Source organism: Bradyrhizobium sp. WSM4873, from assembly GCF_055811355.1.
This window is the reverse complement of the sequence record NZ_JBVVPS010000003.1, coordinates 163,999-220,157: the sequence shown is the minus strand read 5'-3', so window position 1 is coordinate 220,157 and position 56,159 is coordinate 163,999. Positions and strand designations below refer to the sequence as shown.

Here is a 56,159-nt window from a genome sequence, read left to right as displayed (position 1 = left end):
TGGGCGACGCGGCACCGAAATTCAGCGAGGTCTCCGGACGGCTCGACACCATGGGCCGGCCGCCGACATTCCAGTCGGTCGTCGCCGCGATCGATGCCAATCCGCAGCTGGTGCGCTGGACCGCGATCTATGCCCAGCGCAACGCCGAGCTGTTGCTGGCGCGGCTGCGGCCCTATCCCGACGTGCGGATCGCCGCCGGCTGGCGCCATTTCAACGAGACCAATGATGACGCAGCACGCCTCACCGTCTCGGTGCCGATCCCCGTGTTTGACCAGAACCAGGGCAATATCCTTTCGGCGCAGGAAAGCCTCGCCAAGACCAAGGCCGAGCGCGAGGCCAACCGCAACACGCTGATCGTGGTCGCAGGTCGCGCCTACGACTCGCTCCAGGGCTCGCTGCGCGAGCTCGCGGTGCTGCGCGAGAGCGCCATTCCCAAAGCCACCGAAGCCTCGGACGCCATCGCTCAAGGCTACGGCCAGGGCCGCTTCAGCCTGCTCGAAGTGCTCGATGCCCAGGCCAGCCTCACCCAGGCGCGGCTGCGCGAGCAGGAGGCGCTGCAGAATTTCCACGCGGGGGTGGCGACCATCGAAGGCCTCGTCGGCAATCCCTTCACGCTGGCGCGGGAGAGCGCACGATGAAGACGTCCTCCACCATCCTCGTCGCAATCGTTGCCAGCGCACTTGGCGCTTACGGCTATTCCCTGCTCGGTCCGTCCAGGGTCGAGCAGGCCGAACACGCCGCAGACAAGAAGCCGGAGAAGCCGAACGACCATGTCGAGCAGGACGAGCACGGCGCCGACCGGATCCGCATCTCCGACGTCAAGCTCGCAGCCGCGGGCGTGACGCTGGCGGAAGCCGGGAGCGTCACGCTGACCGACACGCTTGCCTTCAACGGCATCCTGCGCGCCAACCAGGAAGCCGTGGTGCAGGTGACGCCGCGCTTTCCCGGCGTCGCCAAATCGATCCAGAAGCGCATCGGCGATAGGGTCGGCAAGGACGATCTGCTCGCCGCGATCGAGAGCAACCAGAGCCTCACCGTCTACGAGCTTAAGGCGCCGCTTGCCGGCACCATCATCGAGCGGCAGATCTCGCTCGGCGAATACGCCTCCGAGCAGAAGCCCGCTTTCGTCGTCGCCGACCTCACCACCATCTGGGTCGATCTGTCCATCTATCGCCAGGATCTGCGGCGCGTCCGCCTCAACGACGAGGTGCTGATCGATCCCGACGACGGCCGCGGCGAGATCAAGGGCACCATCTCCTACATGGCCCCGATCGGCTCGAGCGAGACCCAGACCGCGCTGGCGCGCGTGGTGCTGGCAAATCCGGACGGACGCTTGCGTCCCGGCCTGTTCGTCACGGCACGGCTGATCCTCGCCGCGCGCGACGTCGCGGTCGCCGTGCGCAAAAGCGCGATCCAGACGCTGGAGAACAGGACCATCGTGTTCGTCCGCGAGGATGGCGACAAGATCGAGGCGCGCCCGGTGGAGCTTGGAGATTCCGATCCGCGCCATGTCGAGATCAGGGCCGGCCTTTCGGCCGGCGAGCATTACGTCGCGGAAAACAGCTTCGTCGTGAAGGCGGAGATGGGCAAGGGCGAGGCCGAGCATGATTGAGCGCCTCATCGCCGTCTCGCTGCAGCAGCGCTGGCTGGTCCTGCTGCTCGCGCTTGGCGCCGTCGCTTTCGGAGCCTGGAATTTCCAGCGCCTTCCGATCGACGCCGTCCCTGACATCACCAACGTCCAGGTCCAGATCAACACCCGCGCCCCCGGTTATTCGCCGCTGGAAACCGAACAGCGCATCACCTTCCCGGTGGAGACCGCCATGGGCGGCCTGCCGAAACTCGACTACACCCGCTCGCTGTCGCGCTACGGCCTGAGCCAGGTGACGGTCGTCTTCAAGGACGGCACCGACATCTATTTTGCCCGCCAGCTCGTCGGCGAACGGATCAGCCAAGTGAAGGACCAGCTTCCGGCCGGCGTCGAGGTCGCGATGGGACCGGTCTCGACCGGGCTCGGCGAAATCTTCATGTACACCGTCGAGGCCAAGGCGGGCGCGAAGACCCAAGGCGGCCACGACTATTCGCTGACCGATTTGCGCACCGTGCAGGACTGGATCATCAAGCCGCAGCTTCGCAACGTGCCGGGGGTGATCGAGGTCAACACCATCGGCGGCTTCGAGCGGCAATTCCATGTGCTTCCCGATCCCGGCAAGCTGATGGCCTACCGGCTCGGCTTTCGCGACGTCATGACGGCGCTCGCCGCCAACAATACCAACGTCGGCGCCGGCTATATCGAGCGCAACGGCGAGCAGTATCTGGTTCGCTCGCCGGGCCAGGTCGGCAATGTCGGCGAAATCAGGGACATCGTCATCGGCTCGCGCGGCGGCAATCCCGTCAGGATCAGGGATATCGCGACCGTCACCGAAGGTCGCGACCTGCGCACCGGAGCCGCGACGCGCGATGGCGACGAAACCGTGCTCGGCACCGCCATGCTGTTGATCGGCGAGAACAGCCGCACCGTGGCGCGCCGTGTCGCGGCCCGGCTTGAGGAGATCGCTAAATCGCTGCCCGACGGCGTCGTGACGCGGACCGTCTACGACCGCACCGATCTGGTCGAAGCCACCATCCGCACCGTCGAGAACAATCTGGTGGAGGGCGCGGCCCTGGTCGTGGCCGTGCTGTTCCTGATCCTCGGCAACATCCGCGCCGCGCTCGTGGTGGCCTGCGTCATTCCGCTGTCGATGGCCATGACGGTCACCGGCATGGTCGAGACCAAGGTCAGCGCGAACCTGATGAGCCTGGGTGCGATCGATTTCGGCATCATCGTCGACGGCGCCGTGATCATCGTCGAGAATTGCCTGCGCATGCTGGCCGAGGCCCAGCGCGAGAAAGGCGGGCTGCTCACGATCTCCGAACGGCTGCGCGCGATCCGGCGGGGGTCGCGCGAGGTCATCAAGCCGAGCCTGTTCGGAACGCTGATCATCGCGGTGGTCTACCTGCCGGTGCTGACGCTGACCGGCGTCGAAGGCAAAATGTTCACGCCGATGGCGCTGACGGTGCTGATGGCGCTGGGTGCAGCGGTGCTGTTCTCCATCACCTTCGTGCCGGCGGCGGTCGCGATCTTCGTCACCGGCAAGGTATCGGAACACGAAAACCTGTTCATGCGGCTGGCGAAGCGCGCCTACCTCCCCCTGCTCCGGCTTGCGATCGACCATAGCCTCAGCGTCGCAATCATGGCCGCCATCATCGTGGTTGCAAGCTGCGTTGCGGCCGCGCGCATGGGCGGTGAGTTCATTCCGAGCCTGGACGAAGGCGACGTCGCGCTGGCTTCGATCCGGATTCCCGGCACCAGCCTGACACAGTCGCTGGACCTGCAAAAGGCGCTGGAAAAACGCATCAAGCAGATTCCGGAGGTGAAGGAGTTCTTCACCCGCATCGGCACAGCGGAGATCGCAACCGACCCGATGTCGCCGGCACAGACCGACGGCTACATTATGCTGAAGCCGCGCGCCGAATGGCCCGACCCGGGCAGGTCCAAGTCGGACGTGATCGAGGCCATCGACCGTGCCGCCGACGACATCCCCGGCAGCGCTTATGAAATCTCCCAGCCGATCCAGTTCCGTGTCAACGAGCTGATCTCCGGCGTCCGCAGCGATGTCGGCGTCAAGATCTTCGGCGACGACCTCGACATCCTGCAAGGCGCGGCGAAACAGGTGGAGGCCGCGATCCGCGGCATACGCGGCGCCAGCGACGTCAAGATTGAGCAGGTCTCGGGCCTGCCGATCCTCACCGTCCGTCTCGACCGCCAGGCGCTCGCCCGGTACGGGCTCAGCATCAGCGAGGTGCAGGGCATCGTCGAGATCGCGGTGGGTGGCAAGTCGGCCGGCAAGCTGTTCGAGGGCGACCGCCGCTTCGACATTGTCGTGCGCCTGCCGGAACATCTGCGCGGCAATCTCGAGGCCATCCGGGCGATCCCGATCCCGCTGCCGCCGGGTGAGGAAGCAACAATCGGTGCGCCGATCCGGACGGCACTGCCCGGCTCCCTCCTCGCCCAGATGCGCTATGTGCCGCTGTCGTCGGTTGCCACCGTCGATGCGACGCCCGGCCCCAACCAGATCAGCCGCGAGAACGGCAAGCGGCGCATCGTCGTCACCGCCAACGTCCGCGCACGCGATCTCGGCTCCTTCGTCACCGAGGCCGAGGCAGCGGCCGCGGAGAAGGTCAAGCTGCCACCGGGCTACTGGATCGCCTGGGGCGGACAGTTCGAGCAACTGGTCTCGGCGACCAAGCGGCTGACGCTGGTGGTGCCGGTGGCGCTGCTGCTGGTGTTCCTGCTGCTGTTCATGGGCATGGGATCGGCGGCGGATGCGGCGCTCGTGTTCTCCGGCGTGCCGCTGGCGCTGACCGGCGGCGTTATGGCGCTGCTGCTTCGCGGCATCCCGCTGTCGATCAGCGCCGGCGTCGGTTTCATCGCCCTGTCGGGCGTCGCCGTGCTCAACGGCCTCGTGATCATCGCCTTCATCGAGCGGCTGCGCAGCGAGGGGCACCCCGTCGCCGACGCGGTGCGCGAGGGTGCGCTGACACGCCTACGTCCGGTGCTGATGACGGCGCTGGTGGCGTCCCTCGGCTTCGTGCCGATGGCCCTTGCCACCGGGGCCGGGGCCGAGGTGCAGCGGCCGCTTGCGACCGTGGTGATCGGCGGCATCATCTCCGCGACCGTGCTGACGCTGCTGGTGCTGCCGGCGCTCTACGTGCTGTTCCGCCGTGACGTGGCAAACGAAACGCCTACAATGGCGCCTGATTTGGCAGCGTCCGGGGAGCGGTAGAGGTGGGCAGCCACGACCATCACGGCCATCATCACCATGATCATAGCCACGGCCATGATCACGATCATGGTGGCCACGCGCATGTCCATGCCCCCGCCAGCTTCGGCAGGGCGTTTGCGATCGGCATCTCGCTCAACACCGCGCTGGTCGTGGCCGAGGCCGTCTACGGCTATATCGGCAACTCCACTGCCCTGCTTGCGGACGCCGGCCATAATCTTAGCGACGTGCTCGGCCTGGTCGTGGCCTGGTGCGCATCGATCGCGGCGCGGCGCGCGCCGAGCGGCCGCTTCACTTATGGCTTGCGCGCCTCCACCATCCTGGCGGCGCTGGCGAACGCGGTATTCCTGCTGGTCGCGACCGGCGCGATCGGCTGGGAAGCGTTCTTGCGCCTGCGTGAGCCGGAGCCGGTCGCCGGCATCACCGTGATGGTGGTCGCCGGCATCGGCATCCTCATCAATGGTTTCACCGCCATGCTGTTCGCGCGCGGACGCAAGGACGACATCAACATCGAAGGGGCCTATCTGCACATGGCGGCCGACGCCGCGGTCTCGCTTGGCGTCGTGGTCTCGGCGGCGCTGATCATCTGGACCGGCTGGCTCTGGCTCGATCCCGTCACCAGCCTCATCATCTGCGTCACAATCCTCTGGAGCACCACCAGCCTGCTCCGCGGCTCCATCGACATGTCGATGGCAGCGGCTCCCAAAGGCACCGACATTGCCGCGATCAGGGTGTTCCTGCTGGCACGTCCCGGTGTGTCCGCGATCCACGATCTCCACGTCTGGCCGATCTCGACCACCGAGACGGCGCTGACCTGCCACCTCGTCATGCCCACCGGCGCCGGCGATGCATTCCTGATGGAGACGGCGCAAATGCTGAAGCGCTCCCACCGCATCGGCCACACCACCCTTCAGGTCGAGACCCATCCCGACAATGGCTGCGCTTTGGCGCCGGATGATGTGGTGTGAGGTAGTTGCGTGCGGGCTCCAATCTCCGGTGTCGTCCCGGACAAGCGCAGCGAAGCGGAGCGCTGATCCGAGACCCATAACCACAGGGAGTAGTTTAACGAAGGCTCGTGATTATCAGCCTCGTGCCGCACTTCTCCCTAGGGTTATGGGTCCCGGCCCCCGTGCGCAATTGCGCACTAGGCCCGGACGACACTGACTGTTTGGCGCGGGGACGCGTGAACAGCGACGCCTACGCCGCCTTCGCCGTCACAATCCAGATCGCGCCCTGCAGCGCGACCGACTGCCCCTTCAGGAACGGCGCGAGCATTTCGCGGATCGAGGCTTTTGCCGCGGCATACGTCTCCGGCGGATGGCCCTGCAGCGCGCGGCTGGCGGGGCCGATCTGGAGCGAGCCCTCGACCGCGGCATCGAGCCCGCCGCCGATCGCGACATCCATCGCGAGATTGTGCGGCTCCATCGCGACGTCGACGAAGCCGGCGCCTTTCAGGATGCGCGTCACGCGCTCTTCCGAGGCAAAGGCGAACGGGCCCGGCTCGTCCGGCCCGACCGGCGGCATCTTGGGCACGTGTTTGTAGACGGCCATCAACGGCGCCATCATCCACGGATTTTCCTTCGGTTCGCGCCAGCAGGCAAACGCCAGCCGCCCCGTCGGCTTCAGCGCGCGGCGGAGGTTGGTGAAAGATGCGATCGGATCGGCGAAGAACATCACGCCGAACCGCGAGGCCAGCAGGTCAAAGCTCGCCGGCTCGAACGCATGCACCGTCGCATCCGCCAGCGCGAAATCCAGCGGCAGGCCTTTTGGCGCAAACGCGCGCGCCTGCGACAGCATCGGCTCGGAGACGTCGAGCCCGAGCGCGAAGCCATCAGGCGCGACAGCCTTCGCGAATGCGAACGTCGTCGCGCCGGAGCCGCAGCCGACATCGAGAACGCGCTCGCCCGGCTTCGGCCTGGCGCGGTCAATCAGCACATCGGCAATGGGTCCAAGCAGGCTCTCCTGCGCCGCATGGCGATCGGCCCAGCGCTGCCCGCTGGGGCCGTTCCAGTAAGCGATCTGATCGGCGTTTTGTTCGTGTCCGCTTGGTTGTTGCATCAGGGCCTCTGTGTCTCGGTATTGCCCGCCTGCGCCTATCGGCTTCTGCGCGGCAGCCTTCGTTCGCTTCGCGCCAATAACGTGTGAGGCTGGCTCGCCGAGCCGAAGCTCGCGAAGCGAGCAAAGGCTGGTGGGCGGTGAGAGATTCGAACTCCCGACCCTCTCGGTGTAAACGAGATGCTCTAACCAGCTGAGCTAACCGCCCCTCGCCGCTTCTTTATCCCCACCTGCCCCGAACGGGCAAGCGCGGAACTGCACTTCCTCGGCCTCAATCCCCCGGCCGTCCCGGCAGCAGTGGCACCGCGTCGATCCACACCGCCGCCGACTGGCACCAGATCTGCCTGACGGGCCGCAATTTATCGCGCTGGCGGATGCTGCCCCAGCGGATGCCCCAATCGTCCTCCTGGTCGCCCTCGCCGCTCGTGAACAGCGGGGAACCGCACTCGGCGCAGAAGTGCTGGAAGCGCATCCGACCGTTGTCGCCGCGCTTGCCGTAGATCCTGGGCGTGCCGGCGGTCAGCTTGACGTCGGCCTTGGTGCAGATCGCCGTCACCCGGAACGGCGACCCCGTTAGGGTCTGGCAGTCCCGGCAATGGCAGACCGACACCGTCTCCGGGTCGATCTCGGCTTCAAAGGTGATCTCGCCGCAATGGCATTGCCCGTCGATGTGCATCGTCGTCATCCGCTGCCCAAAACAAAATGCCCCACAATAAAAACGGCGCCCGAAGGCGCCGTTTTATCATCTTTTCGAGCTGCGATCTCAGTGAGCGGTCAGGCCGCCGGCGGCTTCGTCGCCGTCCGGCTTCACCGTCACCTTGGTGTCCTCTTCCCAGACGATCGGCACCGGCTTCTTGACCAGCGCCTTGGCGACGACATCGTCGAGGCGCGAGACCGGGATGATCTCCATGCCGCCCTTGATCGCATCGGAAATCTCCGTGAGATCCTTGGCGTTGTCCTCGGGGATCAGCACCGTCTTGATGCCGCCGCGGGCAGCAGCCAGCAGCTTCTCCTTCAGGCCGCCGATCGGCAGCACGCGGCCGCGCAGCGTGATCTCGCCGGTCATCGCGACATCGTGGCGGACCGGGATGCCGGTCATGACCGAGATGATCGCGGTGGCCATCGCCACGCCCGCCGACGGACCGTCCTTCGGCGTCGCGCCTTCCGGCACGTGCACGTGGATGTCGCGGCGGTCGAACAGCGGTGGCTCGATGCCGTAGACGATCGCGCGCGAGCGGACGTAGGACGCCGCCGCCGAGATCGATTCCTTCATGACGTCACGCAGATTGCCCGTGACGGTCATCTTGCCCTTGCCGGGCATCATGACGCCTTCGATCGTCAGCAACTCACCGCCGACATCGGTCCAGGCAAGGCCGGTGACGATACCGACCTGCGGCTCGCTCTCAATCTCGCCGAAGCGGTACTTCGGCACGCCGAGCAACTCTTCCAGAGTCTTCTCGGTGACCTTGACCGACTTCTTCTTGGAGATCATCAGCTCCTTCACCGCCTTGCGGGCGAGTGTGGAGAGCTCACGCTCCAAATTGCGCACGCCCGCTTCGCGGGTGTAGCGGCGGATCAAAAGCAGCAGCGCGTCGTCGTCGATCGAGAACTCCTTGGAGTCCAGACCGTGCTTGGACACCGCGTTCGGGATCAGGTGCTTGCGCGCGATCTCGACCTTCTCGTTCTCGGTGTAGCCAGCGATCCGGATGATCTCCATGCGGTCCATCAGCGGGCCGGGAATATTCAGCGTATTCGCGGTCGTGATGAACATCACGTTGGACAGATCGTAGTCGACCTCGAGATAGTGGTCGTTGAAGGTCGCGTTCTGCTCGGGGTCGAGGACCTCGAGCAGCGCCGAGGACGGATCGCCGCGGAAATCGGCGCCCATCTTGTCGATCTCGTCCAGCAGGAACAGCGGATTCGACGACTTCGCCTTCCGCATCGACTGGATGATCTTGCCGGGCATCGAGCCGATATAGGTGCGGCGGTGACCGCGGATCTCGGCCTCGTCGCGCACGCCGCCGAGCGAGACGCGCACGAACTCACGCCCGGTCGCCTTCGCGATCGACTTGCCGAGCGAGGTCTTGCCGACACCGGGAGGGCCGACAAGGCACAGGATCGGGCCGGTCAGCTTGTTGGCGCGCGACTGCACGGCGAGATACTCGACGATGCGGTCCTTGACCTTCTCCAGCCCGTAGTGATCCGCGTCCAGAACCGCCTGCGCGGCTTCCAGATCCTTCTTCACCTTGGACTTCTTGTTCCACGGGATCGACAGCAGCCAATCCAGATAGTTGCGCACGACGGTCGCTTCTGCGGACATCGGCGACATCTGGCGCAGCTTCTTCAATTCATGCTGCGCCTTCTCGCGCGCTTCCTTGGAGAGCTTGGTCTTGGAGATCTTCTCTTCGAGATCGGCGAGCTCGTCGCGACCGTCGTCGTCGCCGAGCTCCTTCTGGATCGCCTTCATCTGCTCGTTGAGATAGTACTCGCGCTGGGTCTTCTCCATCTGGCGCTTGACGCGCGAGCGGATGCGCTTCTCGACCTGGAGCACCGAGATCTCGCTCTCCATCAGGCCCAGCACCTTCTCCAGGCGCTGCGTGACCGACAGCGTCTCCAGGATGCCCTGGCGATCCGCGATCTTGACGGCGAGATGCGAGGCGACGGTGTCGGCGAGCTTGGCGAAATCGGTGATCGCCTGCACGACGCCGACGACCTCGGCCGAGATCTTCTTGTTGAGCTTCACATAGCTCTCGAAGTCGGACACGACCGAGCGCGCCATGGCCTCGGCCTCGACCGACTTCGCATCGGTGTCGGCGAGCGCAACCGCGGTCGCTTCGTAATAGTCGGCGCGATCGGTGTACTTCTGCACGCGCGCACGCTCGAGCCCTTCGACCAGCACCTTCACGGTGCCGTCGGGAAGCTTCAAGAGCTGAAGCACGCTGGCAAGCGTACCGGTCTCGTAAATGGAATCGGGTGCCGGATCATCGTCGGACGCGTTCTTCTGGGTCGCGAGCATGATCAGCGCGTCGTTCTTCATCACCTCTTCGAGCGCGCGGATCGACTTCTCGCGGCCGACGAAGAGCGGAACGATCATGTGCGGGAAGACGACGATGTCGCGCAGCGGCAGCACAGGATAGGCGTGCGTTTCGCCATGAACGATGGCTGGCCTGGGTTTTGGATTGGTCATGGCCTTTTCCTTTTGCTTTGCCCCCTTGCACGCAGCCCGCCATGCTCATGCGCAACCGCCACAAGGTGCCGAGGTGATCCGCTAAACCGGTCGGTCCTTTTGAGGTTGGACCGGCCTGCCGGATCGGAACTGAGGCGAATCTTGAAGAGAATTTTTGCTCGCCGCCGACATTAGGTGGCTATCGACTGGGGGGGTGTCAAGTCATTGAAAGACGCGCGCCATCAGGCGCTTACGCACGCGAATAAAGCGACGCAACACCGGCTGCGGAGATACCTTCCGCAGCCTTGCTTGAGGAGACGATTGGAGCGTTCCAGCGCCGAAATCAGGCGCTGGCGTTCTCGACGGCGCGATCGGACCGATCGGCGTAGATGTAGAGCGGACGCGCCGTTCCTTCCACGACTTCGCGGGAAATCACGACTTCTTCCACACCTTCGAGGCCCGGCAGGTCGAACATGGTCTCGAGCAGGATCGCCTCCAGGATCGAGCGCAGTCCGCGCGCACCGGTCTTGCGCTCGATCGCCCTGCGGGCAACCGCGCCAAGCGCCTCGTCGGCGAAGGTCAGCTCGATGTTCTCCATCTCGAACAGCCGCTGGTACTGCTTCACCAGCGCGTTCTTCGGCTCGACCAAGATCTTCTTGAGCGAAGCCTCGTCCAGATCCTCCAGCGTCGCCACGACGGGCAGACGGCCGACGAACTCAGGGATCAGGCCGTACTTCAGGAGATCCTCCGGCTCGACGTGACGGAAGATTTCGCCGGTACGGCGGTCTTCCGGCGCGAGCACCTGAGCGGCGAAACCGATCGAGGTCGACCGACCGCGTGCCGAGATGATCTTTTCGAGGCCCGAGAACGCACCACCGCAGATGAACAGGATGTTGGTGGTGTCCACCTGCAGGAATTCCTGCTGCGGATGCTTGCGGCCGCCCTGCGGCGGGACCGAAGCCACCGTGCCTTCCATGATCTTGAGCAATGCCTGCTGCACGCCCTCACCCGACACGTCGCGCGTGATCGAGGGATTGTCGGACTTGCGGCTGATCTTGTCGATTTCGTCGATATAGACGATGCCGCGCTGGGCACGCTCGACATTGTAGTCGGCGGCCTGGAGCAGCTTCAGGATGATGTTCTCGACGTCCTCGCCGACATAGCCGGCTTCGGTCAGCGTCGTCGCATCCGCCATCGTGAACGGAACGTCCAGGATGCGGGCGAGCGTCTGCGCGAGCAGCGTCTTGCCCGAGCCGGTCGGACCGATCAGCAGGATGTTCGACTTCGCAAGCTCAACGTCGTTGTGCTTGGTCTGGTGGTTGAGGCGCTTGTAGTGATTGTGCACCGCGACCGAGAGGACCTTCTTCGCATGGTTCTGGCCGATCACGTAATCGTCCAGCACCTTGCAGATTTCCTTCGGCGTCGGAATCCCGTCGCGCGACTTCACCAGCGAGGATTTGTTCTCCTCGCGAATGATGTCCATGCAGAGCTCGACGCACTCGTCGCAAATGAAGACCGTGGGACCCGCGATCAGTTTGCGAACTTCGTGCTGGCTCTTGCCGCAGAACGAGCAATACAGCGTGTTCTTGGAGTCGCTCGTGCCGACCTTACTCATTCATGTCTCCGTCCGCGGTTCGATCCCGTCCGCTCGATCGCCCTATTCCGGCACGACAGCCGGTACAGTCCTTCAAATAGAGCAAATTCCGTACCAAAAAAGACCCTACGTTGCATGCCGTGCGAATCACGGTCACTCGATTCCCCGCGATCATAGCCGATCAGTCGTAGCGAACCATGCTGTCACCCGACTATCAAGAATTCGCTAATCGGGGGTCGCCGGCTACCCGTGACAATACCGTGATTTCCGGTCTTGGCACGGGCGAAGTGATCGAAATCACCCCGGCGTTGCTGGATTGCCACGAAAAACAAGCACGAAAGCGGAACTTTCTGCCTGTCGCAGGGCGCAAAACTACGTTTTGCGACGCGCGCACGTGTCCTTAACGTGAACGCTCCCTGATGGCGCCGGCGAGCCCGAAGGTTCGCCGCCGCAGTAGTGCTACGGAGTCTTCGGCGCCGCGGTTTCCTCGGCGCGCTTGTCGATGACCTTGTCGACCAGGCCGAACTCCTTGGCGTCGCTCGCGGTCAGGAACTTGTCGCGTTCCAGCGCGTCCTCGATCGCCTTGTAGGTCTGGCCGGTGTGCTTCACGTAGATCTCGTTGAGGCGCTTCTTCAGGTTCAGGATTTCCTGGGCGTGCAGCATGATGTCGGTGGCCTGGCCCTGGAAGCCGCCGGAGGGCTGATGCACCATGATGCGCGCGTTCGGCAGCGAGAAGCGCATGTCCTTCTCGCCGGCGCAGAGCAGCAGCGAGCCCATCGAGGCAGCCTGGCCCGTGCACAGTGTCGAGACCGGCGGACGAATGAACTGCATGGTGTCGTAGATCGCAAGGCCCGACGTCACCACGCCGCCCGGCGAGTTGATGTACATCGAGATTTCCTTCTTCGGATTTTCCGCCTCAAGGAACAACAGCTGCGCGACGATGAGCGTCGACATGCCGTCCTCGACCGGCCCGGTCAGGAAGATGATGCGCTCTTTCAGAAGGCGCGAGAAAATGTCGTAGGCGCGCTCGCCACGGTTGGTCTGCTCGACCACCATGGGCACGAGGTTCATGTAGGTTTCAACCGGATCGCGCATGAGTCACCTAGGTTTTGAAGAGGCGGACATCGCCAGGCCCGGCTGCCAGTCGGAGCTGGATCTGCCGGAAGGCCGATGGACGTCCCGTGATGCAGGAACTTGATAGTAGAAGAGCTTGGTAGAAGCAGAAGGCGTAGCGACAGATATAGCCCAATTCGCGCCTGACAAGTGCGGAGCGAATTAAGGCTTAATCCGTGAGGCAGTTGAAGCTGATTCGTACAAAGAGGCCCAGCCGGCCAACTGGCTAGCTCGACCTCTTCGCTGATCATCCTTAATGCAAGGCTATCCCAAAGGCTCTCCTAAAGGCTCTTCGGGAGCCCTCAGGCGGCGGTCTTTTCCGCCTCGTCGTCCTTGTAGAGATCGTCGCGCGAGACCTTCTTCTCGGTCACCTTGGCAAGCTCGAGGATGAAGTCGACGACCTTGTCCTCATAGATCGGTGCACGAAGCTGGGCCAACGCTTGGGCGTTGCTGCGGTAATAGTCCCAGACCTCCTTCTCGCGGCCCGGCATCGAGCGCGCCCGCTCGATCACGGCGCGGCCGACCTCGTCGTCGGTCACGGAGATCTTGTTCTTCTCGCCGATCTCGGAGAGCACGAGGCCGAGCCGCACGCGGCGGTCGGCGATCTTGCGGTACTCTTCCTTGGCGGCGTCTTCAGTGGTGTCTTCGTCGGCGAAGGTCTTGCCGGCGGAGTCCATCTCGGCCTTCACCGAGTTCCACATCAGATTGAACTCCTCGTCGACCAGCGAGGGCGGGGCTTCGAAGCGATGGGCCTCGTCGAGGCGGTCGAGCAGCGCGCGCTTGACGCGCTGGCGCGTCGCGGTCGCGAACTCGGCGACCAGCCGCTCGCGCGCCGCTTCCTTCAGCTTGTCCAGCGATTCGAGGCCGAGCGTCTTGGCGAACTCGTCGTCGATCGCGAGATCCTGCGGCGCCTCGATCAGCGTCGCGGTGGTCTCGAACTCGGCTGGCTGGCCGGCGAGCTTTTCGTTCATGTAGTTCTTGGGGAACGCCACCTTCAGCGTGCGGGTCTCGCCCGCGCCGATGCCGATGAGCTGCTCTTCGAAGCCGGGGATGAAGGTGTTGGATCCGATCACCACCTGGATGCCCTCGCCGGCGCCGCCCTCGAAGGCTTCGCCGTTGATGGTGCCCTTGAAGGCGACGGTGACGCGATCACCCGACTCGGCCTTGGCGCCCTCGTCCTTCGCGGCATAGCCGCGGTTCGAATCGGCGATGCGCTTGATCGCCTCGTCGACGTCGGCGTCGGTGACTTCGGCGACGGGCTTCTCGACCTCGAAGGTCTTGAAGTCGGCGAGCGCGATCGACGGCACCACCTCGATCGCAACAGTGTAGGTCAGATCGGTTTTGCCGTTGAGCAGCTCCTCGACCTCGGCCTGCTCGGTCGGCATGGTGATCTTCGGTTCGGTCGCAAGGCGGAAGCCGCGCTCGGAGAACAGCTGCGTGTTGGTGTCGCGGATGGTCTGGTCGATGGTCTCGGCCATCACCGAGCGGCCATAGACCTTCTTGAGGTGCGTGACCGGCACCTTGCCGGGACGGAAGCCGTTGATGCGAACCTTGTCCTTGAGATCGACGAGCTTGGCACCGGCCTTGGCGTCGAGATCAGACGCGGGAACGCTGATCTTGAACTCGCGCTTCAAACCTTCCGAGAGGGTTTCTGTGACCTGCATGGTGTCCAATCTTCTTTTCGTTCGGTCCCGGCGCGCATGCGTCGGGACGCTGTCATTAATCGATCCGGCGCGAGGCGAACGCCTCAACGCCGGTGGTTCATCGGACCGGCTTCCGGCGGACAAACATCCGCGCGGGAGCAGATCGCGTTATCCGTGCAAACGCTGAAAGCGCTTGGTGCGGGCGGAGGGACTCGAACCCCCACAACTTTCGTCACTGGAACCTAAATCCAGCGCGTCTACCAGTTCCGCCACGCCCGCGTAAATTTGCATCAAGACCGGCCGCGATGCCGCGGGCGGCGGGCTTATAGCATGTGCCCGCCTGTTCGCAGCAAAAAAATGGCCCGATAGAGGCAGGCTTCAACTAGGCACGACGGCTGGACTTATCCAGCTCGGCGTGGTCCGGATCGGCCATGAAAACGCGGATCTTCGACCCGACGAGGCGCGAGGTTTTGGCCGGACTTGGCGCCGGACTTGGCGCCTCTGCGGCCGGGCTGATGGCGGGCGGCGCAGTCCCGGCCATGACCGCCCAGCTCGCCCTTCAGGCAAGGCCGGCGACGCTGGCTCTGAGGCCGGGGCAGCCGGCTACACCCATCTGGGAGCTGGCCGCCGTAAGCCACCTCGGGGATGTCCGTCTCAAACGTGGCGACCGCTGCGAGGTGGTCTTCCGCAACGGCCTGCCTGTACCGCTTGCACCAGTCTGGTACGGCCTCAACGGCCCGGCCGCCGCCGACCCGCTTCGGGGACGCGCCCCGACGGCCCCGGAAGCGACGGAAACATCAATCGTTTCAGTGCCAAACGCGGGAACCCTGCTGGCCGACTTCCGGCTGTTCGAGGACGGCCTGAAGCAGCCCGCCCGCCCGCTTCCGATCATCGCCACCGAGACCAACGCGGTCGCCGCCGATCGCGACGTGGTGCTCTTGATCGAGGAATGGCGGCTGCGGCCGGATGGGACCGCGCTTACCCCGGGCCGGGACCCGAAGGACACATCCCCGCTCTTTACCATCAACGGAACGACTTCATTCGAACTCTCAGCTTCGGCGAATGAGCGGCTGCGGCTGCGCTTTATCAACGGCTCGCAACGTTCTGTTCTGGCGATCAAATTGGAAGGTCACGAGGTCCAGGTGCTGGCCCTGGACGGACAGCCGGCCGAGCCGTTTCCGGCTCGCAACGGCGCGCTGGTGCTGGCTCCCGGCGCACGCGCCGACGCCTTCGTGGATGCGGCCACATCGGCCCCATTCCTGCTGCATGACGGCCAGGAGGCGCGCCAGGTCGGCCGCCTGACCGTCTCCGGCAAGCTTGAGCGGCGCGCGCCGCTGTCGCCGCCGCAGCCGCTCCCTCCGAATGACCTGCCCGACCGGCTCGATCTGAGGGGCGCCCTGCGATTTGATGTCGCGCTCGGGGCGGCCGACGCCGGGTGGGTACGGCCCGCAAATTTCTCGACGTCCTCCGCCCCCGTCTTTCGCACCAAGGCCGGCCGCACCGTCGTGTTGGCCCTCAAGAACCCCGCCCCCGTCGCCACCGTCTTCCATCTCCACGGCCACCATTTCCGCCTGCTCGACAAGCTCGACGACGGCTGGAAGCCCTATTGGCTCGACACGCTCGCGATCGAACCCGGCCAGACCCAGCGCATCGCGTTCGCTGCGGCCTCCCCCGGGCGGTGGCTGATCGAATCCGTCGTAACCGATTGGGCCGCGCCGCGGTTGGTGCGCTGGTACGGGGTGGAGTGAGCTATCGGCCTGGACGCATCCAAAGATAGCGAGCGTCCGGTTCTTTCTCCTCGTTTCGGGTCCCGTCGGTCTGCTCGATCAGCGTGAAGCCGCGCGCTTCATAGAAGCGCCGCGCCAACGCGTTGCGCTGGAAGGTCCAGAGCTCCAGCCGTTCGCAGGCGCCTTTGGCGACCTCGAGGAGTTCGGTGCCAGTCCCACCCCCTTGAACAGCAGGAAGCACGTAAAGCTGCTCGACCCAGCCGTCACGGAACGCGATGATCCCGCTCAATACATCGCCGTGGAAGCGTCCCCACACGCGGCACGTCGCGAAGACACGCTCGCGGTAGAACCAGCGATCCTCGTCCGGCGTATGCAGCCCAGCGAGCCAGGGCATCGCATTGTCGAATGCGGCCCGGTGAACCTGCGCCGCCGCGCCCATATCGGTGAGCGCGAGCTGCCTGAGCATCAGTATTCGATCCCCAGCGCACTATAGATTCGCCGGTGCACGGCCGGCAGCGTCTCGGTGAGATCTTCTGCGATCAGCCCCGGCCCCGCCTCGCTCCCGGCTTCGCCATGCATCCACACGGCGATGCTGGCGGCCTCGAACGCCGGGACGCCTTGCGCCAGCAGCCCTGCGATGATGCCGGCGAGCACGTCGCCGGCACCCGCGGTGGCGAGCCAGGGCGGTGCGTTGGCGGCGAGGGTGGCGCGGCCGTCGGGCGCGGCAATCGTGGTGTCCGCGCCCTTCAGCAGCACGACCGCGCCGGAGCGCTCGGCGGCGGCGCGCACGCGCTCGATCTTCGAGCGCCCCGGATGCTTATTGCTGAGGTCGGAGAACAGCCGCGGGAACTCGCCCTCGTGCGGCGTCAGCACCACCGCCTTGTCCTGCGACGTCCTGATCGATTCGAACAGGCGCTCGGGATTGGCGGCAAAGCTCGTCAGCGCATCCGCGTCGAGCACCAGGCGCCGCTGCGCATTGAGCGCCGTGTGAACGAGATCGCAGGTGCGCTCGCCGACCCCCGCGCCGGGGCCGATGATGCAGGTGTTGTAACGCTTGTCGCCGAGCAGCTCGCCGAACTCGATGGCGGTATCGACGGGGCGAACCATCACCGCGGTGAGCGCAGCCGCATTGATGGCCAGCGCATCACGCGGCGTGGCCAGAGTCACCAGGCCCGCGCCGGCGCGCAGCGCCCCGCGCGCGGCGAGCCGCGCGGCACCGGTCGCCGCCGCATCGCCCGAGACCGCCAGCACATGGCCGCGCGCGTATTTGTGTCCGTCGATGCGCGGCACCGGAAAGGCCACGCCCCAGAAGTCCGGATCGTTTTCGAATATCTGCGGCGCGATCTCGTCCAGCACCTGCGGGTCGATGCCGATGTCGGCGACGCGGACGTGGCCGCAATGCATCCGCCCCGGCAGCAGCAGATGCGCCGGCTTCTTGCGGAAGAAGGTGACGGTCTCGGTGGCGTTCACCGCCACGCCCAGCACGGCCGCGCTGGTGCCGTTGATGCCGCTCGGCAGGTCGACCGCGAGCACCGGCGCACCGTTGGCGTTGATTGCCTCGATCATCTCACGCGCCTCGCCCTCGACCGGACGGCTCAGGCCCGCGCCGAAGAGCGCATCGACGATCAGCGCCGGTCGCCCGATCGCCTGCGGGTTGAACGGGAGCACCGGGTGTTTCCAGCCCCGCGCGGCCGAGGCCGCATCGCCCTGGAGCTGGTCGCGCTCGCACATCAGGATCACCGAGACCTCGCGGCCTTGCGCGGCGAGCTCGGCGGCTGCGACAAAACCGTCCCCGCCATTGTTGCCGGGGCCGGCCACGATCAGGATCGGCCCCTGCTCCACCAGCGCGTTGGCGGCCTCGGCGACCGCCTGGCCGGCACTGAGCATCAGCTTGAAGCCGGGGGTGCCTGCCGCAATGCTGAGCTGGTCGGCACGCTGCATTTCGGCGTTGGTCAGAACTTCCATGCCACTTCCCTGTCCAAAAGCCTTCTCAACAGGCACGTTCCGCGCCGGCCCATGCACCGGAACAACGATCTGCACAGATATTGAACCGTTTGCCTATTTCGTAGTCTGCGGTATTTTGTGCGGGTCGGCGTCACCTATCAGAGCTGCACGTTAAAAGGCTGATAACGCTCCAATAATCAGGGCATTTGCAACTTGGCATAGACCCTGCTTTCGCGGAAGTCGCTTCGGTTCGTCGTGCTCACTGGCATTTATCAGGGTGTGGCCGGCCGTTGTTGCCGGACTGGTCAGGGATCCCGGCATAGCGAAGACAAGATCGTGCGTCATGAAAAGCGCATCCTGACGAAGACGTTGCTATTTGTTCGAAAGGCCGGGAGGCGCGCAGTGAAGAAAATCGAAGCCATCATCAAGCCATTCAAGCTCGACGAGGTGAAGGAAGCGCTTCAGGAAGTCGGCCTTCAGGGCATCACCGTCACCGAAGCCAAGGGCTTCGGCCGGCAGAAGGGTCACGCCGAGCTGTACCGCGGCGCAGAATACATCGTCGACTTCCTGCCCAAGGTGAAGATCGAGATCGTGATCGGCGACGATCTGGTCGAGCGCGCCATCGACGCAATCCGCCGCGCCGCGCAAACCGGGCGCATCGGCGACGGCAAGATCTTCGTCTCCAACATCGAAGAGGCGATCCGCATCCGAACCGGCGAATCCGGGCTGGACGCTATCTGAGCCGGGTGCTATCCCGCATTTTGCGACATTCTGACAAGAAATAGGCTGCTTCGGCGGCCTCATTTTGTTTGTGCCTCGCGCGCCTCAAGAAGCGTGAACACGGTCGCTCGAAGTTTGGAAACCGACCCGCAGAGCCAAAAGGGGTATGCATGAAGACCGCCAAAGACGTCCTGAAATCGATCAAGGACAACGACGTCAAATACGTCGACCTGCGCTTCACCGATCCGCGCGGCAAGTGGCAGCACGTCACCTTCGACATCAGCATGATCGATGAGGACATTTTCGCCGAAGGCACGATGTTCGACGGCTCCTCGATCGCCGGCTGGAAGGCGATCAACGAGTCCGACATGTGCCTGATGCCCGATCCGGTGACCGCGACGATCGATCCGTTCTTCGCCGAGACCACCATGGTCATCACCTGCGACGTGCTCGAGCCGACCACCGGCGAGCCCTACAACCGCGATCCCCGCGGCATCGCCAAGAAGGCCGAGGCGATGGTGAAGTCGATGGGCGTTGGCGACACCGTGTTCGTCGGCCCCGAAGCCGAGTTCTTCGTGTTCGACGACGTGCGCTTCTCCGCCAATCCCTACAGCACCGGCTTCCGCCTCGACTCCTCGGAGCTGCCGACCAACTCCGACACCGAATACGAAGGCGGCAATCTCGGCCATCGTGTCCGTACCAAGGGCGGCTACTTCCCGGTGCCGCCGCAGGATTCCGTGCAGGACATGCGCTCGGAGATGCTCGGCGCCATGGCCAAGATGGGCGTCAAGGTCGAGAAGCATCATCACGAAGTCGCCTCCGCCCAGCACGAGCTCGGCATGAAGTTCGACACGCTGACCTTGATGGCCGACCACATGCAGATCTACAAATACTGCATCCACCAGGTCGCGCACATCTACGGCAAGACCGCCACCTTCATGCCGAAGCCGGTCTTCGGCGACAATGGCTCGGGCATGCACGTGCACCAGTCGATCTGGAAGGACGGCAAGCCGGTGTTCGCCGGCAACAAATACGCCGACCTGTCGGAGACCTGCCTCCACTACATCGGCGGCATCATCAAGCACGCCAAGGCGATCAACGCCTTCACCAACCCGTCGACCAACTCCTACAAGCGTCTGGTTCCGGGCTATGAGGCCCCCGTGCTGCTCGCCTATTCCGCGCGCAACCGCTCGGCCTCCTGCCGCATCCCCTACACCGCTTCGCCGAAGGCCAAGCGCGTCGAGGTGCGTTTCCCCGATCCGCTCGCCAATCCCTATCTCGGCTTCGCCGCGATGCTGATGGCCGGCCTCGACGGCATCAAAAACAAGATCGATCCGGGTCCGGCGATGGACAAGGACCTCTACGATCTGCCGAAGGAAGAACTGAAGCAGATCCCGACCGTGTGCGGCAGCTTGCGCGAGGCGCTCGAAAACCTCGACAAGGACCGCGGCTTCCTGAAAAACGGCGGCGTGTTCGACGACGACTTCATCGACGCTTACATCGAGCTGAAGATGACCGAAGTCGCCCGCTTCGAAATGACCCCGCATCCGGTCGAGTTCGAAATGTACTATTCGGGCTAAGCGGCCGGAACGACTACCATGCACGAAAGGCGCCCCTCGGGGCGCCTTTTTTGTGGTCATCAAGTTTCGTTCTGCGTCTGACTCCACTTCGTTCTCAAAGAACGAATCGGAATCGAGAAAACCGGCGCGCACCATTTCTTGATAGCTGGTTTATTCCGCCCGAGAGATCGAGGTCGCCTTCACGCCGTCACCCGACAGCGACTGGATTTGCTTCGCTGCGCTCACGATGACGATGGTTATAGGCCTCGGCGCGCCCTGCAGCTACGCCGCCGCGCGCTGCTTCGCCACCATGGCCTCGCCAAACGCCTCGAACAGTTTTCGGTTGATCGGATTGTGCTGCGGATCGTACTCGGCGTGCCATTGCACGCCGAGCGCAAAGGCCTTGGCTTCCGCGATGCGGATCGCCTCGATGGTGCCGTCCTCGGCAATGCCCTCGATCAGCACGCGCTTGCCGGGATCGAGGATGCCCTGGCCGTGCAGCGAATTCACCCTGATCTTGTTACAGCCGAGCAATTCTGCGAACGCGCCGCCCGGCGTCAGATCGACGTCGTGACGATCGGCGAACACCACTGTCGGATCGGGGTGGATCTCACCGTTCTCAAGCCTCGGCATGCGATGGTTCATGCGGCCCGGGATTTCGCGGATCTCGGGATGCAGCGAGCCGCCGAAGGCGACGTTCATCTCCTGGAGGCCCCGGCAGATGCCGAACAGCGGGATACCGCGGGCAACGCAGGCGACCGAGAGCGCCAGCGCCACCTCGTCGCGGTGGATGTCGTAGGGCTCGTGCGCCTCACACGGATCGACGTTGAAACGGGTCGGGTGGACGTTGGCCCGGGCGCCGGTGAGCACGACGCCGTCGACGGTATCGAGCAGCGCGCCGATATCCGTGATGTCGGGCGACCCCGCGAACATCACCGGCAGGCCGCCGGACACCTCGGCCACCGCGCGCAGATTACGCTCGCCGACCATCTGGACCTGAAATCGATTTTCAACGCGATGGGCGTTCCCGATCACGCCGACGACCGGCTTTCTCATCTCCCGTTCAGACCTCTCGCCGAAGACGATTCTCCAAACATGCCCTTGGGGTGGAACAAATTCAACAGAAGGGTACGCGGGACGGCAATGCTATTTTCGCGCAAATGCCTCCCGGGCCTCGATCGCGCCGCCGAGGGGCAGGCCGGCGGCCTTCAGCGCGGTCGCCGCCGCGTCTCCCGGCGTGGCCAGCCAGGGCAGTTTCGTCTCGATTCCGCGCGTCACGGACTCCCCGAGCACGCCACCGAAATCAATCGGCCAGAGCCCGTTGGGCACCATTTCGGCGGTAAGGCCATGGAGTGCATAGCCGTCGCCCAGGACCGCCTCCGCACGGTCGCCGGCGACCAGGCGCGCCGTCGCGGGGTCGAGGGGATCGCCAAAGCTCACGAGCACGGGCATTAGGTCCCCCTGCACCGCGACGACGCCGGTCTGCCGGTTGAGCTCGTTGAACGAGACGCGGTTGCCGCGCGCGGCGCCATAAGCGCGGAGCGCGACATAGTTGATGTCATCGAGATCGAGCTTCGCGCCCTGCTGATGCGCGAGCAATGCCACCACATTCTTTCCCCGGCCGAGTTCGACGAACACAGCCTCGCCGCGCATCGTGGTGCGTCCGCCCCGGCTATAGCCGCGATCGGGCACGACGGACAGAATGCCCGCCCCGGTCTTGATCCCGTCAGGCGTCGTCACCGCGACCGTGAGGCGATATTTGTGACCGGGCCGGTTGATCCGGATCTGGTCGCCGACCACGAGCACGGCGACAAGGCCGAGCAGACCGGCCCACTTGCTGATGAAACTCAAGCGCCCTCACCTGTTCTTTCCTCATCGCTCTGCACCGTTCACGCGCCAGCGTCAAACCAGCGCGTTGACGCGGTCTTGATCCGGATCGCGTTTATCGAAAGAGTGCGGTGCGCACCGCGCTGAAAAGGAGCCGATGTGACCATTCCCGCAGATGAGCGACCCCGGACCCGCGCTGATCTGGCCTGGGCGATCTCGGTCGGGGGCATTGGCATCGTGCTGTTCACGGCAATGCTGGTCTTCACCTGGTATTTTGCCGCCACCCTGCTCCTGATCTTCACCGGAATGCTGCTCGGCGTCGGCCTCAACGCGCTGACCAACGCGCTCGGCCGCCGCGTGCACCTGCCCCACGCGGTCCGGCTCGCGATCGTCTGTGCCGCGCTGGCCGTGATGCTTGCGGGCGTTGCCTATCTCGGCGGCGCCACCATTGCCGAGCAGGCCTCGCTGCTGAGCAAGACGATCAAGTCGCAGATCACCAACGTCCGGTCCTTCCTCGAAAACCATGGGATCGACACCAGCGTCTTCGATCTCGGCAACGCCGCACCCGCTGCCTCCACCGATGCGACGCCGGCGCCGGCCCCGAACTCGGGCTCGCACGGCGGATTGCCGGGCGCTGGCGCGCTGGCCTCGAGCGGCGGGGCGATCGTGAGCCAGACCTTCAAGCTGCTGCTCGGCACCATCAGCGCGGTCGGCAACATCTTCATCGTGCTGTTCCTGGGGCTCGCCTTCGCCGCCCAGCCCGGCGTCTATCATGACGGCCTGTTGTTTCTCGCGCCGGCCAGGCATCGTACTCGCGTAGCCCTGATCATCGACCGAATCGGCGAGACGCTGGAGCGCTGGCTGATCGCGCAGATCGTCGTGATGCTTGCGGTGGGAGTCGTGACCTGGATCGGACTCGTCACCATCGGCATTCCCGGCTCGTTCATCCTCGGGATCCAGGCAGGCCTGCTCGCCTTCATTCCGACCGTCGGCGCTATCATAGCCGGCGTCGTGGTCGTGCTGGCGAGCCTCGCCTCAGGATGGATTCCGGCGCTGTCGGCCTTTCTCCTTTTCATGGGCGTGCACGCCATGGAGAGCTATGTGCTGACGCCGATCCTTCAGCGGCAGGCACTGGACATTCCGCCGGCCACGCTGTTCGCGTTCCAGATCCTGCTCGGCGTCGTGTTCGGAATCTGGGGCCTGGCGCTGGCGCTACCACTGGTCGCCATCGCCAAAGTCATGATCGACCACTTCAAGACGTATGAAGCACCGCCTCTGGCTGAGGCGGCCTGAGCCGCCTCAGGTGGTGAGCACCGTTTCGGTGTGCTCGACCTCGGGGGGTGCCGCAAAATACTGGCCGACAAGGCCGCGCCATTCGGTGAAATTCTCGGAGCCGCGGAAGTCGACGGTGTGGTTCTCCAGCGTCTCCCACTTCACCATCAGGCGATAGCGCTGCGGCTTCTCGATCGACTTGTGCAGCTCGAAACCATGAAACCCCTTGGAGCGGCCGAAAGCGGCCTTGGCCTTGGCGACGGCGGCCTCAAAATCCTTCTCGCTGCCCGGCTTGACGTCGATTTGCGCGATCTCGGTGATCATCTGTTTCCACCCATTTTTGTTCGATGGGCGTGTCTACCGCAGCCCGCGACAAAGAAAAAGGCGCCGAAACGGCGCCCTGCCCGGTCCAGACATGCAGATCACTCAGGTGAGCAGCAGAACGGTGCCGGCCACCGTCAGCGCACAACCGGCGAACAGGGCGAGCGGCCAGTAGCTGCGGCCTTGCGTGTAACGCCCCTGGGCGCGGCGCTCGGTGATCAGCGCGCTCTCGTATTCGTCCGCGGTCGAGAACAGGCAGGCGAAGCCGCCGCGTGCCGAAGTCGCAGCGGCTTCGAGCGACATCAAGGCGGCCTGCGGATTCTGTCGACGGATCGATTCCATGTCCGCAATGGTAGGGATCGAATGGTAAACAGGGGCTTACCGCGAGGCCTCCTTAGCCTAAGCGGTCGCCGGTTGTGTCTTGGATTGCGTGTTGGGCATGCCGATCCGCGCCGCGCTCTGGCGGCGCCAGTTCTCCAGCGACAGTGGCAGCTCCTCCGCCGACTCGACGCGGTTTCGGCCGCCGCGCTTGGCCTGGTAGAGCGCGGTGTCGGCCGAAGCCAGCAGCACTTCGAGCTCGGTGCCGGCCGGACCGCCGGCGACGCCGATGCTGACGGTGGTGTCGACCGGGCCCTCGTCGACGACGACGCCGGAGGTCTCGAAGGCCTCGCGCACGCGCTCGGCGACCAGCACGCCCTCCTCCAGCGAACACGGCAGGAGCGCTGCGAACTCCTCGCCGCCGATGCGACCCGACATGTCGCTGATGCGCAGATTGCTGACGACGACGGTCGAGAACAATTTCAGCATCTCGTCGCCGGCGGGATGGCCGAAGCGGTCGTTGATCGACTTGAAATGGTCGATGTCGAAGATCATCACGGTCACGGGACGGCCGGCCTTGGCCTCGCGCTCGATCACGCGTCCGCAGGCTTCCGAGAAGCCGCGGCGGTTGAGCATTCCGGTCAGCGGATCGGTGGAGGCGGCGGTCCGGTGCGCGGTGACGGTGCGCTCGGACACCAGCATGAAGATCACGAACACGGTGCCGACGGCATAAAGCACGAGTTCGACCGCGAACACGGTGACCCAGATGCTGTTGGCAAAACCTGCATCGTGCGGGCGCAGGAAGCTGCCGAGCAGGATCGGCAGCATCAACACGCAGCCGTGCATCACCGGGACCACGAAGGCCGGCCAGCGCCGTTGCAGGCTCTTGCGCCGCTCGACCCAGAGCTCGCTCGCGGTCAGCGCCGCGTAGATCGAGACGATGCCGGCGCCAACGATCATGCGCAGCATGGACGCGGAGGGATCGAGCAGCGTGGCGGCAGCGGCCCAGGCAAGCGCGCCGATCAGGAGACCCGGCCAGTTCGGCTTGCGACCATGAAAGACGCGCGCCGCGTTCCACACCATGCCGCAGGCGACGAAGCCGACCGCGTTCAGCGCAAGGTAAAGATGCGGCCCCAGTCTGTCGCCGGCCGCCGTCCAGAGCGCCACCGATGCAGCGCCGAGCAGATACGCGGTGCCCCACCATTTCAGCGCAGCGCTATTCTCCTGCCTTCCGAAAAACACCATCATGGCGCCGAGCAGTGCGGCAACCATGGTGGCGACCAAATAGAGCGTGATGCTATCGAGCGACATCATGTCGGCCCCCTTCTAGACATAGCAGTTACGCGATCGGCTCAGCCGATTTGCGCGCCCTTCCAAATGCGACGCTATGTCCAGCGGGTTCCATTCAGGTTTTCATGCGAGCCCAAGTTTTCAGGAAACACGCCATCAATTTGCATACAAACGAACAGCAAAAAGGGCGCTGAAATCAGCGCCCTTTTGCATCTCATTGAAGCCGCTTTCGCGGCGAATGCGACCGAAGCGATTAACGCTTCGAGAACTGGAAGGACCGGCGGGCCTTGGCCTTGCCGTACTTCTTGCGCTCGACCACGCGCGAGTCGCGGGTGAGGAAGCCGCCCTTCTTGAGCACGGTGCGCAGCTCCGGCTCGAAATAGGTCAGCGCCTTGGAGATGCCGTGACGGACGGCACCGGCCTGGCCGGACAGACCGCCGCCGGCGACGGTGCAGATCACGTCATACTGGCCGGACCGCGCGGCCACGGAGAACGGCTGCTCGATCATCATACGCAGCACCGGACGGGCGAAATAGACCTCGACCTCGCGCGCATTGACCGTGACCTTGCCGGCGCCCGGCTTGATCCAGACGCGGGCGACCGCGTCCTTGCGCTTGCCGGTGGCGTAGGCGCGGTTGAACTTGTCGACCTTCTTCTCGTGCTTGGGCGCGTCGGGCGCGGCCGCCGTCTTGAGCTGCGAGAGCTGGTCGAGCGACTGGATGGATTCGGCCATGTTATGCGGCCCTCGTGTTCTTGCGGTTCAACTTGGCGATGTCGATCTTCTCGGGCGTCTGGGCCTCGTGCGGATGATCGGCGCCGCCATAGACGCGGAGATTGCCCATCTGGACGCGACCGAGCGGGCCACGCGGGATCATGCGCTCGACGGCCTTCTCGAGCACGCGCTCGGGATGCTTGCCCTCGAGGATCTGGCGCGCGGTGCGCTCCTTGACGTGGCCGACGTAACCGGTGTGCTTGTAATAGGTCTTCTGCTCGCGCTTGCGGCCGGTGAGAACCGCATGCTGCGCGTTGATGATGATGATGTTGTCGCCGCAATCAACGTGCGGGGTATAGGTCGGGAGGTGCTTGCCGCGCAGGCGCATGGCGACGATGGTGGCGAGACGGCCGACGACCAGACCTTTGGCGTCGATCAGTACCCACTTCTTCGTCACCTCAGCCGGCTTTGCCGAAAAGGTTTTCATGTCAGAGTTTCCGTGGACGGGGAGCATCGGCGCGAACACCGCACCGGACTGGGCGGATTTCTAGAGAACGGGGGCGCCGCGGTCAATGCCCAAAGGCGGAATTTACATGTGCAATATCAATTGGTTAGAAATATGGTATTAAAGTACCCTCAAAAAGCTCAAACGTTTGGAATGGAATAGGTCGAGGTGACATGGGCAATCGGATCGGGCGAGGTACCGGACAGCAGCTTCACCTCGCCGACTGCAAGGCGCTTGCCGAGCTTGAGCAGCCGCGCCTCCGCCAGCACGTCCTGCCCGGGTTGCCCCTTGCGCAGGAAGTTGATGTTGAGATTGGTGGTCACGGCGAGCCCGATCGGCCCGATCGCGGACAACAGCACCACGTACATCGCGAAATCGGCCAGCGCCATCAGGGTGGGGCCGGACACGGTTCCGCCCGGCCGCAGCATCCTTTCGCTGTAGCGCTGACGCAAAAGGCAGGCCTGACCGTCCGCGCTCTCGATGGTGATGTCGTCGCCGCTGAAGGCCTGGGGAAACTCGTTGCGGAGGAACTGCTCGAGCTCCGCCACGCTCATTTTCGCTAACGCCATGCTACCCCTCACCCTCGCTTCACGTCCCCTGTTACATTAAGTTATCTGCGTCATCCAATCGCAATAATCCAACCGGAAACGCTTTGATGTCCGTCCTGGCCGCCCGCGTCCCCTCCCCGCAACCACCGATCCTGCTGCGCGAGACCGTGGGCCCCATTGCGGTCCTGACCCTCAACCGCCCGGCCGCCCGCAACAGCCTGTCGGCGACGATGATCGCAAGCCTGCATGCCGAGCTCAACGAGATCCGGGACGACAAGGCCATCCGCGGTGTCGTGATCGCGGCCAACGGTCCCGCCTTCTCCGCCGGCCACGACATGAAGGAGCTGACCGCGCGCCGCACCGACCCGGACCGTGGCCGTGCCTTCTTCGCCGAGATGATGACCGCCTGCAGCGCGATGATGCAGGCGATCGTGCGCCTGCCCAAGCCCGTGGTCGCATCCGTCCAGGGCATCGCCACCGCCGCCGGCTGCCAGCTCGTTGCAAGCTGCGATCTGGCGATCGCCTCGGAAGCAGCACACTTCGCCACTCCCGGTGTCGACATCGGCCTGTTCTGCTCGACGCCGATGGTGGCGCTGTCGCGCAACGTCCCGCGCAAGCAGGCGATGGAGATGCTGCTGACGGGCGAGCCGATCCCGGCCGCGCGCGCCCGCGAGATCGGGCTCGTCAATCGTGTCGTCGCCGCCGGCACCGAGCGCGACGCCGCCATTGCGCTGGCCGAACAGGTCGCACTGAAATCCGCCTACACCGTCAAGCTCGGCAAGGAGGCGTTCTATCGCCAGGCCGAGATGAGCCTTGCAGACGCCTATCGCTATGCGGCAGAGGTGATGACCGAGAACATGATGGCGCGAGACGCCGAGGAAGGCATCGGCGCCTTCATCGAGAAACGCAAGCCGACATGGCGGGACGAGTAGTCAACTCCTCGTCCTGAGGAGCCGCGGAACGCGGTGTCTCGAAGGATAGAGGCCCGACTGCGGCTCCATGGTTCGAGACGCGCGTGCCGCGCTCCTCACCATGAGGGTCAGAGAAAGAAGAAGATGAACCACGACGCCTATCCCGACAATTACATCCGGAGCATCCTCAACAACGTGAAATCGATCGCGATGGTCGGCGCTTCGCCTGCCAACGTGCGACCGAGCTATTTCGCGTTCAAATATCTGGCCCAGCGCGGCTACGACATGATTCCGGTCAATCCCGGCCATGTCGGCAAGGAGCTGCTCGGAAACCCCTTCGTCGCCTCGCTGTCCGACATCGGCCGTCCCGTCGACATGATCGACATTTTCCGCAACTCCAGTCACATCATGCCGGTGGTCGAGGAAGCCCTCACGCTCGATCCGCTGCCGATGGTGATCTGGATGCAGTTGGGGGCGCGCGACGATGCGGCGGCGCTGAAGGCGGAATCGGTCGGTATCAAGGTGGTGATGAACCGCTGCCCCAAGATCGAATATGGCCGCCTGTCCTCGGAGATCTCCTGGATGGGCGTCAATTCACGCACGCTGAGCTCCAAACGCGCCCCGGTGCCGACGCAGGGCATGCGCTTATCCCTCAATCGGATGAGTGTCGGCGGCGGCGACACCGCGGCATCGGACCGCGCCGCCAAGAACAAGAGCGAGCAAAGCTGACGCAGTTGCGAAGGTTTCATTTCGCGAACGCGACAATGCGTAGCACGATCGTTCCGATGTGAAGCCGCGCCTTGACGGCAGCCGCGGCGCCAATCAGCATGCCGCGCGATTTCAGACCACGAGAACAGGACGCCCTCAATGAGCGATCGCCTTCCGGGATTTTCGACCCTCGCCGTGCATGCCGGTGCACAGCCCGATCCCACCACCGGTGCGCGCGCGACTCCGATCTATCAAACGACGTCGTTCGTCTTCAACGACGCCGACCACGCCGCCTCTCTGTTCGGCCTGCAGGCATTCGGCAACATCTATACCCGCATCGGCAATCCCACCAACGCCGTGCTGGAAGAGCGCGTCGCGGCCCTCGAAGGCGGCACAGCCGCGCTTGCGGTGGCCTCGGGCCACGCCGCGCAGGTCGTGGTGCTGCAGCAGTTGCTCCAGCCCGGCGACGAGTTCATCGCCGCGCGAAAGCTCTATGGCGGCTCCATCAACCAGTTCACGCACGCGTTCAAGAGCTTCGGCTGGAACGTGGTGTGGGCCGATCCCGACGATATCGCGAGCTTCGAGCGCGCGGTCACGCCGCGCACGAAAGCGATCTTCATCGAGTCGATCGCCAATCCTGCCGGCAGCATCACCGACATCGAGGCGATCTCGACGGTGGCGCGCAAGGCGGGCGTCCCGCTGATCGTCGACAACACGCTGGCCTCGCCCTATCTGATCCGTCCCATCGACCACGGTGCCGACATCGTCGTGCACTCGCTGACGAAGTTTCTCGGCGGCCACGGCAATTCGATCGGCGGCATCATCGTCGATGCCGGCACCTTCGACTGGTCGACCGGCGGCAAATATCCGATGCTCTCCGAGCCGCGGCCCGAATATCACGGCATCCGGCTCCAGGAGACGTTTGGCAATTTCGCCTTCGCGATCGCCTGCCGCGTGCTCGGCCTGCGCGACCTCGGACCGGCGCTGTCGCCGTTCAACGCCTTCATGATCCTCACCGGCATCGAGACATTGCCGCTGCGCATGCAGAAGCACTGCGACAACGCGAAAGCAGTCGCCGAATTCCTCGCCGGCCATCCAGCGGTCGCCGCGGTGAACTATGCGGGCCTTGCAAGCGACAAGTACAACCAACTCGCGCGCAAATACGCGCCGAAGGGTGCCGGCGCCGTGTTCACCTTCAGTCTGAAGGGCGGCTACGATGCCGGCGTCAGCCTGGTGTCGAAGTTGCAGCTGTTTTCGCATCTCGCCAATGTCGGCGATACCCGCTCGCTGGTCATCCATCCGGCCTCGACCACGCACAGCCAGCTCGACGACGCCGCCAAGATCAAGTCCGGCGCCGGCCCCGACGTGGTGCGGCTCTCGATCGGCATCGAGGACAAGGAAGACTTGATCGCCGATCTGGAACAGGCGCTGGGCGCGTAATTCTTGTCATTCCGGGGCGCGCGACAGCGCGAACCCGGAATCTCGACGTGGCATAATTATCTCTAGATTCCGGGTTCGGTGCTTCGCACCGCCCCGGAATGACGATCGCAGTTAACAGTCATTAACCATATCTGCCGCATACATCGTCACTGGATCGCCCTCTTTGATTCGGAGCCGAAGATGCTGCGCTGGATAGTGCCTGCCCTTGCGGCAATGCTGATGGTCTCGGCGGCGATGGCCGCCGATTTGCCGGCCAGGCCGAAGCGGCAGGCCGCCGCTCCGCCGCATGTCTATGTCGAGAAGGATCCGGATGCGTTGATCTCGCCGGCCTACGGCATCGGCAGCTACGTCAGCAACTTGCCAGGTACGCCGCTGCTGCCCGGCTCCCACACGCTGCCGGGCTATTATGGCCGCCCATGGGACTATGATTATCAGGGCGCGTATTACGGCGGGGCGCAGGTCGATTATTTCTGGCGCCTCCCCTACTCGTGCGGCATCTACGGCTATTGCTGAAGAGCTGATCCGATCAGCCGGCCTGACCGACGGGAACCGCGCGCGGCTGCGCTTCGGTCGAATGCCGTGGAGCGAGCCGCTCCATCTGCATCACCGCAAGCGTCAGCACCACGATCGCGACCGCCTGATGTGCGAGCGCGAGATCGATCGGCACCTGGTTGAGCAGCGTGAGGATGCCGAGCACGCCTTGCAGGCTCACCGCGCCCAACAGCAAAAGCGCCCCGCTCGCCGCGGAACCCGCGCGTGAACGGACCGCGTCGAACGCGTGCAACGCCGCCAGCGCGAACAGCGCATAGGCCGTCATGCGGTGCTCGAACTGCACTGTCAGCACATTGTCGAACATGTTGCGCCACCACGGCGTCTCGAACCACAGCCGCTCCCCTGAGGGAATGAACGCACCGTCGATCTGCGGCCAGGTGTTGTAGGCGCGGCCGGCGCGCAGGCCCGCAACCAGCGCACCGAAATAGATCTGGATAAAGGTCACGACGAGGAGCAAGGCGCTCACGAAGCGCAGCCGCGACGACGCCGCGATCTGCGGACGCCCGGCGAGCCGCCGCACCGTCCAGACGATGCCGGCGAAGATCAATAGCGCGAGCACAAGATGCGTCGCCAGCCGATATTGCGACACCTCGACGCGTTCCGTCAGGCCTGAGGCCACCATCCACCAGCCTACCGCGCCCTGGAGGCCGCCGAGCCCGAACAACAGCCACAGCCGCCGCTTCAACTCACCGGACAGGCCGCCGCGCCAGAGGAAGAACAGGAACGGCAAAAGATAAGCGACGCCGATGAAACGGCCGAGCAGCCGGTGGCTCCATTCCCACCAGAAGATCTCCTTGAACTCGGACAGGCTCATGCCAGCGTTGTGCTCGCGATATTGCGGGATCTTCTTGTAGGCCTCGAAGGCCGCCGTCCACTGGGCGTCCGAGAGTGGCGGCACGCTGCCCGTGACCGGCTTCCATTCGACGATCGAGAGCCCGGATTCCGTCAGCCGCGTCGCGCCGCCGACCAGCACCATCAGCGCGATCAGCGCAGCCACTGAGATCAGCCACCAGCGCACGGCGCGATACGGCTCGGACGGGGCGGAAATCGTCGTCATTCGAGGCAAAACCAGAGCTTGAACCGGCAAGGCTTGAACCAAACTGCGTGCCCCTTATAGTCCCCCGCTCCCGCAGCGCAAGTTACGCGAAAGCCGCGATATTCCGTCATGACGATCCGCACCCGCAAGTTCCTCGGCACCATCCTGCTCCTGGTGCTCGCCACCGTCTGGGCCCTGCTCGGCATGGCGCTGGCGCAGATGCCGTGGATCGCCGAGTCCGGCTGGCGGCAGGCGATCTATTACGTGGTGGTCGGCATGGGCTGGGTGCTGCCGGCGATGCCGATCGTGAGCTGGATGCAGCGGCCGGACCGGGCGAAAACTAGTTCGTAGTTCCGCCCGTCGGCTTCACCGGCGCAAAAGCAACCCCCGACACCAGCACCCGCATGATGCGCAGCGAGCGCACCCGGCCATCCCAGGAAATGCGCGGCAGCGCGCGCAGATTGGTGCGCCCTTCCGCATCCACGACGCCCGGGATCGTCGTCACCGCGCTGGCAAAGCCGGCCTCCTCCGCCATGATGACATGGCTGCGCCGGAACGAGGCGCGATCGCCGAACGGAAAGGCGAGATGCCGGATATCGCGATCGAAGGCCGCTTCCGCCACCGCCTTGCCCATCGTCATCTCGCGCAGCGCCGCTGCATCCTTCATGTTGGCGAGAACGGGATAGTTCACGGTCGCACTGCCGATCGTCACCAGCGGATCGGCCGCAAGCCTCGCCAGATCCTCCCAATTCATCGATGCCTCGCGCGAGAGCGCGGCAAGGTCGACCCGGTAGCGCGTGCAGAGATCTGCGATCGCAGCCGACACATCCGCCGGCGGCAGCGAGCGCAGCCAGGCCTCGAGGAACGAAAACAGCGCCTGCTTCTCGGCGTTGCCAGTCACAGTGAAGCGCTGCTCCTTGTCGCCCATCATCAGGCTGACACGGCTCTCGCGCGCGATCACCTGTTCGAGTCCGAGCCACCAGGCCTCACCGACGCCGTCGGGAAACGCCGTGGGCACATAGATCGTGAAGGGCACGGCGTGGCGCGCCAGCACCGGATAGGCAAAGTCGATCAGATCCTTGCCGGCGCCGTCGAAGGTGAGGGCCACGAAGCGCCGGTGTTCCGACAGCGTCACCGCACGCCGGCAGACCTCGTCCATGCCGAGAAAATCATACTTCCACCGCTTCAGCGCGCGAACGGCGCGATCGAGGAAATGCGGCGTGATCTCGTTATCGCGCAGCGGCTGAAAGCCGCCGCGCCGCCGCGGCCGCACATGCGCAAAGCGCAGGATGGCGCCGGCACCGCGACTACGCAGCGCGGCCTGGCCCGTGAGCCAGGTCAGCTCGAGGCGCAGCCGTTCCAGCCATCTGTCGTCGGATGCCAATATCCCACCTCGCGCCCGTCGGCGGCCGCTCCCTACCCTATAGTCATTACCCTTTGTTGACATTTCTTTGCAAAGGTCGGCCACAGGCCGAATTACGCATATTTTTGATTTCTCGACAGGTTCGCGAATGACCATGGCTGCGGCGATGCAAAGCCGGACGGCAGAATTGCCAGCACGGTCGAAAGCGGGCCGTATCACGCATGTCGATATCGTCACAGATCTCGGCGCGGCCGAGGCCGTCTGGCGCGCCTTCGAGCAGCCCGGTCACCTGTTCACGCCCTATCAGCGATTTGATCTGCTCAGTCCCTGGCAGCGTCTGGTCGGCGAGCACGAACGCGCCCGCCCTTTCATCGTCGTTGCCCGCGACTCCGAGCATCAGCCGCTGCTGCTGCTGCCGCTCTCGCTGCGTCAGAACCATGGCGTGCGCACGGCCTGCTTCATGGGCGGCAAGCATACGACCTTCAACATGGGCCTGTGGAACGCCGAATTCGCAGCGCAGGTCGCCATCGGCGATCTCGACGCGCTGTTTGCGCCGCTTAGCGAACATGCCGACGTGCTCGCACTGACGCAGCAGCCGCTGCACTGGAACGACCAGCAGAACCCGTTCGTGCATTTGCCACGCCAGAGCGCGATCAACGGCTGCCCGCTGCTCACGATGGAACCGGGCGGTCTGCCGGCATCGCGGATCAGCAACTCCTTCCGCCGCCGCCTCAAGAGCAAGGAGAAGAAGCTCCAGGCGCTCGCCGGCTATCGCTATCATTTGGCGACCACCGACGCGGACATCACCCGCCTGCTCGACTGGTTCTTCCGCGTCAAGCCGGCGCGGATGGCCGAACAGAAGCTCCCCAACGTCTTCGCCGAGCCCGGCGTCGAGCCATTCGTCCGCAGCGCCTGCCTTGCGCCACGCGCTGACGGCCGCGTCATCGACATCCACGCGCTCGAATGCGACGACGAGGTGATCGCGATCTTCGCCGGCGTCGCCGACTGCCAGCGCTTCTCGATGATGTTCAACACCTACACGATGTCCGAGCACGCCCGCTACAGCCCCGGGCTGATCCTGATGCGCTACATCATCGATCGCTGCGCCGAGCGCGGCTATCGCTCGCTCGACCTCGGCATCGGCTCGGACGAGTACAAGCGGATGTTCTGCAAAGACGACCAGGACATCTTCGACAGTTTTGTTCCGCTAACGTCACGCGGAAAGCTCGCGGCAATGGCGATGTCCTCGCTGAGCCACGGCAAGCGGCTGGTGAAACAGAACCAGATGCTGTTCGACCTGGCGCAGCGGCTGCGGCGAGCGTTCGGGTAAGTTCTCGCCATTTGCATGACTGCCCTCCCTTCTCCCCTTGTGGGAGAAGGTGGCGCGAAGCGCCGGATGAGGGGTTGTATCAGCAAATCAAAATGCGAGAGCCACGCGCGGAGAGAGACCCCTCACCCGTCTCGCCGCTATCGCGGCGAGCCACCCTCTCCCACAGGGGGAGAGGGTAAGAAACGCCTACGCCGCCACGACCCGCGGCGCGTCCCTCGCATCCGACGGCTGCACGGACCTGCGCAGCATCGTCACTTCGCTGAAGCCGACGGCGCCGAGTTGCTCGCACATCAGCGCGCGCGCATCCGGCGTCATCGACGCCTCGGGCACCACGACGGCGCGGGCATTCGCCGTCAGGAGCTCGGCGGGAAGGTCGGAAGCACTGCCGGCATCGAGCAGCACGTGGTCGTAGGCGCGCAGCAGCGCGTCGATCGCGAGCGTCACGCGGGGTGACTGCAACAGGCTGCGATCGAAGCCGGGACGGCCGGCCATGACCAGATGCAACCGCGAGAGCTTGTCCCGGGTGATGATCTGCGCGAAGGACGCCTCACCCTGCATCAGTTCGGCAAGGCCGGGTGCGGAGGCATCGACGGACACGGCGGCCATGGTCGGCGACGACGCGGCGAGATCGACCACGACCACCCGCGCATCGCGCGCCAGGTGCCGGGCCAATGTCAGCGTCGACAGCGTGATGGCTTCGCCGCTCGCAGTGCCAAGCACCGTGACTTTCTTGGCCATGGCCCCGGCGGCGCGCAGGCGCTCGGCCAGATTCTCGATCTCTGCGAATTCGGTGACATCGGCATCGGCCGTCATCTCCGGCTGCAGCGGCGCGGGTTCTGCCATGACTGGATCGACGACCGGATCGACGAAGGGCTCGGCAACCACCGGCTGGACGATCTGTTCCTGGCGAGCCGACGCCCGCGTGAGCGCTGGCGTGAACACCGCGACCGCGCGGGGCGCTGTCTGGCGCAACAGCTCTCCGGTGACGACGACGCCGGACGAGAGCAGCAGTGTCGCGATCGTCGCGATCAGCACGATCGGCAGCTTCTTCGGATAGGCCGGTGTGTTCGAGACCACGGCGCGCGAGATGATGCGGCCGTCCGTCGGCGCAGTGTCGATGGTCTCGCGGGTGTTGGCTTCGCGGTACTTCGCGAGATAGGTTTCGAGCAGGTCGCGCTGCGCCTTGGCCTCACGCTCGAGGGCGCGGAGCTGCACGTCCTGGCCATTGGTGGCCGTCGCCTGCTTCTTGAGCTGCTCGAGGCTCGCCGACAATTCCAGAACGCGCCCGCTGGCGGCGCGCGCATCGTTTTCGAGCGTGCGGGCGAGCTTGGCGGCCTCGTCGCGGATCTGGGTGTCGAGGTCGGCGAGCTGCGCCTTCAATTCCTTGATGCGTGGATGGTTGCCGAGCAGCGTCGACGATTGCTCGGCCAGCTGCGCCCGCAACGCCACGCGCTGCTGCGAAGGCGTGCGCATCGATTCCGAGTTCAGCACTTCCGACGATTCGATCGGCTTGCCGCTCTGGATCATCTCGCGGATCAGGCGCGCCTTGGACTCGGCATCGGCCTTGAGCGCGCGCGCATTGTTGAGCTGGGTGTTGACCTCGCCCATCTGCTGGTTCGACAGCGTCGTGTTGTTGGTGCCGACGAACAGGCTCGACTTGGAGCGGAAGTCCTCGGCTTTCGCTTCGGCCTCGGAGACATTCCGTCGCAGCTCGTCGATCCTGCCGGCATACCACTGACTGGCGTTTCGGGCCTGATCCTGGCGCGCATCCTGCTGGAGCACGAGATAGCCGTCGGCGATCGAATTGGCGACGCGCACGGCGAGATCGGGATCGGCAGACTGGAATTCGATTACGATGACACGCGACTTGTCGACGGCGTAGGCCTGGAGGCGCTCGTAATAGGCGTCCAGCACGCGCTCTTCGGGCGTCATCGAGAACGGATCGCGGCCGATACCGATCAGCGCCGCAAGCGACTTCAGCGGCGAGATGCCTTGCAGCACGGGATCGAATTCGGGCCGCTCCGCAAGCTTGTTCTTCTTGATGATCTCGCGCGCGAGATCGCGCGACAGCACGAGCTGCACCTGGCTGGTGACGGCCTCAGCATCGAGCGCCTGCCGTTCCTCGGCGCGATCGCTGTTGGGCCGCAGGAACACGTTCTCGCGGCCGTCGATCAGGATGCGGGATTCAGACTTGTAGCGCGGCGTGATGAGATTGACGATCGCGATGGACGTGACGAGCGCCAGCACCGTCGGCACGATGATCCAGCCACGCTTGCGCGCCAATGCCGCGCCGAGCGCGTGCAAGTCGATGTCGCCGGACTCGACTGGCGCCGGCCTCGGAGCGATGGGCGCAGGCTTTGTTTCAATTCGGGGCTCAAGTTCGGCCCGCTTGGCTGCGGCCTTCGAGACAGCCCGCTCGACCACCGCCTTGTCCTTGCCGGCACGCCAGAACGCTAAACGCATCGAACACTCCCGCAGGCGCAACGCCACGAACCTACCTCAACCGGGGCGATTACACTCCATTAAGGTTGCCGCTGGGTTAATCGCGGCGTGCAGCAGCTCGCGCGTGCACGTCCGTCACCGTTTGTTAACCACGAGGGCTCTTAATCCGTCTCGATATTTCGTCAGATTGTTCGAGCATTCGCCGTCGAGCGCTGGTTTTGATCATGCCCCCCTCTCCCGACCAGCCGCTTCGCATCCTGCACGCCGTACGCGCTCCGGTCGGCGGCATCTTCCGCCACATCCTCGACGTCGCCAACGGCCAGGTCGATCGTGGCCATCATGTCGGCATCCTCGCCGACAGTCTCACCGGCGGTGAGCGTGCCGACAAGGCCCTTGCCGAGCTCGCGCCGCGGCTGAAACTCGGCGTGCACCGGATGGCGATCCGCCGCGAACCGTCGCCTGACGATCTCCTGGTCTGGTTCCGCTTGCGGCGCCTGATCGCCACGCTCAAGCCCGACGTCATGCATGGCCACGGCGCCAAGGCCGGCGCTTTTATCCGCATGCGGCGACGATCCGACGACACCATCCGCATCTACACCCCGCATGGCGGCTCGTTGCATTATCCCCTCAACACCCTCAAGGGCGAGTTTTACGCGCGGCTCGAGCGTACGCTGATGGACGCTACCGACCTGTTCCTGTTCGAAAGCGCGTTTGCCCGCGACACCTATCAGCGCATCGTCGGCAAGCCGAAGGGCGTGGTGCATTGCGTCTTCAACGGCGTGACGCCGGAGGAATTCGAACCTGTCGTCATGGCCGACGACGCCACCGACCTCGCTTATGTCGGTGAGTTCAGGCACATCAAGGGCGCCGATCTGCTGGTCGACGCGGTGGCGCGCCTGCACGAGGGCGGCAAGAAGGTCACACTGACGCTCGGCGGCGACGGCGAGGAGACCGCGGCGCTGAAAGCGCAGGTCGAGAGGCTCGGCCTCTCGGGTGCCATCCGCTTCATCGGTCACGTCAAGGCACGCTACGGCTTCTCCAAGGGGCGGCTGCTGGTCGTTCCCTCGCGTGGCGATTCCATGCCCTATGTCGTGATCGAGGCCGGTGCCGCCGGCATTCCGATGATCGCGTCCAAGATTGGCGGCATTCCCGAGATTTTCGGCGCGGAGAACCCGGCGCTGTTTGCGCCGAGCAACGCGGAAGCCATGGCGGAGGCGATTGCGGCCGCGCTCGACAATCCGCTGGGAACAGCGCAGCGCGCCTCGTCGCTTCGCGAGCGCATCTCCGCGCATTTCTCCCAGCAGGCGATGGTCGAGGGCGTCCTCGCGGGCTATCGCGACGCGTTTACCAACCACTAACCATTCTTAAGGCCGGCTTTAGAGAATCTTCCGATTTGTCCGATAATCCAAGGCCCAGGGGATGCTCGCCCGGGGGCAAGGACGCGGTCCGCGGGTTTTTGGAATGGACGTGGACGCCCGTGGAACCGCTCAACGCACGCTCGATGCTCGATGCCGCGACCAGCGCCGCGGCGAAGCCGGCTGACCGGCCCTTTGTGGAGCGCCGCCAGCGGCTCTCGCCCGCCGCGCTCGACGTCGTCAACCAGAAGGTCGCCCGCGCCTATTCACCGATCGTGATCGCCGGCTTCGTACGGCTCGCCGATTTCGCGCTGCTGAGCCTCGTCGGCATCGTGCTCTATCTCGGCTATGTTATGCCGCACGCCGGCTCCTTCAGCTGGATCTATCCCGCGCAGGTCATCGCCGTCGCGGTTTCCGCCGTGGTCTGCTTCCAGGCCGCCGACATCTATCAGGTGCAGCTGTTCCGCGGTCAGCTCCGGCAGATGACGCGGATGATCTCGTCCTGGTCGTTCGTCTTCCTGCTGTTCATCGGCATCTCCTTCTTCGCCAAGTTCGGCAGCGAAATATCGCGGCTATGGCTTGCCGCCTTTTACGTCCTCGGGCTCGCCGCGCTCCTCTGCGAGCGTCTGGTGCTGCGCTCGCTGGTGCGCGCCTGGGGGCGCGAGGGCCGGCTCGACCGCCGCACCATCATCGTCGGCTCCGACCGCAACGGCGAACAATTGGTCGAGGCGCTGAAGGAGCAGGAGGATTCCGACATCCACGTGCTCGGCGTATTCGACGACCGCAACGACAGCCGCGCGCTCGACACCTGTGCCGGCGCGCGCAAGCTCGGCAAGGTCGACGACATCGTCGAGTTCGCCCGCCGCACCCGCGTCGATCTCGTGCTGTTCGCTCTGCCGATCTCCGCCGAGACGCGCATCCTGGAGATGCTGAAGAAACTCTGGGTGCTGCCAGTGGACATCCGCCTCTCCGCACACACCAACAAGCTGCGCTTCCGCCCCCGCTCCTATTCCTATATCGGCGAGGTGCCGACGCTGGACGTGTTCGAGGCGCCGATCACCGACTGGGACCTGGTGATGAAATGGCTGTTCGACCGCGTTGTCGGCACCCTCGCGCTGCTCGTGGCCTTGCCGGTGATGGGATTGGTGGCGTTGGCCGTGAAGCTCGACAGCCCCGGCCCCGTGCTGTTCCGCCAAAAGCGCTTCGGCTTCAACAACGAGCGCATCGACGTCTACAAGTTCCGCTCGATGTACCATCATCAAGCCGATCCGACGGCCTCGAAGGTCGTGACCAAGAACGACTCGCGCGTCACCCGCGTCGGCCGCTTCATCCGCAAGACCAGCCTCGACGAGCTGCCGCAGCTCTTCAACGTGGTCTTCTCCGGCGATCTCTCTTTGGTCGGCCCGCGCCCACATGCGGTGCAGGGCAAGCTGCAGAGCCGCCTGTTCGACGAAGCCGTCGACGGCTATTTCGCCCGCCACCGGGTCAAGCCCGGCATCACTGGGTGGGCCCAGATCAACGGCTGGCGCGGCGAGATCGACAATGAAGAGAAGATCCAGAAGCGCGTCGAGTTCGACCTCTATTACATCGAGAACTGGTCGGTGCTGTTCGATCTCGTCATTCTGCTGAAGACGCCGATCTCGCTGCTGACCAAGAACGAGAACGCGTATTGAGTTTGTCGTGCCCGAGCCACGCTGTCATCGCCCGGCTCGACCGGGCGATCCAGTAATCACCGGCAGCGGAAAATGCCACGAACGGCTCGGAGTACTGGATGCCCCGCCTTCGCGGGGCATGACGGCGGAAGTTGTATTTGTGGCGTACCGGTAGCGTGAGCGTGTGATGGCGTATGCGGCAACAGCCGGGGAGATGAATGCAGCGGTTCGCGCTGCGCCCGGCGTGCTGGCCCTCCAGCGCGCGCTGGTATGGCTGGTCGGCGCCTCCGGCGCGATCGTCTTCATCGAGCCGAGCCCCTACGAGATCGCGACGCTGCTGGCCACCGTCACCTTCTTCGCTACGGGCCTGCGTCTGCGGCTTGCTTTGATGCCACTGGTGCTGATGCTGGTCCTGCTCAATATCGGCTACACCATCAGTGCGATCCCCCTGTTCGAGCAGTCCGAGGTGGTGAGCTGGATTGCGACATCCTGGTACATGGCGGTGACGGTCGTGTTCTTCGCCATGGTCACGTCGGAGGACACCGCGGCCCGGCTCGACATGCTGCGCCGCGGGCTCGTGGTCGGCGCGATGATCGCCTCGCTCCTGGCGGTCGCCGGCTACTTCCACCTGATTCCCGGCGGCGACGACCTCCTCACACTGTACGGACGCGCGCGCGGCACCTTCAAGGACCCGAACGTGCTCGGCGCCTTCCTGATCCTGCCGGCGCTGTTCTCGCTGCAGAGCGTGGTTTCCGACAAGTTCGGCAAGGCGTCCCGCAACGTCATCGCCTTCGGCATCATGTCGCTGGCGATCCTGCTCGCGTTCTCCCGGGCCGCCTGGGGCGGGCTGGTGCTGACATCCGCCTTCATGCTGGCGCTGATGGTGCTGACCAGCCGCACCAACGCGCAGCGCTCGCGCATCATCGTCATGGCGATCCTGGCCGCGGTGCTGGGCCTCGCGCTGATCGCGGTGTTGATGTCGTTCGATTCCACCGCCGAGATGTTCAAGCAGCGCGCGAGCTTCGACCAGAGCTATGACGAGGGCCGCTTCGGCCGGTTCGGACGGCACATCCTGGGAGCGGAGATGGCACTCGACCTGCCGTTCGGCATCGGCCCTCTGCAATTCCACCGCTTCTTTCCCGAGGACACCCACAATTCCTATCTCAACGCCTTCATGTCGGGCGGCTGGTTGTCCGGCATCTGCTATCCCGCGCTGGTCTTCACCACCGTCATCATGGGTGTCAGGCACATCTTCGTGCCCGTGCCCTGGCAGCGCGCTTATCTCGCGGTGTTCTCCGCCTTCGTCGGCACCGTCGGCGAAAGTTTTGTGATCGACACCGACCACTGGCGGCATTTCTGGATGATGCTGGGCGCGATGTGGGGCATGATCGCGGCCGCACAGATCTACAAGATCAAGGCTGGCGACGAAGCTTCTTCAGCTTGAGGTCGGGGCGTTTCTCCGGCGGCGTGTCGAGCAGGCCCTTCAGCGCTGCGGTCGCCGCGAGCACGCCCTGGTAGCCCTCATTGGCGAAACGCAGCAGCAGGCGCAATTCCTGGTCGGAATAGCCGCCAAAAACCTTCTCCATCGCCTGCTGCATCGGCACGTAGAACTGGCCGAGCCTTTGTATCGCCTCCGGCACGACGGTAATGAAAACCTTGCGACGATCGGCATCGTCCCGTTCTCGGCGCACCAGCCCCGCCTTTTCGAGGCGGTCGACCACGCCGGTGATGGCGCCGGTCGTGAGCCCCGTCACTTCGGCGAGACGGCCGGCAGTGACGCGGCCTTCGAGATACAGGATGTCCATGCATTCGAGATCGGAATTGGCAATTCCGGCCACGTTCGCAACGGTCTGCCCATAGAGCACGCCCTGCGCTGACGACCTGCGCATCGCCTCCTCGAGCTCCTGCAGCAGCGCGGCGCGCGCCTTCGTCCTTGACAAGGCAGACCTCGTATCTTAGTGGACATATATCTTAGTTACTAAGAGATTTAGCGACCGTAATTCTCATAGCACCACGGAAACGTCGGGAGCAAGCCATGTCCTATCGTCCCCGCAAGGCCCTGATCATCGGCGCCGGCATCGCCGGGCCCGTGGCGGCGATCCTGCTGCGCCGCGCCGGCATCGAGTCCGCGATCTACGAGGCCTGGCCCTATTCGAAAGGCATCGGCGGCGGCCTTCAGATCGCGCCGAACGGCATGCAGATCATGGACGAGATCGGCCTTTCGAACGAGCTGATCAGCCGCGGCTCGATCGCGGAATCGTTCGATTTCTATTCGCAAGCCGGAGAGAGGCTCGGCTCGATCAACCGCGACCTCGCGCGGCGCTTCGGCCAACCCGCGGTCAATGTCTGCCGCGCCACGCTGAACGAGATGCTGATCGACAAAGCCTGGTGCGCATGCGTTTCACTCCATTTCGAGAAGCGCCTGATCAAGATCGAGGATCGCGGCGACCAGCCGATCATCGCCTACTTCGCCGACGGCACCACGGCCGAAGGCGACTTCCTGATCGGCGCCGACGGCGTGCACTCGGTGACGCGCCGCCAGGTGGTGCCGGACGGGCCGCAGCCGTTCGATACCGGACTGATCGGCTTCGGCGGCTTCGTGCCGCACGCCGTCCTCGACGGCCGGCCGATCGGCCGGCACGTCGAGACTACGTTCGGGCAGAGCGGCTTCTTCGGCTACGGCTATTGCAGCCCCGATCCGACCGACGGCGTGATGTGGTGGAGCACGCAGCCGGCGCACGGCATGGACGCGGCGATGTTCCGCGCGCTCGACCACGCGACGCTGAAGCAGCACCTGCGCGGCTTCCACCGCGGCTGGCACGATCCAATCCCTGGCATCATCGAGGCAGCCGAGAACATCGTGGTCACGGACACGCTCGACGTCGCCACCCTGCCGACCTGGTCGCGCAAGCGCTCGCTGCTGATCGGCGATGCCGCCCATGCAACCAGCCCCCACGCCGGCCAGGGCGCTTCGCTCGCGCTGGAGGATGCGATGCGCCTTGCCCGGTTGATGCAGGAGGGTCAGGAGCTCGGCGCCACCTTCAGGGAATTCGAGGCCGAGCGCCGTCCGCGCACCGAGAAGATCGTCGCCATGGCGCGACGCAACGGCAACAGCAAGCGCGAGTTCAGCGCCACCGGCGCCTGGATGCGAAATCAGATGATGAAATGGCTGCTGCCGCTCGGCGCAAAGGGCATGGATTTCATGTACGCCTACGACGCGCGGGCGGTGTAAGCGCATCAGGTCGAAACGAACTCGGCACAGGCGGCGCGAGAAGGACCAGTCGCAGAGCGTCACCACATAGCCGATGTCGGCACGACGATTGATCAAGCCTCTGTCGCACTCTCTTCGTCTTCAAGCTTCTTGCGCAGTGCCTTCATGAGGCGACCGGCGGTCCTGAGCTCTTCCATCGGCAGACCTTGCACGAGTGCGTTGATTCTGGGGTCGTACAGGCGGATGGCAGCGTCGTAAGTCTTCCGCCCCTTGTCCGTCAGCACCACGAGGTGGGCGCGACGGTGATGTGGATTGGGCTCGAACGTAACGAGCCCTTCCTGGGCCAGGTCATTGACGATGCGCTGAACGTTCTGCCGGTTCGCTCCGAGGTCGCGGGCGAGCCAGGCGACCGGCTGGGCGCGGTCCGCGGCCACGATTGCCCCCAGAATTTGCCAGCGGGCGCTGGTCAGGCCGAGCGGAGCGACCAGCCGGTCGCCCCACGTCACGGTCAGGTTGTTGACCCTGAACAGATCGAGAATGAGGTCAGTCAAGGCATCACCGGCCGGAGATCGCTTCGGAGCGCGCATATTCTCACCATGATGTTTATTGACATCATCATGTCAATATGGTTCTTTGTATCATAAATATCGACACCATCATGTCATATTGAACAAGCTAGCCGTTCTCGGTCAAGGAAACCTAGTGATGATCAAGGTGATTCATCCCATCGCTGGCGCAATCGCGCTTCTGACCATCTCGACATTTTGGCTGTCGACTGCGCTCAGTGAGCTTTTCGCATCCCAAGCCGTCATCACCGCCATCAAGACGGCCATACCATGGGGCTTTCTTTTGCTGGTCCCGGCGCTGGCGGCGGCGGGGGGCACGGGCCTTACGCTGGCACGGGGTCGGCGAGCCGGCCTGGTCGGCGCCAAGATCAAGCGAATGCCGCTGATCGCCGGCAATGGCGTCCTGGTCCTCGTCCCCGCCGCACTGTTCCTCGCACATAAGGCGAGCGCCGCCGAGTTTGATGCAGTCTTCTATGCGGTGCAGGCTGTCGAGCTTGCCGCAGGAGCTGTGAACATCACCTTGCTCGTGCTCAACACGCGAGACGGCTTGAGGATGAAAGGTCGGTTTCGCCGCCTGGGAGAAGGGAAGGTGACAGCTACTCCTCCACAGCGAACGTCAGCCCAGCATTCTCCTGCAGCCGCTTGATCAGCTTGTGCTGCATCGCTGCGCCCGGCGTCCAGAAGCCGGCTGCGACGTCGGTCGTGTCGCGCAGCATGCAGATCGCGCATTCGGAGATCATCTTCGAGGTCGAGCCGTAGCCGGGATCGCGATCGCCGGTGACGCCGGCGCGAACCATGCGGCCATCGGGTGCGATCGCGATATAGAGCAGATCGAACAGACCGTTCTCGCGCTCTTCCTTCGACGGCCCCTCGCCCGGCTTCGGTGCGTCGGGGCCGGTCTTGCCCGCATTGGCAGCCATCACGAGCTTGGCGTTTGCCTCGCCCTTCTCGCCGGGACCGGTCAGGACCATCTCGTCATAGACGAAGTCCTGGCCGTAGGGAAATCCCATCAGCATGTTGGAGCGGTGAACGTTGCGGGTGTTGATCAGCGCCATCATGAACGGCGCCGCCCAGGATTGCAGGTCCTCCTCGAAGGCGGCCCTGTTGCCTTTCGGCTGCTTCGGGCCGCTGAAGCCGGGCGTCAGCGCAAAATGATCGTTGAGAATGGCGACAAGGCTGAGATCCTTGGCCACGGCATCGAAGGTCGCCTTCGCGCTCGCGGCGGTGCCGCCCGAAAGCGTGCCGCGCATGTCGCGCACGCGGCCCTTCACGCGCGGGGCCGGCGCGCCGAAGGCACGTTTGGCCTCTTCCTGCACGAAGAACGTACCGAGCTCGAACGGCACGGAATCGTAGCCGCAGGAAAACACGATCCGTGCGCCGCTCTCTTTCGCAGCCGCCTCGTACTTGTCGATCATCTGGCGCATCCAGATCGGCTCGCCGCAGAGATCGAAATAATCCGTGCCCGTGGCGACGCAGGCGGCGAGCAGTTCCTCGCCATAGAGCTGATACGGGCCGACGGTGGTGATCACCGACATCGTCCGTTCCGCCATCGCCTTCAGCGAGGCCGGGTCCGACGCATCCGCGACAATAAGCTCCGTATTCCCGGGTGCGCCGATCGCATCGCGCACCGATTTCAGCTTGCCGAGGCTGCGGCCTGCCATCGCCCATTTGAGCGAATGGTCGCTCTTGTAATGCTGGGTCAGGTATTCGGCGACGAGCTCGCCGGTAAAACCGGTCGCGCCATAGACGACGATGTCGAATTTCGCAGAGCTCATGGTCGGCCTTTGCTTTACTTCTTCGCGTAGCTCACGCCCATGCCGGCACGGACGTCGCTTTGAATCCCATAGGGCGGGATCGGATAACGCAGGCCGTTCTTCGCCAGCGCCTTCATGCCCACAACTGCCTTGGCGAGATGTTCCGGCTTAAGGGCCATCAGCATCTCCTCGTCCGGCACGCCGCCATAGCGCCGTTCGGCATAGCATGGCAAGGACAGGCTGGGCTCGCCCGTCTTGAGCGCCCTGCCCCACGAATCGGCGCAAGCGGTCTCGCCGACCACGCCCCATTCGAACTTCTTGTAGCCGGTATATTGCAGCCCGTTGATCAGGATGATCATCTGCCCCGGGGTCGCATAGACGAGACAGATGTCCGGCGGATCGAGCCGGCCGCTCGCCAGCGGACTGACCGCGAGCGCCTGATATTGTCCGAACGGAACCACGTCCAGCGCCTCCTGGCGCTTGCGTGCGTCCTCCGCCGTGCCGTGCCAGACCCCGACATAGTTTTCGCCGGCGAGCCATTTCTCGTCCTGCGGTGCAAGGCCGATCACCGCGCGGCATTGCGCGCCGACGAGATCGTCGGCTGTGATGCCGACCGTCCAGCCCAGACGCGCCGCCATGCTGACGATCTGGTCGGTGGTGTGGACCGCGTTCGGCCGCCGGATTTTGGGGATTGCCTCCATGTCCGCGGTCCGCGCGAACAGCTTCATGCCGATCACCGTAGTCTTCAGCCGCAACAGGCTGTTGAGATCGGCGACGAGGCCGGCAAGATCGATGCGGTCTGCACTCTGCTGTTGCATGGCGTCCTCCCGGCCGGCAGTCGCGCGCCGGCGCTGTTATTGTTTCTTGAACGGTTCTAGTCCTTCGCCGGTCCCGGGAGCAACTCGCCAGTCCGGCCCATCAGGCGGTAGGCGACGAGTCCGATCCATTCGCGCACGGCGACCTCGGTTCGGCCGAGCCCGTCCGTGCCGACATTGGTGAAAGAGAAGAGATCGTCACGCCCGCCCATTCGCCAGTCCACGGGATAGGCTTCCACGTCAAATCCCGCCTTGCGAAAGATCCCCATCGAACGCGGCATGTGAAAGGCCGAGGTGACCAGGAGCCAGCGTTCGCCTGGCTTGGGCGCCACCAATTGTTTTGTAAAGATGGCATTCTCGTAGGTGTTGCGAGAGTCCCGCTCGAGGATCAGGCGCTGCTTGGCGATGCCCAGATTCTCCAGGATCGGCGCGGAGTAGTCGGCCTCCCGAGAGTCCGTCGAAACCAGGTTCGCGGTGCCCCCGGTGAAAACAACGCGCGTGTTCGGATAGCGGCGCGCGAGCTCGGCCGGCGCAAACAAGCGATCGGCCGCGTGCGCGACGACGGGCGTGCGGTGCGCCGCCGAAAGATCGGTATCGACCGAGCCGCCGAGCACGATGATGCCGTCGGGCGCACCGCGCGACGGATCCCACGGTGGAAAACGCGACTCCAGCGGATAGAGCAAAAGGTTGCCGATCGGCGAAAACGCGGCGAGCGCCAGCATGATAAGCGTGGCCGCGGCGAGCTTGCGGCCGAATGCGGCAAAGCGCGTCGCCATCAGGACGACCGAGACGATCCCGAGCTCGATCATGAAGTTGATCGGCAGCACCGCGGCGCCGAGGGTCTTGGACAGGACAAAAAGCAGGGGAGCCTCGCTGGAATGATCGTGCCTGTTGCGCGCGGGCTTGACCCGCCCGTCGATCTTCAGAAAGCTTCTTGGAAGAGGATCGATTGCCTGGTCAAGCCCGGGCCTGTGAAACGGACGGACACCCCATGACCCATCACCACCTGCATTCCAGCCCCGAGACCTGTCATTGGGGCTTCTTCGAGGCCGCGCTCAAGCCCGTCCTCACCATCGCGAGCGGTGACGAGGTCACGGTCGATACCATCAGCGGCGGTCCGGACATGCTGCCCGACCGCAGCAAGTTTCACATTCCGCCCGAGATGCACGAGGTTCATGCCAGGAACGAGCGCATGCTGCCGGGCCATATCCTCACCGGCCCGATCGCGGTCGAGGGCGCCGAACCCGGCGACGTGCTCGCGGTCGAGATCCTCGACGTCCAACTCCGGCAGGACTGGGGCTGGAACATGATCAAGCCGCTGTCCGGCACCCTGCCCGACGATTTCCACGAGACGCGCATCCTGAACATCCCGCTCGACCGGTCGCGGATGGTCGCCCGCATGCCGTGGGGGCTCGACCTGCCGCTCAAGCCGTTCTTCGGCGTGATGGGCGTTTCGCCCCCTCCCGCCTGGGGCCGCATCTCCTCGCTGGTCCCGCGCGCCATGGGCGGCAATCTCGACAACAAGGAGCTTGGCGCCGGTGCGACGCTGTATCTGCCGGTGTTCGTCCCGGGCGCGCTGTTCTCCTGCGGCGACGGCCATGGCGTGCAGGGCGACGGCGAGGTCTGCGTCACCGCGATCGAGACCGCGCTCCAGGGCCGCTTTCGCCTGACACTGCGCAAGGACCTCAGGCTCGAATATCCCCGCGGCGAGACGGCGACGCATTACATGACCATGGCGATGGACCCCGACCTCGACCAGTGCGTGGTGCGGGCGCTGCGCGACATGATCGTGCTGCTCGGCGAGAGGCGCAATTTGTCGCGCGAGGACGCCTATACGCTGTGCAGCCTGGCGGCCGACCTGCGGGTCACCCAGACCGTCAACGGCTCAAAGGGCATCCATTGCATGATCGAAAAGACGATCGTGCACGGCTGAGCCGACCTGCCCACGCCTCACCTGTCGAGGCCACACCGCCGCCTGCCTGCCACGCGGCGTGTCCTACCATGCCTGATTTCCCTCGCGATTCCAACGAGCTGACCAAGCGCCGCGGCCTGCATTTGACTTCCGCCTCCAAACCTAAATAGAGTCTTAATCGTTACTTTTATGTACCCAAGTAAGAGGCTAGCGTTTCGTCCATGGCCACCGAAAAAGCCGAGACTGACCGCATTCCCGTAACCTTGGCGCTCTCGACCATCACCTATCTGGAGAAGCTGGTGAGACAGGGCACCCACGGCACCAGCGTTCCCGGCGTCGCACGTACCCTGATCGAGGAAGGCATCCGTCTCGCCATCAAGGACGGGCTTTTGTCGATTCGCGACAATGGCAGGACGTGAGCGCGCGCCGAACGTGAGGCGGACGGATCTCGAGAGGCGGATGGCCGCCATCTGCAACCTGGGACCGCACCAATGCCTGTTCTCTTCCCGACCTGGACCGACGAAAGAATCGAACTTTTGAAGCAGCATTTCGAGGCCGGGCTCTCCTGCCGCGAGATCGCCGCCGACATCGGCGTCAGCCGCAATGCCGTGATCGGCAAGCTGTCTCGCCTCAATCTGACGCGCGGCCGGACCATCGACGATCGCAAAGTTCAGGACCGGGGCTTGGCGCCTTCGCGCACATCGCGGACCGTGCCGCGGCTGCAATACGAGATGCTCGCCACGATCTATGGCGAGCCTAGCGCGCCCGTAGTCACTGGCCCTATCGACGACGCCAACCGCTGCTCGCTGCTGGAGCTTGCCGAGAACCGCTGCCGCTGGCCGATCTCGACGCCCGGCGCGGACGATTTCTGCTTCTGCGGCAACTCCGCACCCGACGGCCAGTCCTATTGCGCCGGCCACAGCCGCCTCGCCTACCGGCCGAATTCCCGCGCGCGCGTCATGCGCGCTTAGAACCGTATTCTAGAGCCGTGTCCTCAAACGAAAAACCTCCGGCAGGGCATTGCCGGAGGTTTCTGGAGGTTTAGCATCAAGTCAGAGCCGCAACTTTCGTCATCGGCTGCGAGTTATATAGCTTAGTAACTCAGGTAAGTAAATAAATTTGGGGCCGATCGAATCGCATGGCTCGTCTTCGTCGCCCGCACAGGCCGCCGGATTTTCCGAAAGCCATTGTCGTACAAAAGCTCATCTCATAAAAAAGCCCCGGCGGTGTCCCGCCGGGGCTGCGTCATATCCGAAGATCAAGGCTTACCAGTTGCGCTGGGCGCGAACCAGCAGGCTGTAGGTGTCCTGGTCCTTCAGCTCATAGGTCGCCGCGGGCTTGGCAACGCTGGTGAGCGCCGGCGTCGTGATCACGCCCGAGTACTTCTGGTCAAGATGGCTGTAGGTGAAGTCAGCCGAGAAGGTCAGGTTCTTGACCGGGGTCCAGCGGGTGATGACACCGATCTGGCCGATGTTGAAGTCCGGGTTGCAGGTGCCGGTCAGGGTCGCGAACGCGGCGCTGCCGCAGATCATGCCCTTGGCCGTGCCGCTGTAGTTGACGGCGGCCCACGCACCATAGAGCGCCGAGTTCCAGTACGGGCTCCAGTTGTGGGTGTAGGCACCACGGAAGCCGTAGGTCTTGGTCAGCTCGAGGCCGCTGCCGGGTGCGAACACCGCGTCAGACACGCCGGCGAAGCCGATGCTCTGATACGCGCCGCCCGAACCGCCGAACATCGAGTAGCTGGTCGCTGCCAGCTCCTGGAAGTTGTAGCGGCTCGCACCTTCGGTGTAGACGCCCGAGATGTTGATCACGTCGCCGGCACCGGTCGGGATGTTCTTGATCCCCAGAGCCAGCTGGACGGCCCAGCCCCACTTGTCTTCAGGGTGACCGGTGGCTTCGCTCGCGCCGTAATAGCCGACATGGTTGTCGTGCGCTGCGACCGAGGCCTGGAACAGGCCCCAGGCCTGGTCGACGCGGAGCGTGCCGACGAGATCGGGAGAGCGGGTGCCGCCGAGATCGTTGGAGCCGTAAGCACCGCCGAGGACGCCGGTGGTGGACATGCCGGCCGTATTCCAGAGCGCGGTCTGGAACACCTGCGTCTGGTCCTGGGCCGAGACGATCGCCGTCACGCCCTGGCCGAGATCGGCGGTGTAGGTGAACTGGGCAACACCGTTGGTGCTGCCGCTGCCGCCGACGAGCTGGTCGAAGTTGTTGCCGGGATAGTTGATCCAGGGCGCGTCGAACTGCGACACAGCCTTGCCCATGGTGAAGCCGGCGAACTGGATGAAGGCGTAGTAGACGCCGAGCGCGCCGCCGGAGGTCGTGCCGTCGGTGCCGTTCACCGCGCCGCCGGTCGAGCCGATCAGGCCCGTGCCTGCGGCGTTGAGCCCGAGCGTGCCGCTGTACTGGGTGGCACCCGTTCCCGATCCGGCGCCGACATAGTTGCCGGTCGTCCAGGTGAAGACCGCATCGAAATAGGTGCGGACAACGCCGTATTCGGTCGCGGTGCGGGTGTCGATGTTGAGATCTTCACGAGCGCGCATCGAGTAATAGTTGGTCAGGCGGTTGTTGGCCGCGAAGACGTTGTTGTACTGGGCGCTGTAGTTGCCGCCGGCATTGAGCGCCACTTCGGCACGCAGATAGCCGCCCAGCTTGATGCAGGTGTCGCTGCCCGGGATGTAGTAGAAACCCGCGCCGTAAAGCGAGCAGACCTTCACGTACTCGACCGCCTTGGCCTTCACCGGAAGATCAGCCGCCTGAGCTCCACCGACGGCGATCAGACCCGCCGCAGTGCCGAGCAAAAGGCTCTTCACCAATTTCATATTAAAACCTCCAAGTTGCTCATGTTACGAAGACCGGACCGTGAGGCCCCCCAGATCCCCGTCTTTCAAATCCGCTCGGCCGCTTTGCGCTTTCGGACACACCCTCTTTCCACGCGAGGGCCGTGAGCAAACCACCTGCAACGGGACGATCGAGTACCCCCCACCGTCAAGGAGCAATATGCCTGCGCCGTTCACTAATCAAAATACCTTATTTGGTAAGCTTTGTGGTTTCGCTAAACCTGTGCTCCCTGAGCAACACCGCTGCGAGGCGATTCCGTGAGCTGATCATCTTTGTAGTTTTAGTGACGAAATTACCCTGCTCTGCACTTGCGTCAGAGCAGGCTTGCGTGGACTATGGCTTGCACGACACCGGCCGCATACAAATCAGATCACGGGAGTGACGCTGTGTCAGCGACGAGGAAAGAAGGGGCGCGCCTCCGCTCCATCGGCAATCTGGATATCATCAGGCGCTTCACCTGGGAGATATCGTCGATCAACATGTACCTGGAGGAGCTGCGTCAGTTCTGGGCGAGAACGCTCGGCATCAGCGGCCCGCAATGGCTGATCCTGATGGCGATCTCCGACCTCGACAAGGACGACGGCATTCCGGTCAACGTCGTCTCGAAACTGCTCCACGTCGACCCGTCGTTCGTCACCACCCAGTCCAAGCTGCTCGAGAAGAAGGGCCTGTTGCGCCGTCGTCCCTCGCCGACCGACGCACGGGTGGTGCGGCTGTCCCTGACCGAGAAGACGCAGAAGCACCTGGCGAGCCTCAACGAGCAGTACAAGACAATCAAGGAATTCGTCTTCCAGGAGTTCGACGAGAAAGAGCTGACGGAATTCACCACCAAGCTCGCGATGCTGAAGACCCGTCTCGAAAAGGCCTGCGTCCGCCTGACCCTCGACTTCTGAGTCGACGTCCTCAGATGCGCCCCGCGGCGCCGAGCCGGGATTCGAGCCAGTCGAAGATGTATTCATTGGCGAGGCTCGGATTATCCGCATGGCCCTGCGCCGCGCCGGTTTCGGCCGCGGTGAAGACCTTCAACATGACATCCGAACTGCCGAGCCGGGACGTCTGGACGATCTGACGCGCCCGATCGGCCTTGAGCCAGCCGTCCTCACCCAGCGTGATCAGCACCGGACAGTCTGCGCTGGAGGCCATCAGCGGCGCATGCGGCACCGGAACGATGCTGACGTCGCTCATCGCGAACCGGCTGGCAAAGAAAGCCCGCTCGTGCAGGTCCCACAGGCCGCCATCGCAGACGGCGGCGGCAAGCCGCGGCTCCTGCAGCACCGCGCGCGCCACGAAGGAAGAGCCCCAGCCATCGGCGACGATCGCGACGCGCTCGAAATCGACGTCGCTGCAGGTCTCCAGATAGTCCATGACGCACGGAATCGCGCTCTCGAGATCCCGGCGCCGCAACAGCGCGTCGAGATAGTCGTCGCGCTGGTCGCCGAACAGGTCCAGCGCCAGCAGCGAGAAGTCGCGCTCGCGCGCATGCGGCGCGAGCTTGAACAGAAACTCCTCCTTGCGGTGGCCGGGCTCGCCGATGCAGATCACGGTCGGGGCTCGCACGCGTCCCGACGGCGCGGGCAGGAAATAGCCCTGCAACGAATGGCCGTCGAGCCAGGGGATCGTCACGACTTCGCCGGCAGGCTCGCGCGCGGCGAGGAAGCGGCGGGCACAATCCTGCATCGCGAGGACCGCGACCCAGCGGCGCTCGTCCGCCTGATCCAGCGGCATTGCGGCCGCGCTGTAGTAATTCATGGCGCGGAGCCAGTTGCGCTGCGCGGTCGCCCTGTGACCTTCCGCGAACGCGGCCTCGGCACGAAGCCGATTGGTCTGCGCCAGCTTCTTCCACTCGCGGTGCCAGGACTGGTCGTCGCCCCGCTTCAGCTGCCGCGCGATCATCAGGCATTCCGCAATCGTGGCGCCGCCCTCCTGGGCCGCGGTCAGGAGCCGCGTGAACTCAGCGGAGATGTCCTCTCGCTCCGGGCAAAGGATCCAGTCGTCGGAGAGGCATGCGGGTATCATCGGGAGCTACGCTCTGGTCATCGCCTTACACATGACTGACTAAACTATTTTGGTTCCCTGACCAAGCTGCCGTGCGCCGAATGAGAGCCGTTGGAGATCACCATCGCTTGAACGCAGGGACGGGTCGCATGCGTGACATTCCTATTCGTCATGAATGGCCGAACACGGGCAGGACGCCGGCAGCGAACTGGCAAGAGCACTGGCAAGAGGTGGCACGCGAAATTGCCTGCGCGCCTCTTGCTATGATGAGCATCATACCTATATCCGCGCGCCCGGCGGCCGCCTCAGCCGAGCCGCCAGCCGACTTCCTGCGTGAAGCTTTCGTAGAAGGATCTTTCGTAGGCCTGCTCCGGTGTAGCACGAACGCGCTCGTCAAGGCGCTTTGCGTCCTCGCCCACGAGAATGCGCCATTGCTCCGCCTTGACCCCCTCGAGAATGATCCGGGCGGCCTGCGCCGCCGTCGTCGGCGCATCCTCGAGGAAGCTGCGGGCGCGCTCGGTGAACACCGCCTGGATGTCTTCGTCCGACATCTTGTCGGCATCCGGCACGCCGGCCGCGACGATGCGCTTGCGGGTCAGCGCGACCTCGTCGGCGTTGAGCCGCTCCGAGCCGTCGGCGCTCTGCACCTTGCGCGAATTGGAGACGATCGAGGTGCCGATATGGCCGGGCATCACCACCGAGCATTTGACGTGCGGCGCGTGCAGGCGGAGGTCGTTGATCAGCGCTTCGGTAAATCCTTTCACGGCGAACTTCGCCGAGCTGTAGGCGGTGTGGGACTGGTTCATGCCGATCGAGGCCCAGAAGCCGTTGACGCTCGCGGTGTTGACGATGTGGGCCTCGTCGGCCGCGACCAGCATCGGCAGGAAGGTGCGGACGCCGAGATAGACGCCGCCCCAGCAGATGTTGAAGGTGCGCTCCCACTGCTCGCGGGTGTTGGTGAACAGGCTACCGCCGCCGCCGATGCCGGCGTTGTTGAACAGAAGATGGATCCGGTCGGTCTTCTGCTGCTCGGCGAGCTCGTCGCGGAAGCGCTTGAGATGATCCTCGATCGAGACGTCGGCGACATGAGTCGTGACGCGCAGGCCCTGCGGCAGCTTCTCGACCTCGCACAGCCGCTTGGTCTCGGCCATCGCGGCTTCCGAGACGTCGCACATCGCGACATTGCAGCCCTCGGCGACGAGCTGCCGCGCGAGCTCGCGTCCCATTCCCGTGCCGCCACCGGTGATGACGGCGATCTTTCCCGCAAAATCCTTCATGGGACTTTCGGCCCCTCCCTTCTCGGTATGTTTCTTCACAGCTCGCGCCGCGCGCATCGGAGCGCGCACAAAATGTAGCAGCGCCGCATCCGCAGGTAAAAGCGGATCGGCGCTGCCATGTTCACCAGTAATTTCGGGGCGTGGACTATTCAGCCGCCTCGACGCGCCCGTTCAACGCGCCGAGCCCGTCCAGCGCCTTGCGGATCGCCGCCTGCTGCGCGCTTGAGGCCTCCGGCATCGGCGCGCGGGGATAAGTCCTGGGCAGGCCCTGCAGCGTCTGCGCATAGCGCGTACACGCCGGCAGATTGTCGGCGATCACAGCGTTCCACAGCGTCAGCAGCTTCTTGTGCAGATCGAGCGCGCGTGGATGGTCACCCGCCTTCACCGCATCCCAGAGTGCGACGGAGGCAAGCGGCGCCGCGGTCAGGATCGCGGCGATCGAGCCATGGGCCCCCAACGTGTAGGACGGATACATCAGGGCATCGACCGCGCTGTAGATCAGCTTGTCAGGCGCCATCATCATCAGGTCCGCGAACAGCTTCAGGTCGCCTGCGCTCTGCTTGACGCCGACCACCAGCGGCACCTCGGTCATGATCCGCGTCAGCAGCGCCGGGGACAGATACGACCACGGCACCACGTTGTAGATGATGATGGGCATGCCGGTCTCATCAGCCATGGCGCGGAAATGCGCCACCATCGCCTCGTCGTCCGGCTTGAACAGATAATGCACTGGCGTGACCTGGAGGGCGGCGACATTCATGTCGCGCACCAGCTTGCCGCGGCGGATCGCATCACGGGTGGAATCGACGATGATGCCGGCGATGACGGGAATGCGCCCCTTCACCGCCGCAACCGTCGCCTCCATCAGGTCGCGATATTCCTCGTGATCGAGCGTGTGACCCTCGCCGGTCGAGCCGCCGGCCGCGACGCCATGCGCGCCGGCGCCGATCATCCAGTCGACCTGGTGCGCAACAAGAGCGTAGTCGATCTCGCCATCCTTCCGGAACGGCGTCGTCATCGGCGGGATCACGCCGGTCGGTCGTGCCTTCATGGTCTGCCCTCGCGTTTCCATATCCCTTGTGGCGGTCCCGCTCTTTTGGCGGGTGGCCACGTCCTTCCGAGCCTACCGGCTGCGCGCGGCCTGTGAAGCGCCCCCGGCGCGGCGCTGCCCCCGGAATTCGACATCCCTGCGACTCACCCCAGCCGGTTCCCCGTATTTGCCCGGCTTCGGTTTAGGGGCAATTTTTTCACAATCCGAATCGTCAAATGGAGTCCGGACGCTGGGTCGAGTCGGCTAGGCCAGCGTGTTGTTTGCGTCACAGGCTCTGGCACTCCGCTTGCATCCTCTTCGTGGTCAGAAACTACCGATGAGGTGACTGGAATGTTCGTGACCGTCGTTGCCGTGCTCTGCCGGCTGAGTGCAGCCAGCTCAGGCAGTTGCATCGAGGAAATCGTGACCGACAGCAACATGACGCCCGAGATGTCGATGATGCAGTGTGCGATCGGCGCACAGGCCCCCCTGGCGAAATGGATGGGCGAGCATCCGATCTACCACGCCAACTGGCGGCTCGATCGCTACAAATGCGTTCCGGGTCGCTACGAGATCAAGGGCCACGCCTAAGGCCCCGCAAAATTACTGATACCAAGACGACGGACCAAGACTAAAAACGAGGAAACGCCCCGGAGGCCGACTGGTCCTTCCGCGCGGGCACCGACAGCGCCAGACCCCATTGCGGCGGCGCGCTTTGTGACAATCACACCCACTCCTTAAGCCACTGCTCGCAAGATGATCACACGCGCACGCCGCCCATCCGGCGTCAGCGCGGGAAGCCGAATAGCGGTTGCCCGACGCTGGGGCCGAGGCC

52 protein-coding genes and 2 tRNA genes (1 of these 54 running past the window's edge) are annotated in these 56,159 nt (G+C 64.5%); 24 read left to right on the top strand and 30 right to left on the bottom strand.

All coding sequences use genetic code 11. From position 1 onward, the window contains the following. The 4 genes in view from ihpA to AC0L21_RS07695 are tightly spaced (at most 2 nt apart) and all read left to right on the top strand, a layout consistent with a single transcriptional unit that may run on beyond the window. Positions 1-638, top strand: the 3' portion of a protein-coding gene (ihpA, locus tag AC0L21_RS07710; protein ID WP_473259844.1) for a divalent metal ion exporter subunit IhpA. The gene continues 637 nt to the left of window position 1, outside the view; the window shows 638 of its 1,275 coding nt (coding positions 638-1,275); its start codon lies off the left edge, out of view; the stop codon is at positions 636-638. Beyond that, entirely contained in the window at positions 635-1,612 is a 978-nt protein-coding gene (gene ihpB, locus AC0L21_RS07705) for a divalent metal ion exporter adaptor subunit IhpB (protein WP_473259842.1), read from the top strand. Before ihpA ends, ihpB begins: the two co-directional genes overlap by 4 nt. After that, on the top strand, positions 1,605-4,823 hold the full coding sequence (locus AC0L21_RS07700) for an efflux RND transporter permease subunit (RefSeq protein WP_473259838.1): 3,219 nt from the start codon (positions 1,605-1,607) through the stop codon (positions 4,821-4,823). The genes ihpB and AC0L21_RS07700 overlap by 8 nt, the downstream gene beginning before the upstream one ends. A 2-nt stretch (positions 4,824-4,825) precedes the next feature. Further along, entirely contained in the window at positions 4,826-5,788 is a 963-nt protein-coding gene (locus AC0L21_RS07695; protein ID WP_473259834.1) for a cation diffusion facilitator family transporter, read from the top strand. Positions 5,789-6,017: 229 nt separating this feature from the next. On the opposite strand, the gene AC0L21_RS07690 is transcribed toward AC0L21_RS07695, so the two are convergent. From AC0L21_RS07690 to AC0L21_RS07655, 8 genes are all read right to left on the bottom strand, one after another. Continuing rightward, on the bottom strand, positions 6,018-6,878 hold the full coding sequence (locus AC0L21_RS07690) for a class I SAM-dependent methyltransferase (protein WP_473259831.1): 861 nt from the start codon (positions 6,876-6,878) through the stop codon (positions 6,018-6,020). 128 nt (positions 6,879-7,006) lie between these two features. Further along, positions 7,007-7,083, bottom strand: a tRNA-Val gene (locus tag AC0L21_RS07685). Positions 7,084-7,146: 63 nt separating this feature from the next. After that, positions 7,147-7,551 carry a GFA family protein gene (locus AC0L21_RS07680; RefSeq protein ID WP_473259829.1) on the bottom strand — a complete coding sequence of 135 codons (405 nt, stop codon included), beginning with the start codon at positions 7,549-7,551 and terminating at the stop codon, positions 7,147-7,149. 87 nt (positions 7,552-7,638) lie between these two features. Then, positions 7,639-10,062, bottom strand: a complete 2,424-nt coding sequence (lon, locus tag AC0L21_RS07675) for an endopeptidase La (protein ID WP_473259826.1) — start codon at positions 10,060-10,062, stop codon at positions 7,639-7,641. A 322-nt stretch (positions 10,063-10,384) separates the two neighbouring features. Beyond that, entirely contained in the window at positions 10,385-11,656 is a 1,272-nt protein-coding gene (gene clpX, locus AC0L21_RS07670) for an ATP-dependent Clp protease ATP-binding subunit ClpX (RefSeq protein WP_007603503.1), read from the bottom strand. Positions 11,657-12,094: 438 nt separating this feature from the next. Next, a complete protein-coding gene (locus AC0L21_RS07665; RefSeq protein ID WP_473259823.1) occupies positions 12,095-12,730 on the bottom strand; it encodes an ATP-dependent Clp protease proteolytic subunit in 636 nt (211 codons plus the stop codon). 320 nt (positions 12,731-13,050) lie between these two features. Then, complete coding sequence (gene tig, locus AC0L21_RS07660; RefSeq protein ID WP_473259820.1) at positions 13,051-14,412, bottom strand: trigger factor; 1,362 nt, start codon at positions 14,410-14,412, stop codon at positions 13,051-13,053. Between the two features lie 173 nt (positions 14,413-14,585). Then, positions 14,586-14,670, bottom strand: a tRNA-Leu gene (locus tag AC0L21_RS07655). Between the two features lie 152 nt (positions 14,671-14,822). On the opposite strand from AC0L21_RS07655, the gene AC0L21_RS07650 reads away from it, so the two are divergent. Beyond that, positions 14,823-16,139, top strand: coding sequence for a multicopper oxidase family protein (locus AC0L21_RS07650; RefSeq protein WP_473259818.1), 1,317 nt, complete (start codon positions 14,823-14,825; stop codon positions 16,137-16,139). 1 nt (position 16,140) lies between these two features. Here the strand turns inward: AC0L21_RS07650 and AC0L21_RS07645 are convergent, their stop codons facing one another. Both AC0L21_RS07645 and AC0L21_RS07640 read right to left on the bottom strand, forming a co-directional pair. Beyond that, on the bottom strand, positions 16,141-16,584 hold the full coding sequence (locus AC0L21_RS07645) for a GNAT family N-acetyltransferase (RefSeq protein ID WP_473259816.1): 444 nt from the start codon (positions 16,582-16,584) through the stop codon (positions 16,141-16,143). Further along, entirely contained in the window at positions 16,584-18,083 is a 1,500-nt protein-coding gene (locus tag AC0L21_RS07640) for an NAD(P)H-hydrate dehydratase (protein WP_473259814.1), read from the bottom strand. Before AC0L21_RS07640 ends, AC0L21_RS07645 begins: the two co-directional genes overlap by 1 nt. Positions 18,084-18,464: 381 nt before the next feature. Here AC0L21_RS07640 and AC0L21_RS07635 point away from each other — a divergent pair, with 381 nt between their 5' ends. Together AC0L21_RS07635 and glnA are read left to right on the top strand one after the other, a co-directional pair. Then, positions 18,465-18,803 (top strand): P-II family nitrogen regulator, encoded by a 339-nt coding sequence (locus AC0L21_RS07635; RefSeq protein ID WP_007603495.1) that lies wholly within the window; start codon positions 18,465-18,467, stop codon positions 18,801-18,803. A gap of 149 nt (positions 18,804-18,952) precedes the next feature. Beyond that, positions 18,953-20,362 (top strand): type I glutamate--ammonia ligase, encoded by a 1,410-nt coding sequence (gene glnA, locus AC0L21_RS07630; protein ID WP_007603494.1) that lies wholly within the window; start codon positions 18,953-18,955, stop codon positions 20,360-20,362. Positions 20,363-20,623: 261 nt separating this feature from the next. Here the strand turns inward: glnA and AC0L21_RS07625 are convergent, their stop codons facing one another. Together AC0L21_RS07625 and AC0L21_RS07620 are read right to left on the bottom strand one after the other, a co-directional pair. Beyond that, positions 20,624-21,397 carry a gamma-glutamyl-gamma-aminobutyrate hydrolase family protein gene (locus AC0L21_RS07625; RefSeq protein ID WP_473259812.1) on the bottom strand — a complete coding sequence of 258 codons (774 nt, stop codon included), beginning with the start codon at positions 21,395-21,397 and terminating at the stop codon, positions 20,624-20,626. Between the two features lie 90 nt (positions 21,398-21,487). Next, on the bottom strand, positions 21,488-22,192 hold the full coding sequence (locus AC0L21_RS07620; protein ID WP_473259810.1) for a hypothetical protein: 705 nt from the start codon (positions 22,190-22,192) through the stop codon (positions 21,488-21,490). A 135-nt stretch (positions 22,193-22,327) separates the two neighbouring features. Between AC0L21_RS07620 and AC0L21_RS07615 the strand changes: the two genes are divergently transcribed. Continuing rightward, positions 22,328-23,461 (top strand): AI-2E family transporter, encoded by a 1,134-nt coding sequence (locus AC0L21_RS07615; protein ID WP_473259807.1) that lies wholly within the window; start codon positions 22,328-22,330, stop codon positions 23,459-23,461. Positions 23,462-23,467: 6 nt separating this feature from the next. Here the strand turns inward: AC0L21_RS07615 and AC0L21_RS07610 are convergent, their stop codons facing one another. From AC0L21_RS07610 to AC0L21_RS07585, 6 genes are all read right to left on the bottom strand, one after another. After that, entirely contained in the window at positions 23,468-23,764 is a 297-nt protein-coding gene (locus AC0L21_RS07610; RefSeq protein WP_027518288.1) for an antibiotic biosynthesis monooxygenase family protein, read from the bottom strand. Between the two features lie 102 nt (positions 23,765-23,866). Next, the gene (locus AC0L21_RS07605; protein WP_473259805.1) at positions 23,867-24,103 is read right to left on the bottom strand and encodes a hypothetical protein; all 237 of its coding nucleotides are present in this window, start codon (positions 24,101-24,103) and stop codon (positions 23,867-23,869) included. 57 nt (positions 24,104-24,160) lie between these two features. Next, positions 24,161-25,393, bottom strand: coding sequence for a GGDEF domain-containing protein (locus AC0L21_RS07600; RefSeq protein WP_473259803.1), 1,233 nt, complete (start codon positions 25,391-25,393; stop codon positions 24,161-24,163). 229 nt (positions 25,394-25,622) lie between these two features. After that, positions 25,623-26,102, bottom strand: a complete 480-nt coding sequence (rpsI, locus tag AC0L21_RS07595; RefSeq protein WP_007603485.1) for a 30S ribosomal protein S9 — start codon at positions 26,100-26,102, stop codon at positions 25,623-25,625. Position 26,103: 1 nt separating this feature from the next. After that, positions 26,104-26,568: a 50S ribosomal protein L13 gene (rplM, locus tag AC0L21_RS07590; protein WP_018455120.1), complete on the bottom strand. Its 465-nt coding sequence runs from the start codon at positions 26,566-26,568 to the stop codon at positions 26,104-26,106. A 158-nt stretch (positions 26,569-26,726) separates the two neighbouring features. Continuing rightward, positions 26,727-27,155: a PaaI family thioesterase gene (locus tag AC0L21_RS07585; protein WP_007611026.1), complete on the bottom strand. Its 429-nt coding sequence runs from the start codon at positions 27,153-27,155 to the stop codon at positions 26,727-26,729. Positions 27,156-27,241: 86 nt separating this feature from the next. Between AC0L21_RS07585 and AC0L21_RS07580 the strand changes: the two genes are divergently transcribed. The 4 genes from AC0L21_RS07580 to AC0L21_RS07565 all read left to right on the top strand — a co-directional run bounded on the left by AC0L21_RS07580 (position 27,242) and on the right by AC0L21_RS07565 (position 30,706). Next, positions 27,242-28,066 (top strand): enoyl-CoA hydratase, encoded by an 825-nt coding sequence (locus AC0L21_RS07580; protein WP_473259800.1) that lies wholly within the window; start codon positions 27,242-27,244, stop codon positions 28,064-28,066. 123 nt (positions 28,067-28,189) lie between these two features. Further along, positions 28,190-28,774: a CoA-binding protein gene (locus tag AC0L21_RS07575; protein WP_473259798.1), complete on the top strand. Its 585-nt coding sequence runs from the start codon at positions 28,190-28,192 to the stop codon at positions 28,772-28,774. Between the two features lie 138 nt (positions 28,775-28,912). Then, positions 28,913-30,193: an O-acetylhomoserine aminocarboxypropyltransferase gene (locus AC0L21_RS07570; RefSeq protein WP_007611036.1), complete on the top strand. Its 1,281-nt coding sequence runs from the start codon at positions 28,913-28,915 to the stop codon at positions 30,191-30,193. Positions 30,194-30,373: 180 nt separating this feature from the next. Then, positions 30,374-30,706: a hypothetical protein gene (locus AC0L21_RS07565; protein WP_007611037.1), complete on the top strand. Its 333-nt coding sequence runs from the start codon at positions 30,374-30,376 to the stop codon at positions 30,704-30,706. A 13-nt stretch (positions 30,707-30,719) separates the two neighbouring features. Here AC0L21_RS07565 and AC0L21_RS07560 read toward each other — a convergent pair whose 3' ends face one another. Then, positions 30,720-31,802 carry a COX15/CtaA family protein gene (locus tag AC0L21_RS07560; protein ID WP_473259793.1) on the bottom strand — a complete coding sequence of 361 codons (1,083 nt, stop codon included), beginning with the start codon at positions 31,800-31,802 and terminating at the stop codon, positions 30,720-30,722. 108 nt (positions 31,803-31,910) lie between these two features. On the opposite strand from AC0L21_RS07560, the gene AC0L21_RS07555 reads away from it, so the two are divergent. Then, entirely contained in the window at positions 31,911-32,132 is a 222-nt protein-coding gene (locus AC0L21_RS07555) for a DUF2842 domain-containing protein (protein ID WP_007611039.1), read from the top strand. Here AC0L21_RS07555 and AC0L21_RS07550 read toward each other — a convergent pair. Next, on the bottom strand, positions 32,122-33,165 hold the full coding sequence (locus AC0L21_RS07550; RefSeq protein WP_473259791.1) for a polysaccharide deacetylase family protein: 1,044 nt from the start codon (positions 33,163-33,165) through the stop codon (positions 32,122-32,124). The two genes, AC0L21_RS07555 and AC0L21_RS07550, sit on opposite strands and share 11 nt — an antisense overlap. 127 nt (positions 33,166-33,292) lie before the next feature. On the opposite strand from AC0L21_RS07550, the gene AC0L21_RS07545 reads away from it, so the two are divergent. Beyond that, positions 33,293-34,474, top strand: a complete 1,182-nt coding sequence (locus AC0L21_RS07545; RefSeq protein ID WP_473259789.1) for a GNAT family N-acetyltransferase — start codon at positions 33,293-33,295, stop codon at positions 34,472-34,474. A 186-nt stretch (positions 34,475-34,660) separates the two neighbouring features. Here AC0L21_RS07545 and AC0L21_RS07540 read toward each other — a convergent pair whose 3' ends face one another. Next, positions 34,661-36,937 (bottom strand): GumC family protein, encoded by a 2,277-nt coding sequence (locus tag AC0L21_RS07540; RefSeq protein ID WP_473259787.1) that lies wholly within the window; start codon positions 36,935-36,937, stop codon positions 34,661-34,663. Between the two features lie 203 nt (positions 36,938-37,140). On the opposite strand from AC0L21_RS07540, the gene AC0L21_RS07535 reads away from it, so the two are divergent. The 3 genes from AC0L21_RS07535 to AC0L21_RS07525 all read left to right on the top strand — a co-directional run bounded on the left by AC0L21_RS07535 (position 37,141) and on the right by AC0L21_RS07525 (position 41,367). Beyond that, positions 37,141-38,274 carry a glycosyltransferase family 4 protein gene (locus AC0L21_RS07535; RefSeq protein ID WP_473259785.1) on the top strand — a complete coding sequence of 378 codons (1,134 nt, stop codon included), beginning with the start codon at positions 37,141-37,143 and terminating at the stop codon, positions 38,272-38,274. Positions 38,275-38,393: 119 nt separating this feature from the next. Further along, positions 38,394-39,944 carry an undecaprenyl-phosphate glucose phosphotransferase gene (locus tag AC0L21_RS07530; protein WP_473259782.1) on the top strand — a complete coding sequence of 517 codons (1,551 nt, stop codon included), beginning with the start codon at positions 38,394-38,396 and terminating at the stop codon, positions 39,942-39,944. Between the two features lie 166 nt (positions 39,945-40,110). Beyond that, positions 40,111-41,367 carry an O-antigen ligase family protein gene (locus AC0L21_RS07525; protein WP_473259780.1) on the top strand — a complete coding sequence of 419 codons (1,257 nt, stop codon included), beginning with the start codon at positions 40,111-40,113 and terminating at the stop codon, positions 41,365-41,367. Here the strand turns inward: AC0L21_RS07525 and AC0L21_RS07520 are convergent. After that, on the bottom strand, positions 41,336-41,812 hold the full coding sequence (locus AC0L21_RS07520; protein WP_473260106.1) for a MarR family transcriptional regulator: 477 nt from the start codon (positions 41,810-41,812) through the stop codon (positions 41,336-41,338). The genes AC0L21_RS07525 and AC0L21_RS07520 overlap by 32 nt on opposite strands. 146 nt (positions 41,813-41,958) lie before the next feature. Between AC0L21_RS07520 and AC0L21_RS07515 the strand changes: the two genes are divergently transcribed. After that, the gene (locus AC0L21_RS07515) at positions 41,959-43,155 is read left to right on the top strand and encodes an FAD-dependent oxidoreductase (RefSeq protein ID WP_473259778.1); all 1,197 of its coding nucleotides are present in this window, start codon (positions 41,959-41,961) and stop codon (positions 43,153-43,155) included. 92 nt (positions 43,156-43,247) lie between these two features. On the opposite strand, the gene AC0L21_RS07510 is transcribed toward AC0L21_RS07515, so the two are convergent. Continuing rightward, positions 43,248-43,721: a MarR family winged helix-turn-helix transcriptional regulator gene (locus AC0L21_RS07510; RefSeq protein ID WP_473259776.1), complete on the bottom strand. Its 474-nt coding sequence runs from the start codon at positions 43,719-43,721 to the stop codon at positions 43,248-43,250. A gap of 118 nt (positions 43,722-43,839) precedes the next feature. Between AC0L21_RS07510 and AC0L21_RS07505 the strand changes: the two genes are divergently transcribed. After that, positions 43,840-44,346 carry a hypothetical protein gene (locus tag AC0L21_RS07505; RefSeq protein WP_473259774.1) on the top strand — a complete coding sequence of 169 codons (507 nt, stop codon included), beginning with the start codon at positions 43,840-43,842 and terminating at the stop codon, positions 44,344-44,346. On the opposite strand, the gene AC0L21_RS07500 is transcribed toward AC0L21_RS07505, so the two are convergent. The 3 genes from AC0L21_RS07500 to AC0L21_RS07490 are packed head-to-tail and all read right to left on the bottom strand — an operon-like array spanning position 44,297 to position 47,096. Continuing rightward, positions 44,297-45,475, bottom strand: a complete 1,179-nt coding sequence (locus AC0L21_RS07500; protein ID WP_473259772.1) for a saccharopine dehydrogenase family protein — start codon at positions 45,473-45,475, stop codon at positions 44,297-44,299. The genes AC0L21_RS07505 and AC0L21_RS07500 overlap by 50 nt on opposite strands. A 14-nt stretch (positions 45,476-45,489) precedes the next feature. After that, positions 45,490-46,272: a DUF169 domain-containing protein gene (locus AC0L21_RS07495; RefSeq protein WP_473259770.1), complete on the bottom strand. Its 783-nt coding sequence runs from the start codon at positions 46,270-46,272 to the stop codon at positions 45,490-45,492. Positions 46,273-46,328: 56 nt separating this feature from the next. Next, complete coding sequence (locus AC0L21_RS07490) at positions 46,329-47,096, bottom strand: YdcF family protein (RefSeq protein ID WP_473259768.1); 768 nt, start codon at positions 47,094-47,096, stop codon at positions 46,329-46,331. Between the two features lie 164 nt (positions 47,097-47,260). On the opposite strand from AC0L21_RS07490, the gene AC0L21_RS07485 reads away from it, so the two are divergent. The 3 genes from AC0L21_RS07485 (at position 47,261) to AC0L21_RS07475 (ending at position 49,152) form a co-directional block, all read left to right on the top strand. After that, complete coding sequence (locus AC0L21_RS07485; RefSeq protein ID WP_473259765.1) at positions 47,261-48,202, top strand: acetamidase/formamidase family protein; 942 nt, start codon at positions 47,261-47,263, stop codon at positions 48,200-48,202. 200 nt (positions 48,203-48,402) lie between these two features. Next, positions 48,403-48,600, top strand: coding sequence for a hypothetical protein (locus AC0L21_RS07480; RefSeq protein ID WP_007603456.1), 198 nt, complete (start codon positions 48,403-48,405; stop codon positions 48,598-48,600). Positions 48,601-48,672: 72 nt separating this feature from the next. After that, entirely contained in the window at positions 48,673-49,152 is a 480-nt protein-coding gene (locus tag AC0L21_RS07475) for a GcrA family cell cycle regulator (RefSeq protein ID WP_473259763.1), read from the top strand. Positions 49,153-49,446: 294 nt separating this feature from the next. Here AC0L21_RS07475 and AC0L21_RS07470 read toward each other — a convergent pair whose 3' ends face one another. Continuing rightward, positions 49,447-51,003 (bottom strand): porin, encoded by a 1,557-nt coding sequence (locus tag AC0L21_RS07470; RefSeq protein WP_473259761.1) that lies wholly within the window; start codon positions 51,001-51,003, stop codon positions 49,447-49,449. A 405-nt stretch (positions 51,004-51,408) separates the two neighbouring features. Here AC0L21_RS07470 and AC0L21_RS07465 point away from each other — a divergent pair, with 405 nt between their 5' ends. Continuing rightward, positions 51,409-51,915, top strand: coding sequence for a MarR family winged helix-turn-helix transcriptional regulator (locus AC0L21_RS07465; protein WP_007603453.1), 507 nt, complete (start codon positions 51,409-51,411; stop codon positions 51,913-51,915). 10 nt (positions 51,916-51,925) lie between these two features. Here the strand turns inward: AC0L21_RS07465 and AC0L21_RS07460 are convergent, their stop codons facing one another. The 3 genes from AC0L21_RS07460 to AC0L21_RS07450 form a co-directional block, all read right to left on the bottom strand. After that, positions 51,926-53,038, bottom strand: coding sequence for an alpha/beta hydrolase family protein (locus tag AC0L21_RS07460; protein ID WP_473259759.1), 1,113 nt, complete (start codon positions 53,036-53,038; stop codon positions 51,926-51,928). 284 nt (positions 53,039-53,322) lie between these two features. Next, positions 53,323-54,294: an SDR family NAD(P)-dependent oxidoreductase gene (locus tag AC0L21_RS07455; protein ID WP_473259757.1), complete on the bottom strand. Its 972-nt coding sequence runs from the start codon at positions 54,292-54,294 to the stop codon at positions 53,323-53,325. A gap of 145 nt (positions 54,295-54,439) precedes the next feature. Next, on the bottom strand, positions 54,440-55,345 hold the full coding sequence (locus AC0L21_RS07450) for a dihydrodipicolinate synthase family protein (RefSeq protein ID WP_473259754.1): 906 nt from the start codon (positions 55,343-55,345) through the stop codon (positions 54,440-54,442). 330 nt (positions 55,346-55,675) lie between these two features. Between AC0L21_RS07450 and AC0L21_RS07445 the strand changes: the two genes are divergently transcribed. Next, positions 55,676-55,915: a hypothetical protein gene (locus AC0L21_RS07445; RefSeq protein ID WP_007603449.1), complete on the top strand. Its 240-nt coding sequence runs from the start codon at positions 55,676-55,678 to the stop codon at positions 55,913-55,915. Positions 55,916-56,159 lie beyond the last annotated feature (244 nt).

Bases quoted from the DNA above. Each gene is read 5' to 3' on its own strand.
- ihpB (WP_473259842.1), top strand. From the start codon at position 635: ATGAAGACGTCCTCCACCATCCTCGTCGCAATCGTTGCCAGCGCACTT.
- AC0L21_RS07700 (WP_473259838.1), top strand. From the start codon at position 1,605: ATGATTGAGCGCCTCATCGCCGTCTCGCTGCAGCAGCGCTGGCTGGTC.
- AC0L21_RS07690 (WP_473259831.1), bottom strand. From the start codon at position 6,878: ATGCAACAACCAAGCGGACACGAACAAAACGCCGATCAGATCGCTTAC.
- AC0L21_RS07680 (WP_473259829.1), bottom strand. From the start codon at position 7,551: ATGCACATCGACGGGCAATGCCATTGCGGCGAGATCACCTTTGAAGCC.
- lon (WP_473259826.1), bottom strand. From the start codon at position 10,062: ATGACCAATCCAAAACCCAGGCCAGCCATCGTTCATGGCGAAACGCAC.
- clpX (WP_007603503.1), bottom strand. From the start codon at position 11,656: ATGAGTAAGGTCGGCACGAGCGACTCCAAGAACACGCTGTATTGCTCG.
- AC0L21_RS07665 (WP_473259823.1), bottom strand. From the start codon at position 12,730: ATGCGCGATCCGGTTGAAACCTACATGAACCTCGTGCCCATGGTGGTC.
- tig (WP_473259820.1), bottom strand. From the start codon at position 14,412: ATGCAGGTCACAGAAACCCTCTCGGAAGGTTTGAAGCGCGAGTTCAAG.
- AC0L21_RS07650 (WP_473259818.1), top strand. From the start codon at position 14,823: ATGAAAACGCGGATCTTCGACCCGACGAGGCGCGAGGTTTTGGCCGGA.
- AC0L21_RS07645 (WP_473259816.1), bottom strand. From the start codon at position 16,584: ATGCTCAGGCAGCTCGCGCTCACCGATATGGGCGCGGCGGCGCAGGTT.
- AC0L21_RS07640 (WP_473259814.1), bottom strand. From the start codon at position 18,083: ATGGAAGTTCTGACCAACGCCGAAATGCAGCGTGCCGACCAGCTCAGC.
- glnA (WP_007603494.1), top strand. From the start codon at position 18,953: ATGAAGACCGCCAAAGACGTCCTGAAATCGATCAAGGACAACGACGTC.
- AC0L21_RS07625 (WP_473259812.1), bottom strand. From the start codon at position 21,397: ATGAGAAAGCCGGTCGTCGGCGTGATCGGGAACGCCCATCGCGTTGAA.
- AC0L21_RS07610 (WP_027518288.1), bottom strand. From the start codon at position 23,764: ATGATCACCGAGATCGCGCAAATCGACGTCAAGCCGGGCAGCGAGAAG.
- AC0L21_RS07605 (WP_473259805.1), bottom strand. From the start codon at position 24,103: ATGGAATCGATCCGTCGACAGAATCCGCAGGCCGCCTTGATGTCGCTC.
- AC0L21_RS07600 (WP_473259803.1), bottom strand. From the start codon at position 25,393: ATGATGTCGCTCGATAGCATCACGCTCTATTTGGTCGCCACCATGGTT.
- rpsI (WP_007603485.1), bottom strand. From the start codon at position 26,102: ATGGCCGAATCCATCCAGTCGCTCGACCAGCTCTCGCAGCTCAAGACG.
- rplM (WP_018455120.1), bottom strand. From the start codon at position 26,568: ATGAAAACCTTTTCGGCAAAGCCGGCTGAGGTGACGAAGAAGTGGGTA.
- AC0L21_RS07585 (WP_007611026.1), bottom strand. From the start codon at position 27,155: ATGGCGTTAGCGAAAATGAGCGTGGCGGAGCTCGAGCAGTTCCTCCGC.
- AC0L21_RS07580 (WP_473259800.1), top strand. From the start codon at position 27,242: ATGTCCGTCCTGGCCGCCCGCGTCCCCTCCCCGCAACCACCGATCCTG.
- AC0L21_RS07575 (WP_473259798.1), top strand. From the start codon at position 28,190: ATGAACCACGACGCCTATCCCGACAATTACATCCGGAGCATCCTCAAC.
- AC0L21_RS07570 (WP_007611036.1), top strand. From the start codon at position 28,913: ATGAGCGATCGCCTTCCGGGATTTTCGACCCTCGCCGTGCATGCCGGT.
- AC0L21_RS07565 (WP_007611037.1), top strand. From the start codon at position 30,374: ATGCTGCGCTGGATAGTGCCTGCCCTTGCGGCAATGCTGATGGTCTCG.
- AC0L21_RS07560 (WP_473259793.1), bottom strand. From the start codon at position 31,802: ATGACGACGATTTCCGCCCCGTCCGAGCCGTATCGCGCCGTGCGCTGG.
- AC0L21_RS07555 (WP_007611039.1), top strand. From the start codon at position 31,911: ATGACGATCCGCACCCGCAAGTTCCTCGGCACCATCCTGCTCCTGGTG.
- AC0L21_RS07545 (WP_473259789.1), top strand. From the start codon at position 33,293: ATGACCATGGCTGCGGCGATGCAAAGCCGGACGGCAGAATTGCCAGCA.
- AC0L21_RS07540 (WP_473259787.1), bottom strand. From the start codon at position 36,937: ATGCGTTTAGCGTTCTGGCGTGCCGGCAAGGACAAGGCGGTGGTCGAG.
- AC0L21_RS07535 (WP_473259785.1), top strand. From the start codon at position 37,141: ATGCCCCCCTCTCCCGACCAGCCGCTTCGCATCCTGCACGCCGTACGC.
- AC0L21_RS07525 (WP_473259780.1), top strand. From the start codon at position 40,111: ATGGCGTATGCGGCAACAGCCGGGGAGATGAATGCAGCGGTTCGCGCT.
- AC0L21_RS07520 (WP_473260106.1), bottom strand. From the start codon at position 41,812: ATGCGCAGGTCGTCAGCGCAGGGCGTGCTCTATGGGCAGACCGTTGCG.
- AC0L21_RS07515 (WP_473259778.1), top strand. From the start codon at position 41,959: ATGTCCTATCGTCCCCGCAAGGCCCTGATCATCGGCGCCGGCATCGCC.
- AC0L21_RS07510 (WP_473259776.1), bottom strand. From the start codon at position 43,721: ATGCGCGCTCCGAAGCGATCTCCGGCCGGTGATGCCTTGACTGACCTC.
- AC0L21_RS07505 (WP_473259774.1), top strand. From the start codon at position 43,840: ATGATCAAGGTGATTCATCCCATCGCTGGCGCAATCGCGCTTCTGACC.
- AC0L21_RS07500 (WP_473259772.1), bottom strand. From the start codon at position 45,475: ATGAGCTCTGCGAAATTCGACATCGTCGTCTATGGCGCGACCGGTTTT.
- AC0L21_RS07495 (WP_473259770.1), bottom strand. From the start codon at position 46,272: ATGCAACAGCAGAGTGCAGACCGCATCGATCTTGCCGGCCTCGTCGCC.
- AC0L21_RS07485 (WP_473259765.1), top strand. From the start codon at position 47,261: ATGACCCATCACCACCTGCATTCCAGCCCCGAGACCTGTCATTGGGGC.
- AC0L21_RS07480 (WP_007603456.1), top strand. From the start codon at position 48,403: ATGGCCACCGAAAAAGCCGAGACTGACCGCATTCCCGTAACCTTGGCG.
- AC0L21_RS07475 (WP_473259763.1), top strand. From the start codon at position 48,673: ATGCCTGTTCTCTTCCCGACCTGGACCGACGAAAGAATCGAACTTTTG.
- AC0L21_RS07470 (WP_473259761.1), bottom strand. From the start codon at position 51,003: ATGAAATTGGTGAAGAGCCTTTTGCTCGGCACTGCGGCGGGTCTGATC.
- AC0L21_RS07460 (WP_473259759.1), bottom strand. From the start codon at position 53,038: ATGATACCCGCATGCCTCTCCGACGACTGGATCCTTTGCCCGGAGCGA.
- AC0L21_RS07455 (WP_473259757.1), bottom strand. From the start codon at position 54,294: ATGAAGGATTTTGCGGGAAAGATCGCCGTCATCACCGGTGGCGGCACG.
- AC0L21_RS07450 (WP_473259754.1), bottom strand. From the start codon at position 55,345: ATGAAGGCACGACCGACCGGCGTGATCCCGCCGATGACGACGCCGTTC.
- AC0L21_RS07445 (WP_007603449.1), top strand. From the start codon at position 55,676: ATGTTCGTGACCGTCGTTGCCGTGCTCTGCCGGCTGAGTGCAGCCAGC.